Genomic DNA, 56,860 nt, shown 5'->3' on the forward strand with positions numbered 1-56,860 from the left:
TCCATAATCATTCATCCAATTAACAATTCCCATTGGAACGGGCTTGGTTCCTATGACCACAAAACCATTCTGTTGCTTTCTTTCGGCCTCTAAATCCTTTTCCAGTTTCCCTATTACTTTCCTTGCATCTGTTAGCGCTACTTTTGTCTCAGCTAATTCTTTCTTCAAACCCTGAATATCGTCAGCAACAGCTTTCATCACGCCGCCCTCTTCTTGTCGCCCTGAATTTGAACCAGCGTTAGCCGTCCAGTGAATACAGCCCCGGTATCGATATAGAATTGGTTTTTAAATTTGCATGGTTGGTTCATGGGCGTGTGTCCGAAGATGAATTGCTTTGCGCCTGATATCTCTTCGCTATCACCATCAATAGAATTACTAACTCTCGCCCTGTTCCAAATTACGGATTGATGGTCAACAGGCCGCCCATATTGATATTCGTGATGAGGATAATCGGCATGAGCGATAATGTATTTACCGTTATCGGTATCAACATCTATCACCAGTGGAAGGCTTTCTGACATTGCTATCAGCGCTCTGGCTAAAATCTCTTGCTCATAGTCAAGATGAAAGAACCAAAGCCCACCATTGGCTATCCAGAGATTCACGTCACCTTTTCCGGACAGCGCATCAATCGCCATTTGCTCATGATTTCCACGAACTGCCATAAACCAAGGCTCGTTAATCAGGTCTAAACATTCAATGTTTTGGGTGCCACGATCTATCATGTCGCCAACTGAAATTAACAGGTCTCTTTCTCTATCAAAACCAACGCTATCAAGCTTCCCCATCAGGTTCTGATAGCATCCATGCAGATCGCCAACTACCCATATGTTGCGGTAATGGGTACCGTCTACTTTTTTATAAACTTCACTCATCACGCACCTCAAAAATAGCTATACAGCTGGTTAATAACGTTCTGATCTTTGGTATTGCCAAATATGTGCTTAATTGCTGCGTTAATCAGAGCGCTGTAGCATTCTTCAAACTCTGGCTGCTCCATGTTCCCGTATGCCAGGCTTTTAGCCTCTACGCGCATCCTGCCGTCGATTGTGTATGTAATGTCTTTGTAGCCTGCCAGCACTGTCAGGTTCTTTCTGAATGTGTTGAACTGTGCTGATTCATCCATGAACTCAAGGTCTGCCTTCTCTCCGCTCCAGTGCTTAAAACAGAACTGGAAGAAGGCAAAAACTTTGCGGTGAAATTGGGGATTTCTGACCAGCTTCACTTCAACCGGATATACCTCACCGTTTTTAAACTTGGTGAGCTTTCCGGCTGTCATATCGTCTACCGGGACAAAAACACCGCCTGCGCCTTTAACCATTTCGATTTGCATCAGAACGCCCCTTTCTTGCTGTATCTACGGGTATCTTCTGGCTTTTCTCTCGATGCTATTTGTGCATGTTCCTGACTGGTTTCATAGAAATGACCTTGCCGGAATTCCTGATAGATAGTCCCTGTTTCACCGTTACGGTTCTTTGTGACGATAACCTCTGCAATCCCCTTTGCCGGGCTGCTCTCGTTGTAATACTCATCTCGGTAGAGCATGGCTATAACATCAGCGTCCTGCTCAATAGAGCCAGAATCACGTAAATCTGAGCTAACCGGGCGTTTGTTTGGTCGGCTTTCAACATCGCGGGAAAGTTGGCTGAGGACGATTACAGGCGTTTTTAACTGCATCGCCATAAACTTCAAGTTTCTTGAAATATGCGCAATAGCCAGATCGTTACGCTCTGCTTTGGGCTTCTTGATTAAACCCAGGTAGTCGATAAAAATCGCTGATAACGTTGGGTTCTGGCGCTTATGGGATTCTGCAATGGCTCTGATTTGCTCAACACTCAGATCGGTAGTGTCAACCATCCAAAAATCTTTTTTATCCATGCACCCGATCCCGCTGGCAATCCTCGCCCAGTCTTCATCGTTAAGCATTTTCGGATTTTTTAATTTCGAAACTGATAATCCACCAGTTCCTGCTATATTGCGCTCTGTCAGTTGGCCTGATGTCATTTCCATTGAGAACATCAGAACACCGCCGCGATCTGCTACTCCACGGGCCATAGTTAACGCGTATTCCGTTTTCCCCATCGCAGGGCGAGCAGCAAGGATCATCAGGTCAGTTTTATTCAATCCTCCGGTCTTTTCATCAAGAGCAGGCATATTGAACTGAAGTGTCTGAACGGTGGACTCTCCACGATTCCGGCACTCTAAATCGCCAAGATAATTTTCCAGTAAATCTGTCATTTTTACCGGATTAATCGCGCCATCTTCGGATGAAATAGCCGTTAAGCTGGTTAACAACTCAGATACCGCGTTATCTGTTTCATCGCTATTACGGGCTGATTCAATAGCTTGATGTGACGATCTGACAATCTCAGTTATCTTTCTGCGACTCCATGCCTTGCGCACCAAGTCTGCATAACCTCTGATGTTTGCCGCTGACCAACAGTGTTTCACTGTTTCTGATAACACTGCATGGCTGCTTCCACCAAGAGAATCGGATACCATGATCGGATCAATCAACGAATTAGTCAGAGCCTGGCGTTTAATTTCTCTGTAGGCTTCACGATACTGAGCGATACTGAACGCTTCTTCCGGTAACGTTGAAATTACGTGAAATGCGTCAGGGCTTGCGCCGCCTACCAGCAGACTCCCGATCACTGAACTTTCTAAATCCTGAGTTCTCACAGTGACCCCTCCCTGACTTTCAGTAACGTGTCAGACCGCAGAAGGTAATCAAAATTAGCTTTCCAGCCCCGATCGTTATCGCCAAAATAGAATGGTCTGGCATCTTCGATAAACGCGGAGAAATAGGATTTAGCAGCGCTTACCGTTGGGTGAGCCAGTTCGCTAAAAAGTTTTTTGATAGCTCTTTTTCGCTTGTCATTCAGCGTGTCAGCATTTGGTAATCTGTCGCCCACAGCTTCGTTGTAAGCGTCCATTACGGCTTGGTATGGGATCGGCTCTGATTTTTTCTTAGTTGGATTTTTAGCCTGAGAATCGCTAACGCCCGAATGGGGGTTAGGGGGATCTTTTCTTTCTTTCTTTTGAATATTGTCTTTTGTGTGTCCCTGTTTTGGTGACAACCCTATCACTGTTTTGGTGACACTTTTTGTCACCGTTTTGGTGTCACTGTCACTAAATTGGTGACACTCTGGTAAATCCCACTCAGACAGGTTCTTATTAGGCCCTATCATGTTCCCATCACGAATAATCACTCGCATGGCAATTAATTGATTTTTAGCAGTATTAACCTTCTGTCTTGGTAATTTTGTTAGCTGTGCAAGCTGGCTGTCAGCAATGCGATCCATCTTCTTGTTGTAACCATATGTTTTACGGCAAATGGCATGTGCGACCTTTGCCTGATTACGGGTTAAATTCGCCCCAATAAGCTCTTCATAGAGTTCATTAGCCAATTTGGTATATCCATCGTCGGTATCTGCCACGCGACGCTCCACGACCTGCAAATCAGGTCTAATTGGTGTTACATTGTCATAAGCCACGTTACCCATTGCGCTGCTCCTTCAACTACTTGAACTCGCTTACAAGACGTTTTCCGAAGCTCGGCTCGCTGAGTCAATTCTTTTTTGTTGAACTTTTTATTTTTGCTGTGCATAATTCCTCCCGAAGTATGAAGTTCGCAATTTTCAAAACTCAAAAGTTAGATTGTTTCTTTCCTGCTCGCCGACCCACCGTCTGGCGGGCATTTTTTTTGCAGGATCCATTTCAGTCACCTCAACTAAAACCCAGTGGTTCAGGACGCATGCGTTCTGCCTTCATGCCGATTTCCGCTAATGTTTCCATCGAAAACAGGTAATCCCGTCGAACCAGAACGGCATCAGGCGGTGCAAGTTGAATCCCAAGCTCAGCCAGGAACTTGCAGAAATTGCTTATCTGTCCCGTCTTCCACCGGCTAACCATGGCCTCATCAACCCCCATAGCGTCCGCAACCGGCTTTTGACCTACCGATGCAAGGCGGTTGAGAATAAGGCTCTCCATCGCAACAGGGTTGAGTTTTGGCATCTCTGAATTGCGTGCCATTGCATTATTCATCGGGGATAATCCTTATCGTTGGTTAAGCGGCTTTGTCCGGATGCGGGAAAAGAGTTGGTAAGTCAGGGCGGAATTCATAGCCTTTTACCTCTCCGCCAGTTATATCCACCAGGATAGGTACCACTTCTGGAGCAACACGTTTCCTGTTGTGTAGCCAATCGCATACGGTTGACTGAGCTCTGCCAATCTTTTTACCTAATGCCTTTTGACTACCAGCGATGCGTATCGCTTTATCAATTTCATTATTTTTCATAAATCGCTTTTCCTGTTAATAAAATGGAGTTTAGCTATTTAAAAAACAAAATGCAATCGCCCGAGCGATTTTGATTAATTATCGTATAAGCGATAGAATTAAGTATGGATATATGGAGGATTGTTGTGACATTTTCAGAAAGACTAGCGGCTGCAATAGCTAAAAGCGGACATACACAAAAATCACTAGCTGATGCTGTTGGTATGGCTCAATCCAGCGTCTGGAAACTATTATCTGGTGCGAAGGGTTCACGTAAGACTGTTGCAATAGCTAAAGAACTTGGTGTTGATCCTGACTGGCTATCTAGCGGGTTAGGTGAGATGTGTAAAAATTCCAGCATAAAACTTCGGGATGGCGTTCCTGCGTCCAAGGTTGTCGGTAGTCCAATACAGGCATGGGATAGTTCAGACCCGCTTGGCGATGATGAAGTTGAGATACCTTTCTACAAAAGTATTGAGCTAGCTGCCGGAGCCGGTCGTAGTAAGAACCAAGACTATAATGGATTTAAATTGAGATTCTCCCGCGCAACCCTAAGGCGTTATGGCATTGCACCATCAGACACAGCAGCCTTTACAGTGCATGGTGATAGCATGGCTCCCGTCATCCCAAATGGCTCCACTGTTATGGTTGATCGAGGAAGAACTAATATCGTCGATGGTGGAATTTATTTCATTGAACAAGATGACTTATTCAGGATAAAGCTTCTTTACCGGCAGTCCGGTGGTAAGTTAATTATTCGCAGCTACAACACATCTGAATTTCCAGACGAGATTACTGATATTGGCTCAGTGAAAGTCATAGGGCGGGTATTTAACTCATCGGTAATGTTTCTTTAGGCCGCGTTATCAACTGGTCTGTTATGGCTTGGTAGTCCAAGAGCGGCATGGGTGAGGGGTGGGTCTGGTGAGGCGTTTTAGATATTCGGAATGATAGGAACAATCGAATTGATATTCAGCCCATTAAAAACCATACTTGACTTATTGACATGGTTCATAAACTTTAGGGTATACAATGATTCAGGCATTTATTAACAATAATATATTGACGTGGGCGAGGTGCCGAGCATCTCTCTCTGTCGATTATATTGCTGAAAAATTCAAAAAGCCTGTTGATACAATCATTGCGTGGGAGAAAGGAAATGAGCCAATTTCTTTTGCTCAAGCCCAGCGATATGCCAGCATAACTAAAATACCATTTGGGTACTTATACCTCGACAACCCTCCAGAAGAAAAACTACCTATTCCTGACAGAAGGACAGTTGGCGGTAGAAATAATCATATAAGTATTGAGTTGAAAGATACTATCAGTGATGTGTTGGTTAAACAGGATTGGTACAGGGAATATGCGACTAGTAATGGACTTCCTGATGTAGAGCTTGTCGGTGCATTGCCATCCAACAGCAAACCTAAAGAGATAGTAGTTACTATAAAACAATACATAGACCTACAGATACCGCCAACAAAAGGGAAATGGAAAGATTTTTTCTCTGCTATGGTGAAAAAAATAGAGTCTCAGGGAGTGCTTGTGATGCGTAGTGGTGTTGTTAAGAGCAACAATACTAGACCAATAAGTGTTGATGACTTTAGGGGGTTTTGTATTGCAGATAAAATAGCCCCCGTGATATTCATTAATACAAATGATGCAAAAGCAGCACAGCTATTCACTTTGGTTCATGAGTTTTCTCATTTAATTCTTGGTCAATCTGCAATTTCTGATTTATCTCTAAACTCCAGAGAAAAAGAAGAAATGATTTGTAATGCCGCGGCGGCAGAATACTTAACGCCAGAAAATATCTTTTTAGAAAAATGGGATCCAAATAATTCCATTGAAGAAAATATAGATAACTTAAAAGACATATTTAGAGTCAGTAGCTGGGTAATAGCCCGCCGCGCAGAATATTTAAAGTTAATAAGCAAGCATGAATATAGTCAGTTCGTAAGTAAAATAAATGAAAAAGCACCCTCTAATGGCGGATCTTATAATAGAAACCAAAAAGTTAGGATTAGCGAACGTTTAGCTGTGGCCGTTGCGACTCAGGCCCTAGAAGGTAAAATGCTCCTAAGAGAGGCGCAAAGCCTAACCGGAATACAGCCAAATAAATTATATGATTTTGCTCGGAAGGAGTTGGGGTTTTGAGCTATCTTATTGATGCAAATATCTTTATTCAAGCCCAAAGTGATTATTATTGTTTTGATCTGTGCCCTGGTTTTTGGGATTTCATGGGATCTAAGTTTGTAGATGGTCAATTGATAAGTATTCGAAATGTTTTTGATGAATTACAGAAACGTGATGATGAAGTATGCACTTGGTCAAAAAATATAAAACAATTTTTTCAAAATGTTGATGACAGAGAAACCCAGAGATATTTTGGAGATATCGCTAATTACGTTCAAAAAGAATATATTCCAAGGCATAAAAATAGTTTACCGCACATACAAAGCTTCCTATCTGTAGCAGACCCTTGGATTATAGCGAAAGCAAAAGCGACAGATTCTATTGTTGTAACTCATGAAGTTAGAGATAAAAACAATGGATGTAAGCCTAAAATTCCTGACATCTGCGACTATTTTAATGTTAAAACCATTAGAACAAATGAGTTGCTTAGAAATTTTCAGGTTCAATTTATACTTTCGCAACAATAAACTACTCGCCCCGCACGACTTCCCCATCACCAATCCCCTTCACCGGGGATTTTTTTCGTCCTTTTTCTGCTCTCCGTCACAAATCCCACTCCTAATTCCGCCGTCCGGTGAAAATTTTTTCGAACTAAATTCGCTTAAAAATCACCGCAATATAGATTTAACGATTAATAAATCGCTTTTGTGATTGATTAATTAAATCGCCTTAACTATCATCATTCCATCAAACCAACCCAGAGGTGAAAGCCAGGCTGGTTTATCGACGTAACTGCTCTTTAATAACTCGGAAAGCCGGAACAACTTCACAAGGCATGAAGTGGACTAGCTAGCAGCGGAAACGCGTGAAAGTAACGATCGCCCAGATAAAGCGTCGAACTCCCTCATTTTGCTACCTACAGACTGAATGCTACGGGGAGGGAGCGCAAAGAGTTATACCAGGTGCTCTTCAATGAGGGGCACCGAGTATGACGATTATTGACTGCTGCCTGATGTCGGGGTATATTCGCTGCAGGTGCTGAACACACCTCAGTAAGCGATTACCACACTCGACAGCCATGTGGTTTTTTACGTCCATAGATTGTTATGGTCGGGTAGCGAGCAGTATATACAACACCCCCAAGGGGAAAACTGCTGGCCGTCTTACTGCGGTGTTCAAGTACCCGACCACCCATCTGAACAATGGGTCAATTGAACAAACAGTAAGGACGTAAAAATGAATACTCAAATCTCTTTATCTTTACCAAACGTAATAATCCATGACGGTAAAGTTGTCACCACTTCACAATCGGTTGCCGATTACTTTATCAAGCAACATAAAAACGTAATCCAAAAGATAGAATCACTGGATTGTTCGCCAGAATTCACTCGGCTTAATTTTCAGCCCAGTGAATACACTGACTCCACTGGACGCAAACTGCCCATGTACGAAATGACCAAAGACGGCTTTATTTTTCTGGTCATGGGATTCACCGGTAAAAAAGCAGCAGCATTCAAAGAAGCATATATCTGTGAGTTTAATCGCATGGAAGCTGAGCTACTAAATCGTCCATTAGTCAAACCCAAGCGACAAAAACCAGACTTCCGCTACCACATCAGCTTGAGCTACCGTGATAATGTCACCGGTCAGGAAGAGAGATTCAGCGGCGTCTGCAATACGCCCGAAGAAATCGTACAAGGAACCGCTAGGAAATTCGGTATGTTCATCACGGAGATGATAGACATGCCATTTAATGCCTACTGCTAAGACAATCGACTAAACCACCCCGCCAAGTGCGGGGTTTTTAATGCTTATCAGGGGAGCGAAAAGGAACAACCTTAGCTCTCGCCTCAATCAAATTAGCTTTCATCTCTTCCAGCTCATCAATTGTGGCAGCAATAGCAAGAGGTATGTAGTCCACCTTATTACCCGATAGAAAAGTATTCACATTTTTGCGCAACATCACTCCCATTTTCTCAATATGAAAACATCCCTGCGTTTGACTGTGTAACAACACATATAAATCACCCTTAATTTCCATAGAGGTCTCCAATGGTCACATTCGATAACGTAAAAGTAACTGGGCTCACGAGCGATGATTTTAAATCGGAACTGGATTATCACAAGAAAAACTTATCATCAGGCTTAAATCCTGAAATGGATAGGACAGTAATAACATCAGATATTGTTGTTCTCGACGGGATAATTATTAAAAACCGCCTGTGGTGTATTGATGGAGTACCTACAGATGCATAACAAACTAACCGAAGAACAATTACGCCGCTTCGCCAATGATAAGGACTTACCCGAACAGTGGCAATCAATGGCGCGTGAGCTACTGGAGCGCAGACAGGCAGAGAAAGAGCAGAAACCTGTGGCATTCACCGACGCAGAGGAGTTAACGTTTCCATATGGTTATGCCGACATGTGGCAAGAGCCGCACGGATTTGGTCTTGATATCCCGCTCTACACCCACCCACCAGAAACAATCAACGCTGAACTACTGGAAGCCCTGCAATTATCTCTATCGGCAATGGAGCATATGGGAAACATCCTCAACGACCTTGACGCAGTTGATGCGGAAGACGTAGCGATTACAACGCCTGCGTTTGATGCAGCTCGTGTGGCTATCGCTAAAGCACTGGGAGAGAGCAATGACTGATATCAAAGCGCCATTTGAGCGCGAAAACCGGTATTTAGTTATGAAGAGAAAAGATATTTATCAGCACTTAAGCGCACAGCAGCGGACCGCTTTAGATGAAATTGGCCTGTTGATTGCGGAGAGAAGACAAGACTACGGCAAGCAGCCGCTTGATTGCGTAGTCATTGAATCCGACTGGCCTGAGTATGAAACGGTCTGGAAAATGCTTGAAGCCAGAATGACTGGCACTAAAAAAGCCTCACCGCCTAATGATAGCACCAGCACCAGCACCAGCACCGGAGGGTGAGTGATTATTGAAAATAAAAACTTAACCATGTCACATGTTGAAATTGCAGAATTGGTAGGATCGCGTCCTGACAGTGTAAAGCGAACCATAGAAACTTTGGCAGAAAAAGGGATTATTACTTTTACACAGACTGTGGAAAAGTCCTCTGGTGGGCGTCCAGGAACTATTTATCATGTCAATAAGCGAAATAGCTATGTCGTGGTTGCTCAACTTTGCCCTGAATTCACTGCTCGACTTGTTGATCGCTGGCAGGAATTGGAAGAACAAGCAACACACCCTGCCCTACCATCTACCTACATTGAAGCGCTGGAAGAGCTACTCACCAGTAAGAAAAATGAAGAGGCACTTACGCTCGTCAATAAAGAGCAGGAAGCTGAAATTAACGACCTGAAAAATCTGTTCAAAGAAGGCATGACCACAACTCAGTTCTGTAAAATGCTCAACGGCGTCAACACTCAGCAAATTAACAGCTATTTAGCTGAGAGAAATTGGCTATTTAACGAAAGTAAATCCGGCACCCGCTGGCGCTGTGCGTCATATGCCCGCGATAAGTACCTCACGGAGCATCAACACAAAATTAGCGTTCATGGTGGGGAGGACTTCATTAAATTTCAGCCTGTTCTACTGCGAAAAGGTGCTGAACGGATATTTACTTTATACCGGCAGGCTAAATTACCAATGAAGGCTAACTGGGATGGTCAGTTTACTCACGACAAGCAAATTCAGGTGGCCTCATGACTGACTTTGGCGGAAGTAACACACCATATGCCATAAGAGACCTATGGCAGACACCGGATAATATCTTCCACGCACTGGATGCTGAATTCGGATTTTATCTGGATGCGGAAGCGAAAAGAGATAGCGCCCTCTGTGCTCATTACCTATCTGAGAAAGATGATGCCCTGTCGTGCGACTGGACATCGTACGGTGCTATATTCTGTAACCCCCCATATTCCAACATCACACCGTGGATTAACAAGGCCGCTGAACAGTGCAAGAAGCAGCGCCAACCGATAGTAATGCTGTTACCGGCTGATACTTCGACCGGCTGGTTTCGTCTGGCTCTAGAGAGTGCTGATGAGGTGAGAATTATCATCGGTGGCCGCTTATCCTTCATCAACAACGGCACAGGTAAGCCCGGTAAGAACGGTAATAGTAAAGGCAGTCTGTTAATCATCTGGCGACCATATCGAACACCCTGCTGTTCATTTACAACCGTATCACGGGAAACATTGGAATTTATCGGAAACGATATTTTAGAAGGAGTTAAGGCAGCATGATCAAACTCATTGACGAATATGACATTGAAGTCTCACATGAGGCTGCTGTAATGGCTATCGATCTGTATGGTGTGATTGAGGACTTCGACGGGTACATTCAGCGTTGTGATGTTGACCCGGAATTCTACAGCGTATACCGCATTGAGGGCATAGATGAGAGTTATGTCTGTGTGGGAGATTTCTCTGATATTGAAGACACCAAAGCATACGCTAATCAGCTATGTGAAAAATACAGGGTGGGAATGGTAGACAATGGCATACGAGACACCGAACGCCGTTAAATCCGTCGCTAAACGATGCGCGAAAGCCCTCAAAGAAGCAAACAGCACAGCACCAGAAATAACCCGCCCGATCATCTTAAAGCACTATGAAGAAATTGCAGCATTAAACGTCAAGTTTGGTTTGCTGGCGCTTACGCGTGAGGTGGGGGTTATTAATGGGCAATTTAAAGAGAGGTAGATATGGGTGATGTCATTCAACTAACCCCTAACGAATGGGTTACAGCCGATGTTTTGTCAGCTATTACTGGACTTAAAGAAGGGAAAATAAGAAATTGCCGTCTAAAATCGTGGAGACAAGGACTTGAATATATATTGGTATCAAGCACTGGGGAACCAAAAAGAAAAAGTGAAGCAATGTACAACCTTCCAGCCATAAATAAATGGATAGCAAAACAAGCTGCCAAACAACCAATAATCTAATACTATCTCCAGTCTGAGAGGGGATCGCCAATGAATAAAAAGATCACATACCCAACCGGCGTAGAAAATCACGGCGGTTTTCTAAGAATATGGTTCATGTATCAGGGAGAGAGGGTGCGTGAACCGTTGTCGATCCCCGACACACCAAAAAATAGAAAGGATGCCTCAGAACTTCGCCAGTCAGTCACCTACGCCATAAAAACAGGGAATTTTGATTATTTAGAGAGGTTTCCTAATTCAAAGCAAGCAAAAAAACTCATAGGTAATTCAGTTAATGATATTTCAATTGGGACTATGTTTGATAAGTTTTTACGGATAAAGCAGCCTGAAATATCATTGAATGCTATGAGACGTTATATTTGTAAATTAGAAACCTGCGGACAGATAATAGGCAAAGATCGATTGATAACATCAATCACTGGTGAAGATTTGCTAAACCTGCGTAATGAGTTGTTAACAGGTAAGCACCGGCCAGCAAGACGAAGAAAGACATTAAAGATCGGAAGGACAGTGGCAACAGTCAATGATTATATGACGTGTGTAGCCAGTGTATTTAAATTTGCGTACGCCAACGATTATATAGGAAAAAATCCAATGAGGATCGTGACAAAGCTTAAGCGTAGCAAAGATAAACCCGACCCGCTAACCACGGAAGAGTTTGAGCGATTTATTAATGCTTGTCTCGATGAACAAACAATTAACTTATGGACGGTAGCGTTTTATACTGGTATGAGGCATGGAGAAATCTGCGCTCTGTCATGGGAAGACATTGATCTAATCAAAGAAACAATAACAGTCCGCCGAAACTGGACTAGCGTTAAGCAGTTTACTTTGCCAAAAACGGATGCAGGAACTGATCGAGCTATACAGTTACTAAAGCCAGCATTAGATGCGCTAAAAAAGCAACAAGCACTTACTCGACTAAATGAAAAACATGACGTTATTATTCATCTTAGAGAATATGGGAAGACGAGAAAGGATCAATGCACGTTTGTGTTTAGTCCTATGATCAATGCTAAAGGTAATAATGCTGGGGTAAACTTTGCAGCAACCTCTCTCGGTGACAACTGGGACAGAATCATAAAAAGAGCCAAGCTACGCCATCGAAACGCATACCAATCTAGACATACCTATGCCTGCTGGTCTTTATCTGCTGGAGCTAACCCTACTTTCATAGCATCACAAATGGGGCATAGTTCAGCGCAAATGTTATATAGCGTTTATGGTGATTGGATGCCAGAACAGAGCGCCAATCAAATTTCATTATTAAATGAGAAATTAAGTAAAAATGTCCCATCCATACCCCATAAAAAATATGGATAATCAAAAAACCCAGTAATTAAGAGGCTTATAATACAGTGGCACAATACGTCTACACGATGCATCGGGTTGGGAAAGTTGTTCCCCCGAAAAGGCATATTCTGAAAAATATTTCTCTCAGTTTCTTTCCCGGCGCCAAAATTGGTGTGTTGGGTTTAAACGGCGCAGGTAAATCAACCTTATTACGCATTATGGCGGGGATCGATACCGACATTGAAGGTGAAGCACGCCCACAGCCAGGTATCAAGATTGGTTATTTGCCGCAGGAACCTAAGCTAAATCCAGAGCAAACCGTACGCGAGGCGGTAGAAGAAGCGGTTAGCGAAGTGAAGAATGCACTCACTCGTTTAGATGAGATTTATGCTGCGTATGCTGAACCAGATGCTGATTTTGACAAGCTGGCAAAACAGCAAGGCGAGATGGAAGCCATTATTCAATCTCACGATGGTCATAACCTCGATAACCAGTTGGAACGTGCAGCAGATGCTCTGCGTTTACCACCCTGGGATGCCAAAGTAGAGCACTTATCCGGTGGTGAACGTCGCCGCGTAGCGCTGTGTCGTCTGCTGCTGGAAAAGCCAGATATGCTGCTGCTCGACGAACCAACTAACCACCTTGATGCGGAATCTGTCGCCTGGTTGGAACGCTTCCTTCACGATTATGAAGGTACTGTGGTTGCGATTACCCATGACCGTTACTTCCTTGATAACGTTGCCGGTTGGATCCTTGAACTTGACCGTGGTGAAGGTATTCCATGGGAAGGTAACTATTCTTCATGGCTGGAACAAAAAGATAAGCGACTGGAGCAAGAAGCCTCTTCTGAAGCCGCTCGTCGTAAGTCGATTGAAAAAGAGCTGGAGTGGGTTCGTCAGAATCCTAAAGGTCGTCAGGCCAAGAGCAAGGCGCGTCTTGCCCGCTTTGATGAACTGAACAACGTTGAGTATCAAAAACGTAACGAAACCAGCGAATTGTTTATTCCACCGGGCCCGCGCATCGGTGATAAGGTACTGGAAGTCAGCAATCTGACCAAGTCCTATGGCGATCGTATGCTGATTGACGATTTGTCTTTCGCGATTCCGAAGGGTGCTATCGTCGGTATTATCGGCCCTAACGGTGCTGGTAAATCCACGCTGTTCCGTATGATTTCACAACAAGAACAACCTGATAGCGGTAGCATTGTCTTAGGGGAAACCGTGAAGCTGGCTTCTGTGGATCAGTTCCGTGACAGTATGGACAACAGCAAGACCGTATGGGAAGAAGTTTCCGGTGGTCTGGATATCATGAAGATTGGTAACTTTGAATTACCAAGCCGCGCTTACGTAGGCCGCTTCAACTTTAAAGGTACCGATCAGGGCAAACGCGTTGGCGAGCTGTCTGGTGGTGAACGTGGTCGTCTGCATCTGGCTAAGCTGTTGCAGGTTGGCGGCAACATGTTACTGCTTGATGAACCAACCAACGATCTGGATATTGAAACCCTGCGCGCACTGGAAAACGCCCTGCTGGAGTTCCCAGGTTGTGTGATGGTTATTTCCCATGACCGTTGGTTCCTTGACCGTATCGCTACTCATATTCTGGACTACGGCGATGAAGGTAAAGTTGAGTTCTTTGAAGGTAACTTTACTGAATACGAGGAGTGGAAGAAACGCACGCTGGGAGCTGAAGCGCTGGAACCTCACCGTATTAAATATAAGAAGATTGCCAAGTAGTTCTGGTCTATTCTTATTGTAAGAGTTATTGATAAAGCCCCGGATTGGGGCTTTATCATTAGAATTGTTGGATATTCCAGCCGTAAGAGCAAAATAGTTATATATTGTCATTGTGATCGGCCGGTAAACAATTCGTACTTAGCACCAGAGCGCGTCGGGCCTAGGCTGCCTACGGGAAGTTATGAAACACCTTGCGGTGTTTCACCCTTCGGGCCAGCGCAAGCGCTGTTCAAACAGGCTTTGCCTGTTTGTCGTTGGCTTACGCCAAGTCGACCCCCACGGCACCCTCTCCCTCCGATTGATTTTCGTCAGTTCTCTAATGAATTTATTAATACTATCCGGAGCCACTATGCCAAAAACCGTTTTAATACTTGGAGCCAGTGGGCTTATCGGTAGCCAGTTACTGAGTATGCTGGAGTCCGATTCGCGAGTTAATCGCATTTATGCACCAAGTCGTCGTCCGTTATCGGGTGTCGGTTCTAAGGTGATTAATTCGGTTGGTGATGACTTACAGGCACTTCTGGATGGGCTGACAGAACCGGTTGATATCGCTTTTTGTTGTCTTGGCAGTACGATAAAAGCAGCTGGCAGTCGTGAGGCTTTTCACTTTAGCGATGTGATTTTACCGGTACATGGCGGAAAAACCGCACTGCAGTTAGGAGCAACTCACTATCTGGTGGTCAGCGCAATAGGCGCCAATGCTAAATCATGGTTCTTCTATAACCGGACCAAAGGTGAAATGGAGCAGAGTTTGATGGCCCAGCACTGGCCGCATCTAACCATTGCTCGTCCTTCAATGCTACTTGGTAATCGGCCAACTCCACGTGCTAATGAGCTAATTGCAGCGCCAATATTCAAACTATTTCCCGGCAAGTGGAAATCAATTCAGGCAAGCGATGTGGCTAAAGTTCTCTGGATGCGCGCTTTTGCTCCAGCTTCAGCTGCCATTGAGATCATTCAGTCCGATAAACTACGGGAAAAAGCGGCTGAAAGTCAGGTTTAGCGTTTTGCTTTTGGTCCTGCAGCATACTCTGTGACCAGAGGGTGGGTCATTACCGCCTCAACAAAGCGTTCCAGTGCTGGCATATTTAATGTGCGATTAGGATAAACCAGATAAAGTTCGTTTCCTTCCGCACGCCACTCTTCCAGTACTGGCTGTAATAATCCCTGCTGCACTACTGTTGTTGCCAGAAATGACGGTAGAAATGTGATGCCGGCACCAGCTATGGCACACTGGCGCGCATACAGTAAGTTGTCAGTAACGTGGTGCGCTGTCTGTAGCCAGCGGTAGGTTTCGTCCCCTTTACGTAATAAACACTCTGACCAGGCGCGGTGAGTAATGCAGCGATGATGTTCCAATTGACTGGGGTGTGTGACTGGTTCTACCTGAGATAAATATTGCGGAGAGGCCAGTAAATAGCGAGGATACAGGCCAAGAAAGCGCCCAATTAGCGTGAAGTCCTGCGGTTTTCCGGTACGGATACCCAAATCAAATCCAGCCCCTACCAGATCGGTTACCGTATCTGAAACATAAACTTCTATTGATACCTCCGGATAACGCAGCTGAAAATCAGTCACTATGGGCGCTAACAGCGTTACTGCCAGTCCTGCTGGAGCAGTGATCCTCACTCTGCCGCTGGGTGATGCCTTCAACATTTGTAGTGACTGGCTGGCCCGCTCCGATGCTTGCATCATCTCCTGACAGTGAACCAGATAACGTTCTCCGGCAAAGGTCAGACTTAGCTGACGGGTGGTTCTCATCAGTAAACGTAGCCCTAACTCCTGCTCCAGATGGCTTATTCGCTGGCTGACGCTTGATTTAGGTAGCCCTGCTCGTTTAGCGGCAGCAGTAAAGCTGCCGGTTTCCACCACCAGAGTAAATAGTGCCATATCCTGCAATTGTTTAAACATCATTGTTCGCCATAGATAAACAGTTTGTTTGCCAAAACTCATCTTATCCCTTTTTATGAGTACCGCTAGACTGGACGCCAATTACTATCCTGAAAGGAATATTTCCATGTCCAAATATGCTATTGCTGTCGATCCGGCAAACCCGCAACAATTTATCCAAATACCGGTGCCTGAAGCAGCTCCCGGTGAGTTTGACCTGTTAGTTGAGGTTAAAGCGATTGCCATGAATCCGGTAGATACTAAAGTTCACGCCGGTTTGAAGAAAAATGGTTTGCAGCAACCTCGTATTCTGGGTTGGGACGCCACTGGCATCGTGGTCGCTGTTGGTCCTAAAGCAACAGGGTTCTCTATTGGTGACGAAGTCTGGTATGCGGGAGATATTACCCGTTCAGGCAGTAATACTACCCATCAACTAATTGATTCACGTATTGTTGGCCATAAACCAAAATCCCTGAACTGGGTTGAGTCTGCTGCGATCCCTCTGACCGCACTAACCGCGTGGGAAGGTCTGTTTGAACATCTTAAAATTCAGGATGCTGGTAGTGATAAAACGCTGTTGATTATTGGCGGTGCCGGGGGTGTTGGTTCATTAGCGATTCCGCTGGCGGCGTTACGCAGCAAGGTACGCATTATTGCGACCGCTTCCCGACCTGAGTCAGCTAAATGGTGTCTGGAACGCGGTGCCGATCTGACCGTTGATTACCACAATCTGCAAGAGAATCTGTTAGAGCACAATATCAAGCAGGTTGATTACATTTTCTGCCTGAACGATACCGATGGTCACTGGAAGTCTATGAGTGAAGTTATTGCACCGTTCGGTCATATTTGTTCAATCGTAGAAAGTGCCCAGCCGTTGGAGCAGTCGTTGATTCGTTCTAAAGGTGTAGCTCTGCACTGGGAACTGATGTTTACCCGCAGCATGTACCAAACGCCAGATATGGCGGAACAAGGTCGTATTCTGCAGCGAGTAGCCGATATGATTGATAAAGGTGAGCTGAAAGGTACGCTGAATACTACGTTACATGGCCTTAGTGTAGAGACTATCACGCAGGCTCATGCGAAGCAGTTGGAAGGTCATATGACGGGTAAGATAGCGATTGAGTTTTAGTCGGGCATATATCCCTCTGAAAATTTGCATCAGTGAATATTCCGGCCGTAATAGCAAAGTGTTCATATTATCTTTGTGCTCGGCCGGAAGACCATCTGTACTTAGCTGAGGAGCGCGTCGGGCCTAGCCCGCTTAGGGGCACTTCGTTGGCTTACGCCAAGTCGACCCCAACAGCGGTCTCTCCCGACGATTAGCGATTTAAGGTCTGAAACCAAATTATCAGACTTTGTCATCAAGATAAGTTTTTAGAAAATCCGGCACTGATTTCTCATCAGCATTCGCATTAATTACTAATTCTATCAATCTATTATCTCTGTAGATTTTCTGGTTTTGGCTGGAATAATCCCTGTCTGCATCAATAAACCACCCTGGTCAGATGGTATAATCAGGCTCTGATTTGGTTTAGCGGGATGCGCTAATGGACGACAAATTTGATGTCATCATTATCGGTGGTGGGATTGCTGGCTGTACCAGTGCGTTATTGTTGGCACGAGCAGGGGTGAATGTATTGCTGCTGGAGCGCGCGGAACAGGCAGGGGGAAAGAATATCTCCGGTGGTCGTCTTTATAGTTATAGCCTCGAAACCATTTTGCCCGGGTTTGCTCTATCAGCCCCTATCGAACGACAAATTACTCAGGAAAAACTCAGCCTGCTGACCGGTGAAACCAGTGTCACTATGGATTATCGCCACCCTGAATTTGCTCAGGATGCCACCTCCTATTCCGTGCTGCGCGCCCGTTTTGATCCCTGGTTAATGGAACAGGCTCAAAATGCAGGAGCACAATGTCTGACGGGTGTTCAGGTGGATGCTCTGATTCAGGAAAATGGAACCGTTTGTGGCGTTCAGATTGGTGAAGATCGGCTGGATGCCCGCGTCGTGGTTCTGGCTGAAGGCGCTAACTCTTTGCTGGCTGAGCAACATCAGTTAGTCAAAAAGCCTCAGCCTCATACGATGGGAGTTGGCGTTAAAGAAGTACTGGCCCTTCCCCGTTCTCGTCTTGAAGAACGCTTTTCGCTGGAAAATGATCGGGGAGCCGCCTGGCTGTTTGCCGGTGAAGCTATCGCAGGAAAAGCGGGAGGCGGTTTTTTATATACTAACCGCGATACCCTCTCTATCGGATTAGTCTGTAATTTGTCGGTTCTGAGTCATGGAAAAAATGCATTACCGCAGATGCTGGAGAATTTTAAACAACATCCGCTGTTGCGCCCATTACTGAAAGAGACTGAACTGCTGGAATATGGCGCACACCTGATTCCCGAAGGGGGATTAAATGCGCTTAATCCGCCGTTTGGTGCAGGTTACCTGATTGCTGGTGATGCAGCCGGATTTTGTGTAAATGCTGGTCATACCGTACGGGGTATGGATCTGGCGGTTATCAGCGCACAGGCAGTAGCCGATACCCTGACGACAGCACTACAGAAAGATGACTTCAGCGCGGCATCACTGGCTGCTTACCAAACCCATCTGGAAAACAGCACCCTTTGGGCGGTGCTAAAGCAGTATCGTTCGTTACCCGATACCCTGTTACAAAATCCGCGTTATTTTGCCGAATACCCACAAATGACCAGCGATATTTTACGTGAGCTGTTTGAAATTAACCGTCATCCGGCACCGCCACTGCGCAGCATTCTGTGGAAACATGCCCGCAAGGCTGGCTTGATGACGCTATTTAAAGATCTGCTCCGGGGAGCACGCAGCCTGTGAAAACGGAAGTGAAACTCAGTAAAAACCATTATGTCATTGACGAAAACCAGCCTCATATCATTCCGGCGGACCATCCCGATCGGCAAATATTACAGCAGTTGGTTAATGTCTGCCCTGCTGGTCTTTATCAACTCAATCAGGATGGCAGCCTGAGTTTTGATTACCATGGCTGTCTGGAGTGTGGTACCTGTCGATTACTCTGTGATGAAAAGACGCTGGCGCGCTGGCGTTACCCCGCTGCTGGTTACGGAATAACCTTTCGGTTTGGCTAATATGGGATATGTGAAGTGCCGCAGGGAGGCCGATTCACGGTTGTGCTACCCTGCGCCGATACTTTTTACCGTACTCTGAACGGTAGTAAAAATCATAAAAGCCAAGCGGAGATCTTGCCTGTGTCCATACTGCAGTTATTGAAACAACATCCCGTCATTGCTGCGGTAAAAGATACTGAAAGTCTGAATACTGCTCTGGAATCAGACTGTAAAATTATCTCCATCCTGTATGGCAATATCTGCAATATTGGCACCATTGTTCAGCGTATCAAAAAAGCAGACAAATACGCCTTTATTCACGTTGATCTATTGGATGGAACTTCCAATAAAGAGATCGTGATTAACTTTCTGAAGCTGGTTACCGCCGCCGATGGCATCATCAGCACCAAAGCCTCAATGATTAAAGCGGCAAAAGCTCAAGGGTTTTACGGCATCCACCGGATATTTCTGCTGGACTCGATTTCATTTCACAATATTGATAAGCAAATAGCTCAATCCAATCCTGACTGTATAGAGATTCTGCCGGGCTGTATGCCTAAAGTACTGGGATGGGTGGCAGAGCAGATAGATTTACCCATTATTGCCGGAGGGTTAGTTTGCGATCACGAAGATGCCACTAATGCCTTGAATGCTGGCGCCAGTGCAGTTTCCACCACCAATACCGGTGTCTGGCAACTGAAGTTTTGATGTTGTAACGGCAATCAGGGATTAATTCTTATCCGGGATAATCGTTCAATTTGATGATTAATCACTAATGCCTCGGGGAAATGGACTTCCCTCAACAATTTTTCCGCTTCGCTAAACTCACCCACGTCATAATAAATATGGCTATCACTGCCGACAATCACCGATGTCTGGTGCTGTTTACACAATTCCAGCATCTCGATGGCCAGTTCTCTGGGACGTTCGCGCCCGGCATTAGGGCGTAACGTAGCATTGTTTAACTCTAACGCTACCCGATGCTGTTTAGCTAAAGGCACCACTTCGGCAAAATCAATCGGATAAACGCCATCATTGGGATGACCAATAATATTTACCTGTGGATGACAAATAGCGCCACATATTGCCTGTGTATTCTGCTGTTTGCTTCCCGGTGCTAAATTCTGTTGATGTAAACTGGCTATGACATAATCCAGTCGGGCCAGGTCTTGCTCTCCGACATCAATGCTGCCCTGATAGTCGATAATATTCGCCTCAACGCCTTTTAGTAGCCGAATCCCCAGCATATAGGGGGTAAATACCTTAAAGTTACGTAAATAATACGGAATGGCTGAGGCAGGAGGAACACAAGAATGATCGGAAATACCCATCACCAGTAATCCCCTTTCTCTGGCCTGTTCCAGATTTTCTTTCAAAGTGCTGTAGGCATGACCGCTGGCAATAGTATGGGTATGCAGGTCCATCAGCAAACTCACACCATCCCCCGAATATTTGATTGTTGAACGCAGGCTACCAGCGCCTCTAATACCGTATTCATATCATCAACAATACCCACATCGGCCTGAGAAAAAATAGCCGCATCCGGGTCGGTATTAATTGCCACAATAAATTTACTGTGGCGAATTCCTACCGAAAAAGCGGCCGCGCCGGATACTCCAGCCGTAATACAAACCTCTGGTGCTACCAAAGCACCAGACATTCCTAACATGGTCGACATACTGCTCCAGGCGTTCATCGCCACCGGACGACTAACCCCTAACTGAGCACCCAATACTTGAGCAATTTCATTCAGTCGCTGGACGTTTTGACTATTTCCAGCCCCCTGCCCGATAGCCAGTACCCTTTCAGCTCGGTTAAGTAGGGGTTGCTCTTCTGGTATGCTCACCTGATGTTCAATCAGCCAGGACGGCATTTCAGCCTCGGTTAGTATCAGTTGCTGCTCAATACTCTGATAATCCTGAGTTAACGCAGCGACCCCACCCTGGCGGGCTACGGCCAGACAGCAGGGGGGCTACCTGTAGCGTTAACGTTGCCAACATATTGTTGCCGTAAACTGACTTTTCTACCTGACATCCGCCTGAATTCATCTGTCCACGAATCACACCCAGGCAGGAAGCACCATTCAGACGAAAAGCCAGACGAGTCGCCAGCTCATTTCCCAGCGAGCAACCAGAAAACAGCAATAATTCTGCCGGATAAATCGAGTAAACCTGCTCCAGCAGCGGTAACACTGAATCTGCCAGCAGTAACTCAGGGCTTTTTAACCACTGAATCTGGGTGATTGGACAATCAAACTGCGGTAAATCATCTGGCTGAACATTTTGATGAAATAGCCACAGAGCCACTTCTGTGGCTGCTAGCTGACTCTGCTGTAAAAACCGATTGATCTCCTGCGCCTGCTGTAAAAAAGAAGGTGAGTCCGCATCGAGAATTAACGCTATCTTCATCTGCCTAATCTCTCTTGCAGGTAGTCATGATACAACCGCCGGGCTTTCTCCTGCGGTGTTGCGCCGGCGATTATTACTCCACCGCGTCGGTTTTGCTGACGCGTAAGCTTAGTTAGCAACTTGTCGTTTTTCTGCTGTAATACCTGGGGAGCCAATCCCAAATCGTTCAATGAATAACGGTGGATACTATTTTTAGCTCCGGCCAGCTTCTGCTTCAGCGTAGGTACCCGCAGTGCACTGGCCTGAGTTGAATTACCTACTGCCAATACCGCCGGTGTATTAATGGTTAGCTTTTGTTGTTCATCTTCCGTTTGTCTAATCACTATTATCTGTCCGGTCTCTCTGATAATTCGAAAATCACAAACCTGAGTGATACAAGGCCAGTTCAATAGTTCAGCTAACAGCATTGCCGTTTGCATGTTATGGCCTTCGCTGCTCTGCATACCCAACACTATCAAAGACTGTTGTTCTATCTGCTGGTGATAAGCCTGCATGATTTTTGCTATCGCCAGAGGATTAAAGCGCAGGTCAACTGATGGCGTTGGATCAACCCTGATTGCAGAGTGAAAACCGAGGGCATACATCAGTTTCAGGTAATGTTCTCCCCAGCTATCACCAATGGTCAGAGCACTAAGATTAAGCTCTCCCTCTTGCCAGACAGCGCTATCGCGCACCATCAGCATTAGTTCAGCCGCGCTCTCATCAAAGCAGTTCAACATGGTTTGAGTAAAGCTGACATCAATTTGCAGACTATCGTCGGCCTGCCAGTCCTTTTCTGCCATCATGCTTAAATCAGGCGAAGCTTTAAAACCCAGCAAAATCTTCACAGTCCGCCCTCCTCTCTTGTTGTGGTACTTTTTTCACTGTTGATGCACCTACCAGCGTCAGGTTTTTTGTTTCCGGTGCCCAAAGTACCGACACCCATAGCCCTATCAGCAATACCCCCACCAAAATCAACATGGTGTACTGGATACCCAAAGCCAGTATGACTACAGGCAATAATCCGGTGCTGATCGCCGAACCTAAACGGCTCATAGAGGTGGCAAAACCTACTCCCAATGAGCGAATATCCGTTGGAAAACTTTCTGCCGGAAAAACCCCAACTAAATTGCTCACCGCAGAAATAGTCAGAGTAAAAATGGCGAATAAAAACAGCATAATGCCGGTTTGTGAGGAAGGAACAAACGCCAGGGTCATCAGGCTTAGCATCAGGATCACAAATGCCGTAATCAAAAAGCCCCGGCGGGAACAGAACTGAGTGAATCCGATCCCCATTAATGCCCCTACAATCAATAACCCATTCAACATCAGATCGGTGGCAAAACTCTCGATTAACCCAAGCGCCCGCAACATAGAAGGCAGATAGGTATAAATAGCAAAGTATGGGATCACCAGACAGACAAAAAACAGACTGTTAAATGCGGTTCTGCGCCAGTAGCGGGGGGAGAACAACGTGCGTAAATGACGGGCAGTTTCTACCGGAATCTCATCGTTGAGTACTACATTTGGACCAAAGCAGCGCTTTACGATTTCATGGGCTTCATCGATGCGGCCTTTGCGCATCAGCCAGCGCGGAGACTCTGGTGTGCCCCAACGTAAAATCATAATACACAACGCTGGTATAGATGCCGATGCCAGTAACCAACGCCAGGCATCCGGTCCGGCATCCGTCATCCAGTGCCCCATAAAGCTGGCAGAGACGTAACCTACCGTCCAGATCACGCTGAAGGAGCCTAGCAATAGCCCACGATGTTTACGCGGAGAAAACTCCGCCAACATAGTATGACCAACGGAATAATCCCCTCCCAGGCCAATTCCTACCAGTACCCGCAGCCAAAATAACTGCTCAGGAGAAGAGGCAAAAAACTGTAAAAATGACGCCAGAGTAATGATCACAAAGCTGAAGGTGAATATCTTCTGACGACCAATATGATCGGAGATCCATCCCAGAACCAGACTACCAATAAACAGACCAAACAGCGCAGAACTGCCAATCATTCCTTGCCAGAAGGGAGACAGCCCCATTTGAGGGCTAATTTGCGTCAGAGCAAAGCCGATGACACCCAGCACATAACCATCGGTTAAATGCGCTCCAAAGGTCAGGCCTGCGATTTTAATATGAAAACGGTTTAAGGGAATGTCGTCCATACGAACGGATGAAGGGTTAGGAGGTGTCGCTATTGTTCTGTTGGCTATTAACATAGTTGTTCTCATTCAGCAGTAACGACCATTCGCAGTCCTTATATAAAAACCGGGCCGTCTGAAACAGACGGTCCCGGCCAGAGATGCTTTAACTTTCAATCGGGTAGATAGTACCGATATTCATAATACCGTTCGGGTCATACACCTCTTTCAATGCTTTCAGTATGTAGTAAGCAGAGCCGTGCTCATCTTTAGTCCAGTGCACACGATGTTTACCAATACCATGATGGTGCACCATAGAACCACCCAGCTTGATGGTCTCTTCCACAATGATTTTATTCAGTGGGTTATGGTACTTATCAATCTCTTCCTGTGGCGAGCAGTCCACCACGTTGTAGTCATACACAAAGTACATATTGGTACCGTTGATATAGCTGTGAGAAGAGTGACCGCCAAGCATAGTGATATCGTCCGCATGAGGGAATTCATTACGGATGCGGTGAATCACATTTTCATAAATTTTATTGATTGAACGCCAGTCACCGGAAACTTCAGTAGTGAAGCCCATGTTCTTGGTTTTCATGATTTGTACCCGCTCAGCGGCAACCTTATCCGGTCCCCAGTTAAGGTTATTGAACCAGGTTTCAATCAGCTTACTGTCCACTCTCTGACAGCCAGGATGGCGGGCCACAATGGCTTCAATTCCGTTACCTGTAGCACGGGCAATCTCTTTGGCACCTTCCGCCATAAAGATCAGTACGCACTTGCCGTCAGCAAAATGGGTAAAGTGTTGAGAGCCATCTTCCGCATCATATAAACGTGCAATTGATGGCCGATATCCTTCAACCATCACTTCGCGCAGAATATCAAAGCCGGTCTTCATGTTATCCAGAATATAGCCATAGAACAGGTTATTTTCTGGCATATATTTGAATATTTTCACTGTAACTTCAGTGATATAACACAATGCACCTTCATTACCGATAATCACATGGCGAATATCCGGCCCGGCAGCCCGACGCGGTACGTTTTTAATGCGGGTAACAGTACCATCAGGGAATACCGCCTCAAGACCAACCACCATATCTTCAATAGCACCGTACAGCGTTGAGAACTGACCGATGCTGCGGGTTGCCACTAATCCACCCATTTGGGCTAATGGTTTAGACTGCGGTGAATGTCCGGTGGTATACCCCTTGGCACGCAGCTTATTCTCCAATACTTCCAGCGCAACGCCGCACTGAGCGGTAGCCTGCATATTCTCAATATCAATATTGATAACCTGATTCAGCTCGGAGCCATCCAGAACTACAGAGTTCTCTACAACCGTTTCCAGACCGCCTTCAGTGGCAGAAGAACCGGTACGCGGTACGCAGTTAATATGATTTTTATTCAGGAATGCCAGCACTTCTGAAACCTGCTGAGTATTGGCTAATTTCACTACCGCAGCCGGTAGCGGTAACGTGAAGATACCGTGGATATCGGCATATTTTCTGAAACGGTCAATGCTGTTTTTCTGCAACACCTTTTCATCGGTAATGACTCGTTCGGAGCCTACGATCTGTTTTAGCTTCTCAACAATAGCTTCTCTTGTCAGCGACATGATTAATCCTTCCTGCTTTCAGTACATTTTTATGGCATGTCTTATGCCATGGCGGTGGAGAACAAATAACATAAACATCAAAATTTCGACTTAGCGCACCAGATAGCCGCCATCAACCACCAGCAGATGGCCATTTACATAGTCAGAAGCGCGGCTGGCTAAATACACCATTGCTCCCATCAGATCCTGAGTTTCCCCCCAGCGATTTGCCGGAATATGGTCCAGAACGCGTTTATTCGTTTCAGGATTTTTACGAGTTTCCGTAGTGATGTCAGTGGCGTAATAGCCCGGTGCAATTCCGTTAACCTGGATGTTGTACTGACCTAATTCGTCACAATAGGCTTTAGTAAAGCCAGCCAGTGCATGTTTGGTTGCGGAATAAGCCGGTGACCACTGCCCACCCAAATAGGAGAACAGTGAGCAGATATTAATAATCTTGCCGTGGCGTTGAGGAATCATCACTTTTGCCGCTTCGTAGCTAAGTTCAAATGCGGCAGTCAGGTTGATATCAATCATTGGATCCCAGTCCGCACGACCAAAATCCAACACTTTATTCAACTTACAGATACCGGCGTTATTCACGACAATGTCTACTGAACCAAAGCGTTCCAGACACTGAGCAATCACTTTAGCCGGAGCACCTTTTTCGGTGATATCCACCTGCATAAACTCAACTTTCACTCCCTGCTTCTCAATCATTTCGCGGGTTTCACCCTTATCCATGATGAAGCTGGGAATAAACAAATTAGCCCCCGCTTTAGCCAGCGCCATAGCAAACGCCTGGCCCAGACCACTATTACCACCGGTAACGATCGCCGTTTTGCCTTTGAGTGAGAAAAAATCCAGAGAAAATTCATCCAACGCATTCAGTGACATGGTGTAACCCCTTTGATTCCTGATTAAAACGCAAAAAAAAAGAGAAAAGTAACTTCCTGCTTAATGCGGGGAGCTTACTTTTCTCTTTTTTTTTGCCCTAAAATCAATGTTCCATAACTGAGATAACACCATGCAAAATAATAATTTTCGCCGTTGGTTAACGCTGGCGATTATCAGTATCAGCGGCGGCGTCAGTTTTGATTTGGCTTACCTGAGATATATTTACCAAATCCCAATGGCAAAATTTATGGGATTCACCAATACCGAAATCGGCTTCATCATGAGTACCTTTGGTATTGCGGCTATCATTTTGTACGCCCCCAGCGGAGTTATTGCCGATAAGTTCTCCCATCGCAAAATGATGACCTTCGCTATGATAGCGACCGGTTTACTTGGCTTTCTGATGTCTGTTTATCCTCCATTCTGGGTGATGATACTGATTCAGGTTGCCTTTGCCATCACCACTATCCTGATGCTGTGGTCCGTCTCCATTAAAGCCGCCTCACTGCTTGGTAATCATGAAGAGCAGGGAAAAATTATGGGCTGGATGGAAGGCCTGCGTGGCGTGGGAGTAATGCTGTTGGCGGTATTTACCATGTGGGTATTTTCGCTGTTTATGCCGGAAGACCCAAACAGCCTGAAATCAGTGATACTGATCTACAGCGGAGTTTATATTCTGCTCGGTATTCTGTGTTGGTTCTTTGTCAGTGATGGCTTCACCTCCCGCACAGAAAGCGACAGTGAAAAGAAAGATAAACCGGCCTTTAAACTCAGCGATATCCTGTCAGTATTAAAAATCAGCACTACCTGGTATTGCAGCATGATTATCTTTGGCGTGTATACCATCTACGCCATTCTCAGCTACTCCACCAACTATCTCACCGAAATGTATGGCATGACGCTGGTAGCCGCCAGCTATATGGGAATTGTGATCAACAAAATTTTCCGTGCCATGTGTGGACCTTTGGGTGGATTAGTGACCACTTACAGCCGTTTTAAATCCCCTACGCGAGTGATTCAGTTTCTGGCAGTAATCAGCGTTATCACCCTCTGCGCATTGCTGTTTACCAATCAAAACCCGGGTTCTGTCGCCGTTGGTATCGGCCTGATTCTGCTATTGGCCTTTGCCTGCTATGCCTCTCGTGGTCTCTACTTTGCCTGTATCGGTGAAGCCCGTACTCCGAAATACATTATGGGAACCACTGTCGGCATCTGCTCTGTGATTGGCTTCTTACCTGATGTTTTTGTCTATCCGATTGTTGGTTACTGGCAAGACACCCTGCCTCCTGCGGAAGCCTATCGCAATATGTGGCTGATGGGATTAGGAGCCACCTGTCTGGTCATTGTGTTTACTTTCCTGCTGTTTAACAACATGAAACGCGCCAGCCAGCAGGCAACAATACCAAGCCCGGTAACCGAATAACGCCATTTGAACATTGTTGTTTTAATCACGAGGTTAAGAAATGAGTGACAAATATTTGATGGGTGTCGATGTGGGTACCCAGAGTGCCAAAGTGGTGATATTCGACCTGCAAGGTAATGTGGTTAGTGAAGGAAAGCAGGCATTACGCAAGATGGATATTCCTGCACCTTTACTGGCAGAACATCCAGATGACGATCTGTGGGACTCCTTAAAACTCGCCTTCCAGCGAGCCATGGCAGAATTCTCTCAGGCAGGACGAAAAGCAGAAGATATTCTGGCAATGGGCGTATGTATTATTCGCTGCTGCCGGGTACTGCTAAAAGAAAACGGTGAACTGGCCTACCCGGTGATTAACTGGATGGACAAGCGTTTAAACAAACCTTATGAGTACATTGATGCTTATAAAGGGGTGCGTTATGTCACCACCACTTCCGGTTATATTACCCATCGCCTGACGGGCGAATTTAAAGATACCTGCGCTAACTACATTGGCTGGTGGCCGATGGATAACGATACGCTGGACTGGAGTACTGACCCTGCTGCCTGGAAAAGCTGTAATCTGACGCGGGAGAACGTACTGGATGTAGTGAAACCGGGAGAAATTCTGGGTTATGTATCCGAACTGGCTGCAGAACAGATTGGCGTACCTGCAGGTATCCCGGTGGTGGCTACCGCCCATGATAAAGCGGTTGAAGCATTAGGCGCAGGCTCACTGGATGAAGGCGTAGCCCTGATTTCTCTTGGCACTTACATCGGTGCTATGGTCCATGGTCATGCCAATGTAAAAGATGCCCAAAACTTTTGGCCATTCCAGGCCTCCATTCCCGGACGCTATCTGTATGAGTGCATGGGCGTTCGTCGCGGCATGTGGACCATCAGTTGGTTCCGCGATCAGTTTGGTGAGTCTGCTCTGGCGGACGCCGATGAAACAGGCGTCAGTATTGAAGAATTGCTGAATATGGAAGCCTCAAAAGTTCCGGCTGGTTGCGAAGGACTGCTCACCATTCATGACTGGGCACCACCATCAGAAGCCGAATTCCGTAAAGGCGTAATGATGGGCTTCGATGGCCGTCATACCCGCGCCCATATGTATCGTTCAGTGCTGGAAGGCATTGCCTTCACCATGAAAAATCATATGGATAAGATGGCCAAGGAACTCAAAACGCCATTCAAACACCTAATCATTTCCGGCGGTGGTGCCAACAGCGACCTGTTTATGCAAATCTTCGCTGATGTATTTGGCATTCCAACCAGTCGAAACGTAATGAAAGGCTCAGCCTCCGTAGGATGTGCTATTAACGCTGGCATGGCCGTAGGTGCCTTCGACAATTACGAACAGGCAACGCAGAAACTGGTACGCACCGGGGATCGCTTTATGCCAAATATGGAAAATCACCGTTTCTACAACGAGCTAAATGGAGAGGTCTACAAACAGGTAAACCAATACTTCGACCCGCTGTTGAAAAAGCTAAGCCCACTGGTGGATTACGCGTAATCCGATAATAATTAAGGGGCGCAAACGCGCCCCTTAGTAGTTCATTTCAGAATCTAATCGTCGGGAGAGACGGGTGTTGGGGCCGACTTGGCGCAAGCCAACGAAGAGCCCCTAACCCGGCTAGGCCCGACGCGCACAAAAGCCAAGTACAAATTGTCTTCCGGCCGAGCACACAGGCAATATTAGTGCATAGCTTTTACGGCCGGAATATTCACCTAAATAAACGTATCGACCCCATCAAAGATCCTCCAACACCCTCAATGCATCCGACAATTTCTTCACCCCAAACACCTGCATATTGGGAATACTCTTTTTCGGCACATTAGCATGAGGAACAATAGCGCGTTTAAAACCATGTTTTGCTGCCTCAGAAATACGTTCCTGACCGCTGGGAACCGGACGAATCTCGCCGGCTAACCCAACTTCACCAAACACCACTAAATCTTCCGGCAATGGGCGATCCCGCAGGCTGGAAACCAGAGAAAGCAACAGCGCCAAATCAGCACTGGTTTCTGTCACTTTAACCCCACCCACCACGTTCACAAACACATCCTGATCCGCCATTTGCAAACCACCGTGGCGGTGAAGTACCGCCAACAGCAACGCAACCCGATTCTGCTCAAGGCCAACCGCTACCCGGCGAGGATTCGACAACATAGAGTGATCCACCAGTGCCTGAATCTCCACCAGCAAAGGACGCGACCCTTCCCAAAGCACCATCACCGAACTACCAGAGGTAATTTCATCCCCACGACTAAGAAAAATAGCCGATGGGTTATTAATTTCTTTCAACCCTTGCTCTGTCATGGCAAATACCCCCAGCTCATTAACCGCACCAAAACGGTTTTTATGGCTGCGCATCGTGCGATAACGGGAATCAGAATCACCATCTAACAGAACCGAACAGTCAATACAGTGTTCCAGTACTTTAGGACCCGCCAGCGAACCATCTTTGGTAACATGACCCACCATAATAATGGCGACACCTTTAGTCTTGGCAAAACGGGTTAAATAAGCGGCGCTTTCTCTTACCTGAGCAACACTACCGGGAGATGACTGAATATCCGCCATGTGCATCACCTGAATAGAGTCAATCACCATCAGACGAGGCTGTTCTTGCTCAGCAATCAGGCAAATCTGTTCAATGCTGGTTTCTGACAGCATCTGCAAATGCTCCGTTGGCAGACCAAGACGGTGGGCACGCATCGCCACCTGCTGCAATGACTCTTCTCCAGTAACATAAAGCGTCTTCATCTGACTGGCTAACTTACACATGGTTTGCAGCAATAAAGTACTCTTACCCGCCCCCGGATTACCACCAATCAGAATCGCACTGCCCGGCACCACCCCACCGCCCAACACCCGGTCAAACTCTTTAAATCCGGTAGAAAAACGAGGAAGCTCTTCCAGACTAATATCCGACAGTTTCTGAACCTTACTAACCCCGCCTTCTCCGGCATAGCCCGAAAAACGGTCTGAACGAGATGAAGAGGCAGCCGCAAGACGAATCTCAGTAATACTGTTCCAGGCATTACAGGCACTACACTGCCCCTGCCAGCGCGGATAATCCGCACCACACTCATTACATACAAACGCTCGTTTCGCTGGCTTCGCCATAAATACCTCAGAATATCCAAAAACAGTTCATACAATAAAAAAACAAAAAACACATCAATCTTTGGCCTTGGTACTTGGTGTCTAGTCCTTGACCTTACCAATGAGCACTGGAATTCAGCCGACAACTGAAAGAGGGTAGCACGCCAAACATGGAAGTTCGGCGAGGCACTGCTTCGCCGGGAGCGAATCAGTGCCGGTGCGTAAGCCCGAATGAAGGCAGAGGGAAGTCGCCATCAGGCGACCTGGATTCGTGTGCGAAGGCGCGGGGGTGCAGGGGGCGTTCGCCCTAACGCCCCTTGCTCGACCGCCGCACATTAATCAATCAGGAAACCAGATTCAGAAGCGGTCGAAACCTTCACCAAAACAAATCTACGGGTTATTTCCCCTCATGATTCTGACTCGCCGACAAAATACACAACACCCCCAGCAAATTCGCAAACCGAATCCCTACCTTCGCCTTAGAATACACCTTCGGCTTAGCGTGATAGGCAATACCCAAACGCGCTACTTTAATCATTTTCAGATCATTCGCCCCATCACCAATAGCGACCGTTTGCTCCATTGGGATCGACAATTCTTCTGCCAGTTGCTGTAGCTTTACGGCCTTAAATTTTGCATCGACAATCGGCCCGGTGACTTTACCGGTTAGCTTACCTTGCTTAATACCAAGCTGATTGGCAGAAACCGACACCAGATTCAGTTTCTCTTTCAAATGATCGGCAAAATAAGTAAATCCACCGGAAACAATCGCTACATGCCAGCCAGCTTCATGTAACTTATCCACCAGGGTAGTTAACCCCGGCATCAGCGGTAAACCTTCTCTGACTTGCTCAAGAATAGTGGCGTCAGCATCTTTCAGCGTCGCCACTCTTTGACGTAAACTGGCGGCAAAATCTAACTCACCACGCATTGCCCGTTCGGTAACTTCGGCAACCTGTTCACCGACCCCAGCCAGCTTAGCAATTTCATCAATACACTCAATTTCAATGGCGGTAGAGTCCATATCCATTACCAGCAACCCTGGCGTACGTAATGATGGCAAATTCCCCATTTGAGCAACATCAAACTGATACTCTTCTGCGATCTTCTTCGCTTTGGTAGACAACACGCCCGCCAGACGTATCACCTGATACTCTTCCACTGTCCAGGCGGAAACCACCACCAGTGGTTCACACAACCTGCGCTGAAACTGAGATAAACGCTGTTTATCTAATCCTTTACCATACAGTAGCCAGCCAGTGTGACCGGCCCAATAGTCAAGCGGCATGACCTCATCACCACTCAATGACAGTGGCAACCCTGGCCAGCAGTCTATTTCCGCGGGTAAATCGCTATAGGTCAGGCTAATTGGCATGCTACAACTCCTTAAAAACGAGGCTTCTTTGCACAAAAAAATGGTTTCAATGGCAAAACAGCGTTCCAAGCTATCCTAATGAATAGAGTTCTGGCAACATAAAACATCTTCGGCACATAAGGTAGTTGCATGACCAAACGGCTTAAGTTCAAATTCCACCTACATCGAATTGTTATCGTTCTGTTCTGTCTGGCGTTATTAGTCGCCCTGATGCAGGGAGTTTCCTATTTCAGCTTAAACAGTCAGGCAGCACAAGCGAAACAATCCCAGGAACTGGCCCGCACGCTGGCAAAGCAAGTGACATTTACCCTTGCACCACTGTTAGACGGCCCGGTTGATGGTGTTGACGATCAGAAAATTAAGAGCATTCTACAACATCTGACAGAACATAGCCGGATCCTTGACGCCTCCGTATACCAAGTGGATGGCACACTGATTGCGCAACAGGGTGATGGTACCAGCGTACGAGACAGACTCGCTCTCGACGGACAACGCCCCGGTAGCTATTTCAATCAGCAGATTGTGGAAATGATTAACAGCAAAGATGGGCCGTTGGGATTTATTCGCCTGACTCTGGACACTCACGTGCTGGCAACAGAATCTGAGCAAGTGGACAATACCACCAATATGCTACGCCTGATGCTACTGCTGGCTATGGTGATTGGTATTATTTTGGGCCGCACATTATTGATGCGGCAACGCAGCGGATGGAAAAAGTCACCCTATCTGTTAACTGCCGGAGATTCAGAACCAGAAGAAGCTTCTCACCCGACTGTTGAAACTCAAAGACCGACACATAAAGTACATAAAAAGAAACGCCCGCACAAAAAGCGCCCCTATCGTTAATCGCATTGGTTAAGTGCGTTGGTTAAGTGCAATGAAACAGCGCAACGCTATTAGCATACAGCTGCTGAGCAATCTCACGGGCCGGCTCGCTTCGCAGTTGGCACAGTTGCTCAAACACTAATTTAACTCGCTCTGGCCGATTAGGTTGTCCCTGAAATCCTGACAGTGGCATATCCGGCGCATCCGTTTCTAATACCAGTGATGTCAGCGGCAGCTTTGCCATTACCTTGCGGGTTTTCTGTGCTCGCTCATAGGTAATTACACCACCAACACCAATAGAATAACCCAACCGGATAAAGGCCTGAGCCTGAGACAAACTGCCAGAAAAACCGTGTACCACACCAGCACGCGGTAGCGGATGCTGTTTTAATACGCTGGCCAACTTATCATGGGTACGCCGGGAGTGAAGAATCACCGGTAAATCAAAACGTTTTGCCAGTTTAAGCTGTTCTGACAATAGCCATAATTGTCGTTCAGACTGTGGGGTTTCCATATAGTCATCCAGCCCTATCTCCCCCACTGCTACGATCTTACCGTCATTGTGGCTTAACCGTTGTGCCAGCTGCTGCAATCCTTCTTCCCGATGCGAGTCGATATACAGAGGATGTAAACCTAAAGCACCGTAAATCGCCGGAAACTGGCGGGTAAGTTGAATGATTCCGTCAAACATTTCGCTGGTGACGGCCGGCACAATAATGCGCTCAACACCAGACTCAGCGGCTAATGTCAGGCTCTCCTGCTCATGGTGAACAAAAGGGGGAAAATCAAAATGGCAATGGGTATCTATAAATACGGGTGTCACACAACCTCCACCATGGGGGGAATAGAATTATTGCGGACTTATCATATCAGGCTGTGACGGACGAGAAAGAATATTCGTGGTGTTCTTTTGCTTTAACTCTTCATAACGCAATAAAGAACGTCCAAGGGTTGCCAGAAAATAGCGACCGCACTGTTTGCCCAGATGGTAATCCCGGTTCAGTGAAGCTATGCGGCTACCCAGGGCTTTGCTGGCCAATGGTTTTGGTGGGAAGATCTCTAAGATCTGCACGCCATCAGGTGGATTTTCAATAAACTGCTGTGTGCGAATATAGCTAACTTCATGCTGATGAAGAATACGCAACATTTGAGGCAAACTGGTATCGTCAGGAAACCAGCGCTCCATGTGTTTCATCCAGGCTGGCGTGTAATAAATCTGAGATGGAACCGTTCTGATCACCACGATAGTATCGGCTCCCCGTCGATAGGCTTCTTCTACCGGAACCGCGTCACTGATGCCACCATCCATATAGTAGACACCATCGATCTCTATACCGGCGCGATAAAATCCGGGAATAGCACTGGACGCCTTCAGTACCTGTAACCAGTTTCGCTGTTCGGCAGGAAAATAGGTTGGCGTAAAATCATCACCGCGACAGGCACACATGTAGAACTCTCGCCCTTTCGCCATACGATCCAGAGCATAAGAAATGTTCAGTGGCATTTGGTCGGTGACAGTATCAATCAGCCAATCGATATCAATCATATGCCCGCCACGGGCAAATCGGATAGGATTAAAAAATTGCGGTGAGGTGGAATAGCGAACGATAACCCGACGAGCATAACCTGCCTGGCCACAAATATAGGCCGATAAATTTTGTGCTCCCGCAGAAGTGCCGATCATTAGATCAAAGGGATCGAAGCCTGCTCGTTGAAACTGATCCAGTACTCCGGCAGTAAAAATCCCCCGCTGTCCGCCACCTTCACAAACCAGTGCAATTTTGCCTGGTTTTTCCGGCTTATGAATCAACGGTTCTTTTCGTCCCAGAGTGACAGGTATTCTGTTTCCCAAATACTAACCTTTTAAATATTAATGATGAGTTCCCGACTCAGAGGATACCCTTTCTTGCTCTTTTCCGTAATCCTCTTGCAGAATTCCCGAGAGCCAATCGCTGTTTCCGGCAAAAAACTCATCTTCTATGCCGGCCATTTCAGCCCACCAGAGTCGGATAGAACCTTTCCACTGCTTTAGTCTGCCCAGAATAATATCACTATTCATCATAATAGCTCCTCAGTCAGACTGGCAGTAAAACGTTAATACGCTTTACTGCGTCATCTTAACGGTTAGTGTTTTACAACCAAATCGTTTTTCACGGTTTTAACGCCTTTTACTTGTTTAGCAATACTTTCGGCCTGTTTAGCCTGAGCCGCTTTATCAACATTACCGGTCAGTAATACCACCCCTTCACTGGTTTCAACTTTGATTTTTCGAGATGGGACGATTTTATCTGCCAGGAATTTGGCTTTAACTTCGCTGGTAATAGCAGAGTCACTCACATAGCCCTCTACCGTACCGCTTTTATCTTCTTGTACCTGAAGTTTGTTACTAACAGATTTCACCCCTTCGACCTTTTCTACCACTTCATTGGCCTGGGTCATCTGTTCGGTGCTGGTAACAAAACCACTCAGGGTGACGACACCACCGGTGGTTTCAACTGAGATATGTGTACTTTCAATACTTTTATGATCTAACAACGCACTTTTTACTTTTGCCGTAATGGTGCTGTCGCCCATAAAGTTATCGACTTTCTTCATCGAGTTATCGATAGAGGAACCTACTTTATCAACCGACTTATCAATGGATGTACTGACTTTTTCAACGGCATTTTCGGCCTTAGTTGCCACGGTTTCTTCAGCCCATGCGCTCCCGCTGACAACTACCGTACTTAATACTATGGCGATAAAAGAACGTGCTAAGGGTACATTTTTCATTGATGCTTACCTTTAGGTTTAAATACAGGAATACCGAATAAATCACCTGTTTTCCAGTAAGTTATCCGGTGATATCAACCAATTGCACAATACAATTAGCCAATGACCATGAATAGCAGTGCAATTATTGGGCCACATTAGATTAAATGATTAATAATCAATAAATTACTAATAGAATGGTATATAAAAAAAAGTGGAAGTGTTGTTTTTTAGCGACAAATTCAATCTATTAATAACATTTTCATAACAAAATATTTTAACTTATTGAATTAACTGGATACTAATTGTCGCCTATCAGCAACACCTCTATTTAATCTGTTAAATATTAGCCCTAATATGCAATTAGCTACCTGTATAACTATAGAACACCCCGGGTAAACTGTTGTATAGATCACAAAATTTTTGTAAGTCTGCTTATAATTGCTTCGTTAATTGCTGGTCAGACAGAATAAAAAAAGCCCGACATAAACTGTCAGGCCTGTGTACTTCATATAATAGTAAAATTAGCAGCTAATTATGACTATTAATGCTCACGTGTTTTACGGAACACAATGTCCGGATAACGCTCTTGAGTCAGATTCAGGTTAACCATAGTTGGTGCGATATAACTTAAGTTCTCACCACCATCTAAAGCCACATTCAGCTCATTTTTACGCTTAAACTCTTCCATCTTTTTCGCATCACTGCATTCAATCCAGCGGGCAGTAGAAACGTTCACCGATTCATAAATCGCTTCTACGTTATATTCACTCTTCAGGCGAGCCACTACCACATCAAACTGAAGTACCCCAACCGCACCAACAATCAGATCATTATTAGCGATTGGTCGGAATACCTGAACCGCACCCTCTTCTGAAAGTTGTACCAGCCCTTTCAACAACTGCTTCTGTTTCAGTGGATCTTTCAGGCGAATACGGCGGAACAGCTCTGGCGCAAAGTTTGGAATACCGGTGAATTTCATATCCTCACCCTGAGTGAAGGTATCACCGATTTGAATGGTACCGTGGTTATGCAGGCCAATAATATCGCCCGGATAAGCCTCTTCCACATGAGAACGGTCACCAGCCATAAAAGTCAGAGCATCAGAGATAACCACATCTTTGCCCAACCGCACCTGACGCAGTTTCATTCCTTTCTCATAAGTACCTGACACCACACGCATAAAGGCCACGCGGTCACGGTGTTTCGGGTCCATATTGGCCTGAATTTTAAATACAAAACCGGAAAATTTCTCTTCTGTAGCAGAAACTTCACGCACATCAGTTTTGCGCGGCATTGGTGCCGGAGCCCAGTCAACCAGACCATCCAGCATATGATCCACACCAAAGTTACCCAATGCGGTACCGAAAAATACCGGTGTCAGTTCACCCGCCAGGAAAGCATCCAGTTCAAATTCATGAGAAGCCCCTTGCACCAGCTCCAGTTCTTCGCGCAGTTGTGCGGCTAAATCTTCGCCCACCGCTGCATCCAGTTCAGGGTTATTCAACCCTTTCACAATACGGACTTCCTGAATGGTATGGCCTTTACCGCTTTGATACAGGTAGGTTTCGTCTTTATATAAATGATAAACCCCTTTAAACAGCTTACCGCAGCCAATTGGCCAGGTAATTGGTGAACACATAATTTTCAGTTCACTCTCTACCTCATCCAGCAGCTCCATGGGATCGCGAATATCCCGGTCCAGCTTGTTCATAAAGGTTAAAATTGGCGTATCGCGCAGGCGAGTAACTTCCATTAGCTTACGGGTACGGTCTTCTACCCCTTTTGCCGCATCAATAACCATCAGACAGCAGTCAACGGCGGTTAACGTACGGTAGGTATCTTCAGAGAAGTCTTCATGTCCCGGGGTATCTAACAGATTTACCAGACACTCTTTATAAGGAAATTGCATCACCGACGTCGTAATCGAAATACCACGCTGCTTTTCCATCTCCATCCAGTCGGACTTGGCATGTTGGTTAGAACCACGCCCTTTCACCGTACCGGCAGTCTGAATCGCCTGTCCAAACAACAGAACTTTTTCAGTGATGGTTGTTTTACCCGCATCGGGGTGAGAAATAATCGCAAACGTGCGTCGGCACGCGATCTCTGCAGCTCTTGACGTATCTTTCATCAGGGATTCTCTGGAAACTCTCAGGGAGCACAAAAAAGGAATTATCGTTAATTGCCGGGAATTTTACACACATAGGCCAAGAAAGGATAGGTTCCTCACTGATTAGTCCATGATTAAAGCAAACAACACTCTTGAGTAAATGATGACACACTTGCTCCTGACCATCGCAATATACCCTGCAAATAAAGCCTTGTCAGAAAACGATAACTAATCGTTACCTAATGAAAATATTAGCTATCGCGTTATTTAATTACTATATTAATAAACGAATTGCATCATCTCAGATGGGTCAAATATACAGCTAAGATGAGGCGTTATTTTTATTAACGCTGTTCACAACAAAATCATCAACCACTAAGGAGTAGAAAGGATGAAGATTGCAAAGTCACTTGCAGCCCTGTTGGGTGCCATTATTATGACCATCGCAGTCGCAGGTTGTTCACCTACGGCGAAAACTGAAGGTACCGGTGGGTATATTGATGACTCAGTGATTACCACTAAAGTAAAAGCCGCGCTTTTAGGTGAAAAAACCATTCGCTCCACCCAAATTACTGTCACTACCTTTAAAGGTAAAGTACAGCTAAGCGGTTTTGTACGCTCTAAAGATGAATCCAACGCAGCTGCAGATGTGGCTAAAACCGTCGTTGGCGTACGTTCTGTAGAAAACGATCTGCTGGTGAAATAGTTTATAATTCAGTCAGTAAACAGAAAAGCGCGGATTGCTATAACCCAATCCGCGCTTTAAATTTTTAGTCATTACTGATACTACAGCGTTAACGCCATAATCACCGCATCTTCCCGACCATCTGCTGCCGGGTAATAGCCTTTTCTTACCGTCACTTCATTAAAATCAAAAGCACGATACAACTCAATAGCAGCCAGATTGGATGCCCGAACTTCCAGCCACAGCGTCATGACGTCCCGTTGAATTAACTCATCAATCAGATGTTGCAACAGCTCCCGTCCCACGCCTCGACGCTGAAAATCGGGATGAACGGCAATATTGAAGAGAGTCGCTTCATCCAGCACCACTTGGGTGATAGCAAAAGCAGCAATAGTATTATCTACGCTTAACGTCAGATTCAGGTATCGGTCTCCCTGATTACTGTGTAGCGTTTTTTCTGTCCAGGGAAAAGCATGGCTCGCCTGTTCAATTTGCCAGACGACCGGTAAATCATCCGGCTTGAGGAAGGAAATGGTATTCATCGCGACAAATCTGCTGCCATAAGGTACGTTTTGCTTCAGGATTATCCGCCAGTTCAGGCAGTGCTGGGGTGCTTAAGACCGGTAACTCTGCCAATGCTGCTGGTAAATCAGGACATTGTTCAATGTCCATCAGCCAGAATACACAACGAGTATCTTCCGGCACCATCATGGCCTGTTCGGGTGTCAGACAATAAATCTGTTCCACCGAAAGCAACATGGCGCGTAAAATATCCTGCATCAATGGAGAAGACAGCACAGGTAACGTTTCTGCTAACAAAATCACTTTAAGGTTAGCAGGCAAAACCATGGCAACTTCTCCCTGCAGTGCAGCCGGACGCCTCAGTTGATACTGCCTGATGCCCATTTGCTCCAGTTGCCAGTCACGCCGTGATGTCGTCATGATTACCCACTACTCGCTATCAATTTCAGAATTAAGCTGCGCTATGCTAGCAAACCCATCGAATAACCGCCAATAAAGCTCTATAATTCGGCGCAAATACCATTTGAGGCATTTTCCATTACTGATTCATCCGCCTGCCTCACAGGAGAATACTATGTCCGCTTTTTGCCCGGCCAGTGAAGTAATGCTGCGCCATACCGATGAGTTTACCGAACGCCGCGTACTGTTTGCCGGCGATCTGCAAGACGATCTTCCTTGTCAATTTGAGGCAAAGGAAGTTCGGGTTCACTGTTCTCAGTACCATCACTGGCGCCAACTCGCTCGTACTTTGGGCGAAAAAGCCCAGTTCAGCTTACTGCCACCACCTGAACTGGTTGATGGCTGCGATACTCTGGTTTTCTACTGGCCTAAAAGCAAGCAGGAAGCACAGTTTCAATTAAATGCCCTGCTCAGCCAGTTACCTGTTGGTACTGACCTGTTTATCGTTGGTGAAAACCGCAGTGGCGTGCGCAGCGCCGAAACCCTGTTAGCCGATTTTGGTCCAATCGCTAAAATTGACAGCGCTCGTCGCTGTAGCCTCTATCACTTCCGTTCAGAACGTCAGGCGCAGTTTGATGTCTCTCAATGGTGGGATGAGTATCAGGTTGATGATGTGATAGTAAAAACATTGCCGGGCGTATTTAGCCGCGATGGGTTTGATGTGGGTAGTCAGTTACTGCTTTCGGCATTGGAAAATATAAAAGGCAAAGTGCTGGACGTAGGTTGCGGTGCCGGTGTGTTATCCGCGATTCTTGCTCATGAAAATCCGGACCTTACTCTAACGCTAAGCGATGTTAACGCAGCTGCACTTGAATCCAGCAAAGCAACTATCAGCGCCAATGGATTACAGGGCAAAGTGATTGCCAGCGATGTGTTCTCCGATATTGAAGGTCGCTTTGACTTTATTATCTCTAACCCGCCGTTTCATGATGGATTACAAACCAATCTGACCGCCGCGGAATCGCTGATCCGTGGTGCAACAAAACATCTGCAGTTAGGCGGTCGTTTGTGTATTGTCGCTAACGCCTTCCTGCCTTACCCGGACCTTCTGGACGCTACCTTTGGCAGCCATGAAGTATTGGCTCAAACCGGACGCTTTAAAGTCTATCAATCCATCATGGGTCGTCCGTCCGCAGCACCGAAAGATAAAAAAACCGCAAATAAACGATAACCAATCGATCCCTTAAGTAATATACTTAAGGGATCCCTGTCGCACCGTTAATTCGAACCTTTTCCCCCTGAATCTGGCTTTATGCCCATCGTCAGTCATTGTCGTCGCCAGATTGCGGGATAAAGTTAACCCTCCGCTAAATGGGGCACATTATGATTCGATTTGCTGTTATTGGAACCAACTGGATTACCCAACGTTTTATTGATGCTGCACATGCTACCGGAAAGTTGAAACTCACTGCGGTGTATTCCCGCTCACTGGAAAGTGCACGCGCCTTTGCTGAACCTAATCAGATAACACTGCTGTTTGACGATCTTCAGGCTCTGGCCGAAAGCCCTGAGATTGATGCGGTATATATTGCCAGCCCCAATTCCTTTCACTATTCACAAGCGCTACTCATGCTACAACACCATAAGCATGTGATGTGCGAAAAACCTCTGGCTTCACATATTCAGGAAGTAGAAACCTTAATCGATTGCGCCAGTAAACATCAGGTGGTGCTATTCGAAGGGTTTAAAACTGCCTGGTTACCTAACTTCATTCTGTTACAACAAATGCTGCTGCGTATTGGCAAAGTACGTAAGGTATTTATTAACTACTGCCAGTATTCCTCCCGTTACCAGCGTTATCTGGACGGTGAGAACCCTAATACCTTTAATCCTGCTTTTTCCAACGGCTCAATTATGGATATTGGCTACTACTGCCTCGCCAGCGCCATTAGCCTGTTTGGGGAACCTAAAGGGCTGGATGCCAGCGCGGGATTACTGGACTCCGGAGTGGATGGACATGGAACGGTTTGGATGAACTATGGTTATTTTGATGTAGTTCTGTTTCATTCCAAAGTGAGTAATTCAAATATTCCCAGTGAAATACAGGGAGAAGACGGTACGTTGATAATCGAAAAAATATCTGAATGTCAGAAGATTATCTTTACCCCACGAGGCGGTCAGCCAGAAGATATCTCTTTGCCACAGCATGAAAATACCATGTTCTATGAAGCCAGCGTATTTGCCGGGCTGATTGAACGACAGTGTATTGACCACACAGGCATTCCTGTGTCACGCAGCACATCTCGCATACTGACAGAGATACGTGCACTTATCGGTGTGAAATTTCCTGCTGACACCCCGTCAGGGCTGTCTCATTGAGAAAATACTGATAGCGGATTTAAACCGGTAGGATTCTGATAGCACAAGAATCTTACCGGTGATGGCATTATCAATGAGTATTAACGACGAACCGCAATAACTTCGATTTCTACTTTTGCATCTTTTGGTAAACGGGCCACTTCCACACAAGAACGCGCCGGGAATGATGGTGCATTATTCTCTTTAAAGAAGGCCTCATACGCCGCATTAACCGTGCCGAAGTCATTTAAATCTTTAACGAATACGGTAGTCTTTACAATATCAGCCACTTTCAGGCCTGCTGCTTCAACAATCGCTTTCACGTTTTCTAAAGACTGACGCGCCTGAGCGGCTACATCCTCAGGAAAAGCACCTGTCTTAGGATCAATAGGAAGCTGACCAGAAGTGATAATCATACTGCCTAAATCTACGCCCTGTACGTATGGACCAATTGCCGCTGGTGCTTTGTCAGTATTAATAATGTGGGACATGAATTCTCCTTAGTTTATAAGTGTCGTTTTTGTCATATTGAGATCAATCACGCCGGTCATTATAAGGCGCTTACAGAAAGATGCACCATAAGCCGCGAAACAAAGAAAGTAAATCCAATAATTCTTAACTATTCGACACATCATACTAATGTGATAAGCGTCCACTATTGACAATAAAATACTTTGCTTATTTTCCGGACATAATAGAATATGAAACAGCATTTCATTTTTCAAAAGGAATAAATATGATCACCGGAAACATCCACCATTTAGAACTTGTCCCTTACCTGCCAGCCAAGCTGAAACAGGCTATCGAATACATTAAAAGCAACATCACTAACGATACGCCATTAGGTAAACATGACATCGATGGCAATAATATATTTGTACTGATTTCCAACGATAGCACCGATGAGCTACAGAACCGCCGCGCTGAGTATCATGAACGCTATCTGGATATTCAGATCGTACTGAAAGGTGAAGAAGGCATGGTATTCAGTAACCTGCCAGCAGGTACACCTACAGATAACTGGCTGGCAGATAAAGACATCGCCTTTTTACCTGCTGGCGAACAGGAAAGACAAATGATTATGCAGGAAGGTGACTTTATCGTTTTCTACCCGGGTGAAGTACACAAACCCCTGTGCGCCGTTGGCAAACCTGCTCATGTGCGTAAAGCGGTAGTTAAAATGTTGGTGAGTGCACTGTAAAGCTATAAATACAGAACCGCTCTGTTTGGTTGCCGATTGGCATGAAATGGGGAATTTTAATTTGAGTATATCAAATTAAATTTTGAGTACATTTCGTCCACTAACAACGCAGTGTCCAAATAACCAATTGTGCAAGTGGCCGAGCAGGAGGCGCTTAGGCGAGCGCCTCCTGCACCTCCACGCCTTCGCACCCGAATCCAGGTCGCTACGCGACTTCCCTCCGCCTTCGTTCGGGCTCACGCACCGGCACTGATTCGGTTTATTCGCCTCATCCATGAGGCTCACCCCTACGGGGCCAGCACGTTGTGCTGTTCAAAATTGCTCCTGCAATTTTGTCCGACGAAGCAGTGCCTCGCCAAACATCCATGTTTGGCGTGCTACCCTCTCTCAGTTGTCGGCTGAATTCCAGTGCTCAAATAAAAAAGGTCAAGGGATAACATCCTTGACCTAAAAAACTTTCCTAAATCTATTTTATTACCTGTTTCACTGAAAGAATTAATACGATACTGCTAATGTCGCCACCATCACCGCTTTAATGCTATGCATCCGATTCTCCGCCTGATCAAACACCACACTATGCACCGATTCAAACACCTCGTCCGTGACTTCCATACCGCCGTGCAATCCATACTGTTCTGCCATCTGTTTGCCCATTACGGTTTGGTCATCATGAAACGCAGGCAGGCAGTGGAGAAATTTCACCTGTGGGTTATGCGTTAGCTCAATCATAGCCTGATTAACCTGATAAGGCTTGAGTAAAGCAATACGCTCTTTCCATACCTCTTTTGGCTCACCCATCGACACCCAAACATCGGTATACAGGTAATCAACCCCTTCAACTCCCTGAGCGACATTTTCCGTCAGGGTAATACGGGCTCCGGTCTTTTTAGCAATTGCCTGACAGCTCTCCACCAGTGACTCCTGTGGCCAGCAGGCTTTTGGTGCCACCAGACGGATATCCATTCCCATCAGCGCGGCCCCTTCCAGCAGGGAATTTCCCATATTGTTACGGGCATCCCCTAAATAAGCGAATTTAATCTGGGACAAGGATTTTTGCGGGGAATGTTCCTGCATGGTCAATAAATCGGCCAAAATCTGTGTGGGATGAAATTCATCCGTCAGACCGTTCCATACCGGGACGCCGGAGAATTCAGCTAACGTCTCAACAATCTTCTGACCAAAACCGCGATATTGAATACCATCATACATACGCCCTAATACCCGGGCGGTGTCTTTAATCGATTCTTTATGCCCAATCTGACTACCGCTTGGACCAAGATAAGTCACTCTTGCACCCTGATCGAAAGCAGCGACTTCAAAAGCGCAGCGCGTACGCGTGGAGTCCTTCTCAAAGATTAAGGCAATGTTCTTACCGTTTAGCAACGGCTGCTCAATTCCACTTTTTTTATCTTTTTTTAGTTTGGCGGACAAAGCCAGCAATGCGGCAATTTCATTTGGACTAAAATCAAGTAACCGAAGCAGATGACGCTGGTAAAACTGAGGCATTGGGTTGTCTCCCTGAGCTTAATATAGAAGATATCACGATAAATTGAATTAAAAATCAATTTATATGAATTAATATTCACAATCAACCTGATAATACAGAAAACTTTCTCTTTCCTGTGGAGCTACCGGTTGCACTATGTGAGAATACCGCTAACTGACCATCCTAATGGGAAAAATATCATGGCTAACGACGAACTAAGTATCCTGCTGGAAGAACAACGCGAAGAAACTCGCCTGATTATCGAAGAGCTGCTGGAAGATGGCAGCGACCCTGATGCACTGTACGCTATCGAGCACCATTTCTCTGCGGAAGATTTCGATACCCTGGAAAAAGCCGCAGTCGAAGCGTTTAAACTCGGTTATGAAGTTACCGAACCGGAAGAATTAGAAGTAGAAGATGGCTTAATCGTTCTTTGTTGTGACGTGATCAGTGAAGTTTCCCTCAACGCTGATATCATTGATAAACAAGTTGAACAGCTGATTAAGCTGGCGGATCGCTACGATATCAATTACGACGGTTGGGGCACCTATTTCGAAGATCCTAACGGTAGCGATGATGATGAGGACGACGGCGAATATCCTATGGATGAGGATGATAACGGAACACGCCATTAATTTTCATTAACTGGAGGTTGATTGCATGGCCAGACAGCACATGCGTTATATCACTTTGCCTAGCGGGGACGATGTCCCGGTATTTGGTCAGGGTACCTGGTTTATGGGGGAGCGCAGCTCCGATATTCAACGCGAAGTTCAAACCCTGCGTCATGGTATTGAGCGGGGTTTGTCACTGATTGATACCGCAGAGATGTACGCTGATGGTGGTGCCGAACGGGTAGTCGGAGCGGCAATTAAAGGCTGTCGCGACGATGTGTTTCTGGTAAGTAAAGTGCTTCCCGGTAATGCCAGTGCTCAGGGAACTATTGCTGCCTGTGAAGGCAGCTTAAAGCGCATGGGCACAGAGTATATTGACCTCTACCTGCTGCACTGGCGAGGCCATGTTCCACTGGAAGAGACGGTTAACGCTCTGGAAGATTTAGTGGAACAAGGGAAAATTGGCCAATGGGGCGTCAGCAACTTTGATGTCGACGATCTGGAAGAGCTGATGACCATTGTGGACAATGAGCGAATTGCTACCAATCAGGTACTGTATAACCTGTCTCGTAGGGGGATTGAATACGACCTGTTGCCATGGTGTCGCAGTAATAGTATGCCGGTTATGGCCTATTCCCCTATTGAACAGGCTCGCCTGCTGGAGCACCCTGCTCTGGTAGAAGTGGCAAAGCGCCACCATGCCACACCGGCGCAAATAGCTCTGGCCTGGGTATTACGCGACCATAATATTATTACTATTCCGAAGGCTTCCAGCGTTGAACATATGATAGAGAATATTGGTAGTTTAAGTATTCATCTGGAACATGAAGATTACGTTACGCTGGATGCGGCATTCCCGCCGCCATCACGGAAGAAACCTTTAGAAATGCTTTAACCGCCTGTAAAACGGACGAATAAAATGGCAAACACTTTTATTCGTCCGTTATTATTTCAATCAAAATCAATTGATTTGCATCCATATCGAATTTTTATAAATCAATTAGTTACATAAATCATCATTAACTATTATTAACTCATCTTCTGGCCGCCAAAAGCCTTGCCGACACATACCCATCAACATTTACCACAGGTTTAAGATCAGTGGTTGCGTTACTGATGAAATCAATTAATATCTTGGCATCACTTGATAAAACTTATCGTTATATTCAGTAAGGATACTCATGAGAAGACTTCCGATTTACCTGATGCTGGACACTTCTGGTTCGATGACCGGAGAACCCATTGAAGCAGTAAAAAATGGCGTTCAGACCCTGTTATCAACCCTACGACAGGATCCCTATGCATTAGAAACCGCCTATCTTTCCGTTATCACCTTCGATTCATCTGCCCGACAAGTTATCCCTCTCACTGAACTGCTTAACTTTAAATCCCCTGATTTAGTAGCGACCGGTACAACCGCCTTCGGTGAAGCCTTATCACTACTGGCCAGCAGCATTGAGAATGAAGTTCAAAAAACCACGGCAGAAATTAAAGGTGACTGGCGTCCGCTGGTCTTTATCATGACCGACGGTGCACCAACCGATGACTGGCGTAAAGGTCTGGCTGACTTTGAGAAAGCGCGTACCGGCGTGGTCGTAGCCTGTGCCGCAGGTCAGCATGCGGATACCTCCGTACTACAGGAAGTCACCGAAGTGGTACTGCAACTCGATACCGCGGATTCCAATTCCATCAAAGCCTTCTTTAAATGGGTATCTGCCAGTATTTCAGTCGGTAGCCAAAAGGTTGATTCAGGACAAAAAGAAGTGACCGGCCTGGATGATTTACCTCCACCACCACCAGAAGTTAACGTTGTACTTTAACGGAATTAAAATTAAGGAGAAGTTATGGCTGTTAGTTTAAGCAAAGGACAAGGCGTTAGTTTAAAGAAGAATGAGTTCGATTTATCTTCAGTAACCATTGGTTTAGGCTGGGATATCAACGAAGAGAAAAAAGGCTTCTTTGGTAGTCTGATGGGTAAAAAAAGCGAAGATTACGATTTAGATGTTGCTGCCTTCTTATGTGATGAGAATGGCAAAGTCAGAGATCTGGGTAACGAAACCAATGGCCGCCCGACATTAATTAATGGCGACATTGTTTTCTTTAACAGCCAGAAACATAAATCAGGCCAAATCTGGTTAACCGGCGATAACCGTACCGGTGAAGGCGACGGTGATGATGAGCAAATCATTGCTAAATTAAATACCCTGAGCCCGGAATACGCCAAAATTGTATTTATTGTACAGATCTACAAAGGTCAGGAGTTAAAGCAAAACTTTGGCAAAGTGAAGAACGCCTATATTCGCGCAGTTGATGCCAAAAATGTCGAAATGGCGCGTTTCAACCTGTCCGGTGGTGCTGAATATGCCAACCAGTGTTCACTGCTGTTTGCTGAATTAGTCAGAGAAGACAGCGGTTGGAAGCTTAACGCTATCGGTGAACCATCACCTTCAGACAGCTTTGTATCATATCTGAAGGACTACGTTTAATGAGAAGGCTACCCGTCTATATTTTGCTGGATACATCGGGCTCAATGCGTGGGGAGCCTATTCATTCAGTCAATGTTGGCATTCAGGCCATGCTCAATGCGCTTAAGCAAGATCCTTATGCATTAGAAAGCGTGCATATTTCGATTATCACCTTTGATAACGAAGCCAGAGAGCATATCCCACTGACCGCACTGGAAAACTTCCAGTTTACTGACATTGAAGTACCCAGTGCCGGTGGAACCTTTATGGGTGCGGGTCTTGAATTACTGATTGAACTGGTAGACCGCGACGTTAAGCGTTCAACCGAAGATCAAAAAGGTGACTGGCGACCGCTGGTATTCCTGATGACCGACGGTAGTCCATCGGATGCTTATGCCTATACTCAGGCAATTGGCGAAATCAAGAAACGTCCTTTTGGTTCAATTATCGCCTGTGCCGCAGGACCTAAAGCCAAACATGAGTATCTGACCCAGCTAACCGATCAAGTGGTTTCTCTCGATACATTAGATTCCACTGCCTTTTCCAGCTTCTTCAAATGGGTATCGGCAAGCGTTTCCATTGGTAGCAGTAGTGCAGGGATTGCAGACACACAAAGTACCCTCCCTCCTCCTCCTCCGGAAATTCAACTGGTTCTGTAAAATCCGAATGGCAAAGCTCAGATATGCTTTGCCATTCTTATTTACGCTCATCTGGCTGAACCTATAACGTTTGGTACTAACGGCTATTTTTACCTAAAGGTCATTTCAATCACAGATGATGGCCTTCAAGTAAAAATAGAACTCAAATTGACATAAAGGATTTAGGTTATGAGAAGACTTCCCATTTTTTTCGTTCTCGATTGCTCCGAATCGATGATTGGAGAAAATCTGAAAAAGCTCAATGATGGTCTGCAAATGATCATTAGCGATCTAAAACGAGATCCCCACGCGCTGGAAACGGTTTATATCTCCGTTATCGCCTTTGCCGGTATAGCTAAAACCATTGCACCATTGGTTGAGGTGGTTTCATTTTATCCACCAAGATTACCTCTTGGCGGTGGAACCTCCCTTGGTGGTGCGCTTGATGAACTGGCCTATCAAATCGACCGCAATGTAATAAAAACTACCGCCGACCGCAAAGGGGACTGGAAACCTATTGTTTATTTACTGACTGATGGTCGCCCTACGGATAATTACACCGACACGGTTAAACGCTGGAAAGAACAGTACTCGAAAAAAGCCAACCTGATTGCTATTGGCCTTGGCCAGTCTGCGGACCTCAACATACTACGTCAGTTAACCGATAACGTATTGCTATTTGAAGATACCCAAGAGGGTGACTTCACTAAATTTGTAAAATGGATCACCGCCTCGGTGGTAGCCCACAGCCGTAGCGTTGGTGAAGAGCCGCCTCCACTATTGTCTAAAACCGATGAAATTGTGCGTTTAGCCAAAGATGAAGTGGCACGCGCTTATGATGATTCATGTGTAACGCTGGTGGGTCGTTGTAATAAAACAGAACGTCCATATCTGATCAAATATGAGCGTCCTAACGTTAATACCTCATCACTTAATTTTAAGCTAAATCTTAATCGCTTTAACTTAACCGGCTGCTTCCCCATTGATGAAGATTACTTCTCGTGGAGCGATAACTCAGTATCGACTCTGCAAGTTAACACCTCAGAACTGGAAGGCGTACCTGGTTGCCCACACTGTGGTAACTCAACGGCTTTTGCCGTTTGCGGTTGTGGAAAGTTAATCTGCGTTAATGGCCCGGAAGTGGTCAATTGCCCGTGGTGCAAACAGACCATTAAGTTTAACGATCACGGTAGCGACCATGATTTTGACGTAAACAGAGGGAAAGGCTAAATGACAAATAATACGCGAGCGCTGCTGACTGCTGGACTAAGCAATGTAACGCCACGTTTATCTGAACTCGAACTCAGCCATCTGGAAAAACAGGCTGAGATTCAGCACATACTCAGTCGCTTCAGTCAGGAGCTGAATGAAAAAGTTCAGCAACTTAATGCACCACCGCCCCTGTCTCCAGAGTCAATTGATCAAGCTGAACCCGTTTCGAAAACCACGTCAGTGGATGAAATAATGCCAGCGGCAACAGAGAGTGATATCACTGCAGATAATAATCCTCCTACCACATTCGCTCAAAATGACAACGAAGCGCCACTGGAAATCGCTCTGGTTGCTGAAGACATTATCATCTGCATTAATTCAGAGGCTAACACAGCAGCAGAAATGAGCGAGCCACCTCCCACCGAGGTCGCGGTACCAATTTCACCACTGAGACCGGGGCAGGTTCCCGTTCAGTCTGCTGTTCCGGCCACAGCACCTAAAGAGGCATCAATGCCAAAAGTTAATTTTGCCTTCGCCAATGCCAGAGTGGGTACTGCCTATCTCTCCAGAATTGACGCCAGCAGCCATTACGGTGAACCAGTGACTGTCCAGGAAATTAAGTTTAGCCATGATATTGGCATTAGCTTTAATCCTGAAACTCAGGAGTTATACGGTACACCAAGCATTGATGGTGATTATCAGCTGTTTATCAAATGGACTATCGATGGGAAATCATCCCACACCTCAGAAGCATTAATGATTGTTAATCCCGATCCACGCAGCCTGTGGAAAATCATCGAGCCACCGGCAGACGATAAGTATTTTAAATCCAACACTGATCATCAAATGATCGATCAGGATGGGGTTAAAATTGCCGCCGCCAGCCGTCGCGGTCGTTCTCATGAACATGTTGGTTCATTCAGAGACGATGACTTTTTTATCTCTCATGATAGCGAAACCGACTGGAGCATTATGATCGTCGCCGATGGTGCCGGTAGTGCTCAAAACTCGCGACGTGGTTCACAGCTGGCCTCACAGACGGCGGGAAGCTATCTGAGTAAGCAAATGCAGGGCGAACTGGGGCAAAAGTTGAAATCCCTGATTCAAGACTGGCAGCCTGAGTCACAAAAACAGATCGGTCCCCTGTTCTCTGACCTATACAGAAATGCAGCTAAACTGGCGGTGAATGCCATCGAAAGCGAAGCTATCGATATGGCCCAGACCACCAAGTCTTACTCCACCACGCTGCTGGCAACGGTGTCTATTCGTATCAATGATGAACTGTTTGCTGCGGCATTCTGGATGGGCGATGGCGCTATTGCTGCTTACGGCCCGGTTGGAAAAGTGCGTTTACTGGGAATGCCGGACAGCGGCGAATACGCCGGTCAGACTCGTTTTCTGGATAACGATGCAATTAATGACAGCAGCTTTAATAACCGCATTATGATTGGAAAATGGACTGAAATTACCCATCTGATACTGATGACCGATGGCGTATCTGATCCCTATTTTGAAACGGATAACGGACTGATCTCCAGCGATAAGTGGGATCTTCTGGTTAATGAAATTCTACCTTGCCTTCAATCTGACCAAGCCGCAGAGAAACTCACAGAGTGGTTAAATTTCTTCTCGCCGGGTAATCATGACGATCGCACCATAGCTGTTAGCTGGTAATGCAGAAAGGATAAGTTTACATGGCAAATATCATTACTTGTAAAACTGTAGACGGTAAAACCGTACAGTATGTCGACAACATCATTGGCTCCGGCGCCATGAAAGATGTCTATTTTTCTCCTGATAAGTCCTATGTTGTAGCTTTCTACAAAACCCAGCAAGATGCACAGGCTGTCGATCGTATTCAGATGATTACCGGCAGATTTAAACAAAGCATCTTTGAGCAAGTTGGTGGAGAGTACTGGAAAGACTTATTCTGCTGGCCAACCGATATGATTGAACATAATGGCAAGTTGGGAATTGTCGTTCCGACTTATCAAAGCCATTTCTTTTTCAAATATGGTTCAAAAAATGACGATTTTCTTGCCATTAAGGGAAGAGAGAAAGAAGGTAAATGGTTCGCCAGCGCTAACAACCAGAACAAATTCCTCGATCCCCGTGAACGAGGTAATACCCTGAATTATTTGAAGGTCTGTATTCTTCTGGCACGAGCAGTACGCCGAATGCACGCTGCCGGGCTATGCCACAGCGATCTTAGCTACAAAAATGTGCTGATTGACCCGGAACAGGGTCATGCCTGCGTCATCGATATTGATGGTCTGGTAGTTCCCGGTAAATATCCACCTGACGTGGTGGGTACACCTGACTTTATCGCACCTGAAGTGGTGAAGACCAGTCACCTGCCAAAGGAAGACAAAAACCGCTTCCTGCCGAGTATTTTGACTGACCGTCATGCCCTGTCAGTGCTGATCTATATGTATCTGTTTTATCGGCATCCGCTGCGCGGCGGCAAAATTCATGACATTGACGATGAACTGCGTGATGAATCCCTTTCCATGGGTGAAAAAGCGCTGTTCATTGAAAACCCAACTGACCGCAGCAATGCGGTAAAAATGAATCAGGTTAAGGCTTCTTCACTGCCCTGGGCTGATACCAATAAACTGCCTTACACCCTGATGGGACCTTATCTGTCAGCGCTGTTTGAGAAGGCATTTATTACCGGCCTGCATGAACCATCGAAAAGACCAACTGCAGATGAATGGGAAACCGCACTGGTTAAAACCGTTGACCTGATTCAGCCATGCCAGAACCAAGCCTGTGAGCAGAAATGGTATGTTTTCTCCGGAAAGACCCAACCCTGTTGCCCCTATTGCGGAACGCCATACAAAGGTAAGTTACCGATTTTGAATCTGTATTCATCTCGTAAAGAGGGCTCGTTCCGACCTGATGATCATCGCCTGATGGTATGGACCGGACAGTCAATTTATCAGTGGCACGTCAATCGTCTGATTGCACCGAATGAACGTACCACCGCAGAACAGAAGAAGCGGGTTGGTTACTTTCAGTTCCATAACAATCAATGGTGGCTGGTGAATGAAGGCATTAAAGAGCTATTGGTTCTGCCGGACAAACGCCAAATTGCTATTGGCGACAAGCTGGAACTCACCGATGGACTTCAGTTTGTGCTGTCAACGGAAGAAGGTGGCAGACTGGTAGTGGTTCAAATGGTAGATAATTAATCTACCTGTTCATTAAGCATGAAAAAGCCGCGAACTATTCGCGGCTTTTTTGATAACTTTTAATCAAAAAACGATTAAATGTTTACACCGTACTGGATAGCTAATGCAGCCAGACCACCGGCAAAGCCTTGTCCGATTGCCTTGAATTTCCACTCTGCACCGTGCTTATACAATTCACCAAAGATCATTGCAGTTTCCGTTGAGGCGTCTTCACTCAGGTCAAAACGTGCAATTTCCTGGCTATTGTCGTTATTCACAACGCGCATATAAGCCGAACTAACCATACCAAAGTTTTGCTTCAGTTTTTCAGCTTCGTGGATGGTTACAGAGAAAACCAGCTTCTTCACATCTTCAGGAACTTTATCCAGTGTGATCAGCACTTTCTCATCATCACCATCGCCTTCACCGGTACGGTTATCACCCTGGTGAACCACTGAACCACATGGGCTGGTTTTGTTATTAAAGAAAATGAATCCGGAATCGCTGATCACTTTACCCGCTTCGTTAACCATGAATACAGATGCATCCAGATCGAAGTCTGCACCATCAGTAACACGAGTATCCCAACCTAAGCCAATCATTGCTTTAGTCATTGTAGGTGCTTCTTTAGTTAAAGAAACATTACCGCCTTTGCTTAATGATACTGCCATAGTATTAATTCCTGTTAATTGAGTAAGATGTTACAAAGAGGACACTCAAAGAGTGCCCAATATTTTTGTTAGCCAACCTGAATACCATATTGGGTAGCCATTGCTGCCAGACCACCGGCATAACCCTGACCTACCGCTCTAAACTTAAACTCGCCGTTATGACGATACAGCTCACCGAACACCATGGCCGTTTCGGTTGAAGCATCTTCGCTCAGGTCGTAACGTGCAATTTCAATATTGGTTAGCTCATTCACAACACGAATAAATGCGTTAGCTACCTGACCAAAATTTTGGCGGCGAGATTCTGCATCATGAATGGTTACGGTAAACACTACTTTTTCCACATCAGCAGGGATACTTGCCAAATTAATTTTCAATGATTCGTCATCACCATCGCCATCACCGGTACGGTTATCGCCAGTATGTTCAACAGAACCACAGTTAGATTTCAGGTTGTTATAGAAAATAAAATCATTATCACCACGAACTTTACCGTTCGCAGACAGCAAAAACGCGGAAGCATCCAGATCAAAATCTGCGCCATCGGTAGAACGGTCATCCCATCCTAAACCAATAAGTACACGAGTCATTTGAGGATCGGCTTTGCTTAACGATACGTTTCCGCCTTTTGATAAACTAACACCCATTACTTACTCCTTTAATAATTTAGCGTTTGTAAATTAAGATACTGACTCTGAATCATTTTCTTCTTTTTCAGGCCAAATCAGACTCGCCAACACGCCAAGAGCTAACATTCCCAGCACGATAAACAGACTGGTTGTTGGATCAATGGTGTATCCGTGTCCAAATAAGTGCGCCGATGCGTTTAATGCCAGTTTTGCCGCAATGAAGAATAACAACGCAATAATTGCTTTTTCCAGGTGCACTAAATATTGCTTCATCGCTTCCAGAACGAAATACAGAGTACGCAAGCCTAAAATCGCAAACATCATAGCGCTATATACAATCAGAGGCTCCCGGCTAACGGCAATAACCGCAGGCACCGAGTCAAACGCAAACATCACATCACTTAATTCAATCACCACCACGCATAAAAATAGCGGTGTTGCATAGAACATGCCTTTGCCAATCTTACCCACTAAATCTGAGTTTTCTGGCTTGGCCAGCTCGGTATCAAGCTCTTTCTGATTAAGTAAAAAGCGATTACCGGCCAGTTTTGGATAAGAAGGAAACAGTTTCTTGGCAAAACGATAGGCGAAGTGCGATGAATAATCTTCAATCTCATCGTCATCACCACCGCTGCGTAGCATCATTACCCCGGTAAAGGCGACGATAATCGCAAACAGGATTTCGACCCAAGGGCCCAGTACCAACAGACCGGTACCAATAACCACGAAAATAGCTCTGAAGACGATCGCCCCAATAATTCCCCAATACAGCAGGCGGTGGCGATAAACATCCGGTACAGCAAACCATGAGAAGATAGCCATCATCACAAACAGGTTATCAACGGAGAGCGCCTTCTCTAACACATATCCTGTGATATAGAGGCTGGCAACGTTTTCGCCATGATGAACATATAAATAACCACCAAATACCAATGCCGTTGCAACCCAAAAGAGCGACCATAGTACCGCGCTTTTCAGGCTGATTACGGTATCTTTGCGGTGTGCATATAAATCAATAATGATTGCGGCCAGAGCAATACCAATAAAGACCAGAACTGTCTCAATAGGGAACCCTAATGAAGTTGTTTCCATTCTAATTACTTACCTTCCAATTTAAGGGTTACAGACCAAAATCTTGCGGATCAAGGTTCAGTTCTTTTGCCATTTGTCGAACCACTTTCTGTTCAGATTCGTCGAAATTACCATCACTGGCACCAACAGCAATACAAACTCGAATCATTAAACGAGCCGCATCAACGTTAGTACGCAGTTTGCCTACTGTTTTTAATGCTTCAGCTTCACCAATCGCGTGGTCAAACTCAAAGCTGGAAACTGTTTTATTGAAAAAGGCAATAACATCAGCCATATCAAAAACTTTTAACTCATCCGAGTTTTTGATAAAGGTTGCCATTTTCTGTTTTTCTTCACTGCTTACCGTACCATCCGCAGCAGCAACTAAAGCACAACCTGCTACGGTTGCTTCCATAAAAGCACGGTTTTTAAATTTACCGATCTCTTTAGTCAGCGTCTCTTTACCAGACTGAATCACTGCCTTTAATTTGTCTAACATGTTTTTATCTCCATCATTTTGAACCAGCAGCCCAGCGAAAGCCCCAACGGAAGGCATTATCCATATCCTTATGTCCGCTGAAATATTGGTTAATACGTTCAATGTTGATAGACCCGTTATGGTTAACCAAGCGAGCTATCGCACACATACCATTTCTGTTCTGGCCTTCCGTTAAACGCGTTTCGATTGGTCCCTGACCCGGCATATGTATGGTAACCACACCATCCGTTTGAGCCCAGTTAGGTACCCCTTTATAAATAAAGGCAAACACCAGAACTTCATCTATATTCTTCCATTGTGAACCGTTGATATGTAGCCATTCACCATCGGTGACAGCCCCGGTTCGATCGTCCCCTTGTAGTTCAACATAAGGGTCCGAATCAAAATAACCAAAGGAATTCCCTAATGCCTGTATTACCCACTTATCATCATCTTTCAGACGAACAAAAGCACCTAAATCTAAATCAATAGCCTTATTGGCACCCAGCAGGTTATTCAAAAAGCCTTTACTTTCCGTTTTCTGATTCCAGTTTAAATTAACCCGAATCAGTCCAAAATCATCTTTCTTACTGAGACTAACCCGAGGGCTTTCTTTGGTTAATGAGATTTTACTTAAGTTTACACTCGACTGCCCCGTGGATGCGGCAGGAGAAGGCGCAGGAGCAGGAGCAGGTGGTGGCGATGGCGGAGCGACAGGTGCTTCATCAGCATTGACTTCAACACCAAAGTGCTCTGCCAGCGGCTTTAAGCCACCGTTGAATCCCTGATCGATAAAGCGGAACTTCCATTCATCATTACGGCGATATAACTCACCCAGAATTAACGCAGCTTCCGCACGACCGGACATTCCCACGTTAGCAACAATCATCACTTCATTATTGCATTCAACCTGAATCGCCAGCTTACTCAGTGCCTGGATAGTGTCGTTATTATCGCAGGTAAGAGCAAAGGTAATTTTCTTAACCGACGCTTTAACCTTAGGTAAATTCACTTCAAAAATGGAGGTTTGTCCTTCCTCTAACAAACTCACGCTGCCATCATCATTGGTTTTCTGACCGTAGAACACCATATCAGTATCGCCAGATACTTTATCGTTGTCATACAACCGATAAGCAGAAACATCCGCTGCTTTACCAGAGATGATTTTGACTTTTAAAATCGATGATGGGACGGAGGTATTGCCTCCTGCAACTAATTCTTTCACTGAGAAAGCTCCCGTTTAATTTGTGGAATCATATCCTTGACTGTCCGGCCGTTAATCGCAATACCGTGCGCTTTAAACGTC

63 protein-coding genes and 3 pseudogenes (2 of these 66 running past the window's edge) are annotated in these 56,860 nt (G+C 45.7%); 33 read left to right on the forward strand and 33 right to left on the reverse strand.

What is annotated here, in order from left to right; all coding sequences use genetic code 11:
* From GOL65_RS12430 to GOL65_RS12460, 7 genes are all read right to left on the reverse strand, one after another.
* Positions 1-198: the 5' portion of an antitoxin PHD gene (locus GOL65_RS12430; RefSeq protein WP_140919047.1), read on the reverse strand. 114 nt of this gene lie to the left of the window's left edge; the window shows 198 of its 312 coding nt (coding positions 1-198); its start codon is at positions 196-198; the stop codon falls past the left edge of the window.
* Positions 198-875, reverse strand: coding sequence for a metallophosphoesterase (locus GOL65_RS12435; protein ID WP_140919048.1), 678 nt, complete (start codon positions 873-875; stop codon positions 198-200). Before GOL65_RS12435 ends, GOL65_RS12430 begins: the two co-directional genes overlap by 1 nt.
* A gap of 8 nt (positions 876-883) precedes the next feature.
* On the reverse strand, positions 884-1,333 hold the full coding sequence (locus GOL65_RS12440) for a DUF1367 family protein (RefSeq protein ID WP_140919049.1): 450 nt from the start codon (positions 1,331-1,333) through the stop codon (positions 884-886).
* Positions 1,333-2,682 carry a replicative DNA helicase gene (locus GOL65_RS12445; protein ID WP_179038336.1) on the reverse strand — a complete coding sequence of 450 codons (1,350 nt, stop codon included), beginning with the start codon at positions 2,680-2,682 and terminating at the stop codon, positions 1,333-1,335. The genes GOL65_RS12440 and GOL65_RS12445 overlap by 1 nt, the downstream gene beginning before the upstream one ends.
* The gene (locus GOL65_RS12450; protein ID WP_140919051.1) at positions 2,679-3,506 is read right to left on the reverse strand and encodes a replication protein; all 828 of its coding nucleotides are present in this window, start codon (positions 3,504-3,506) and stop codon (positions 2,679-2,681) included. The genes GOL65_RS12445 and GOL65_RS12450 overlap by 4 nt, the downstream gene beginning before the upstream one ends.
* Positions 3,507-3,729: 223 nt before the next feature.
* Entirely contained in the window at positions 3,730-4,047 is a 318-nt protein-coding gene (locus GOL65_RS12455) for a CII family transcriptional regulator (protein WP_179038337.1), read from the reverse strand.
* 22 nt (positions 4,048-4,069) lie between these two features.
* Positions 4,070-4,300: a transcriptional regulator gene (locus GOL65_RS12460; RefSeq protein ID WP_140919052.1), complete on the reverse strand. Its 231-nt coding sequence runs from the start codon at positions 4,298-4,300 to the stop codon at positions 4,070-4,072.
* Between the two features lie 125 nt (positions 4,301-4,425).
* Between GOL65_RS12460 and GOL65_RS12465 the strand changes: the two genes are divergently transcribed.
* The 4 genes and pseudogenes from GOL65_RS12465 to GOL65_RS22225 all read left to right on the forward strand — a co-directional run.
* The gene (locus GOL65_RS12465; protein ID WP_228723095.1) at positions 4,426-5,136 is read left to right on the forward strand and encodes an XRE family transcriptional regulator; all 711 of its coding nucleotides are present in this window, start codon (positions 4,426-4,428) and stop codon (positions 5,134-5,136) included.
* A gap of 175 nt (positions 5,137-5,311) precedes the next feature.
* Positions 5,312-6,436, forward strand: coding sequence for an ImmA/IrrE family metallo-endopeptidase (locus GOL65_RS12470; protein WP_140919053.1), 1,125 nt, complete (start codon positions 5,312-5,314; stop codon positions 6,434-6,436).
* Positions 6,433-6,942 carry a DUF4411 family protein gene (locus GOL65_RS12475; protein WP_140919054.1) on the forward strand — a complete coding sequence of 170 codons (510 nt, stop codon included), beginning with the start codon at positions 6,433-6,435 and terminating at the stop codon, positions 6,940-6,942. Before GOL65_RS12470 ends, GOL65_RS12475 begins: the two co-directional genes overlap by 4 nt.
* 709 nt (positions 6,943-7,651) lie before the next feature.
* A pseudogene (locus tag GOL65_RS22225) lies at positions 7,652-7,975 on the forward strand (Rha family transcriptional regulator); the annotation flags it as partial.
* Positions 7,976-8,219: 244 nt separating this feature from the next.
* Here the strand turns inward: GOL65_RS22225 and GOL65_RS12485 are convergent.
* Positions 8,220-8,456 carry a hypothetical protein gene (locus GOL65_RS12485; protein WP_140919056.1) on the reverse strand — a complete coding sequence of 79 codons (237 nt, stop codon included), beginning with the start codon at positions 8,454-8,456 and terminating at the stop codon, positions 8,220-8,222.
* A 207-nt stretch (positions 8,457-8,663) separates the two neighbouring features.
* Between GOL65_RS12485 and GOL65_RS12490 the strand changes: the two genes are divergently transcribed.
* The 10 genes from GOL65_RS12490 (at position 8,664) to GOL65_RS12535 (ending at position 15,373) form a co-directional block, all read left to right on the forward strand.
* On the forward strand, positions 8,664-9,077 hold the full coding sequence (locus GOL65_RS12490) for a hypothetical protein (protein WP_140919057.1): 414 nt from the start codon (positions 8,664-8,666) through the stop codon (positions 9,075-9,077).
* Positions 9,070-9,363 (forward strand): hypothetical protein, encoded by a 294-nt coding sequence (locus GOL65_RS12495; RefSeq protein WP_179038338.1) that lies wholly within the window; start codon positions 9,070-9,072, stop codon positions 9,361-9,363. Before GOL65_RS12490 ends, GOL65_RS12495 begins: the two co-directional genes overlap by 8 nt.
* The gene (locus GOL65_RS12500) at positions 9,364-10,101 is read left to right on the forward strand and encodes a Rha family transcriptional regulator (RefSeq protein WP_228723097.1); all 738 of its coding nucleotides are present in this window, start codon (positions 9,364-9,366) and stop codon (positions 10,099-10,101) included.
* Positions 10,098-10,643, forward strand: coding sequence for a phage N-6-adenine-methyltransferase (locus tag GOL65_RS12505; protein ID WP_140919059.1), 546 nt, complete (start codon positions 10,098-10,100; stop codon positions 10,641-10,643). Before GOL65_RS12500 ends, GOL65_RS12505 begins: the two co-directional genes overlap by 4 nt.
* Positions 10,640-10,924 carry a hypothetical protein gene (locus GOL65_RS12510; protein ID WP_140919060.1) on the forward strand — a complete coding sequence of 95 codons (285 nt, stop codon included), beginning with the start codon at positions 10,640-10,642 and terminating at the stop codon, positions 10,922-10,924. Before GOL65_RS12505 ends, GOL65_RS12510 begins: the two co-directional genes overlap by 4 nt.
* Complete coding sequence (locus GOL65_RS12515; protein WP_140919061.1) at positions 10,896-11,102, forward strand: hypothetical protein; 207 nt, start codon at positions 10,896-10,898, stop codon at positions 11,100-11,102. The genes GOL65_RS12510 and GOL65_RS12515 overlap by 29 nt, the downstream gene beginning before the upstream one ends.
* A gap of 2 nt (positions 11,103-11,104) precedes the next feature.
* Positions 11,105-11,344, forward strand: coding sequence for an excisionase family protein (xisR, locus tag GOL65_RS12520; RefSeq protein WP_140919062.1), 240 nt, complete (start codon positions 11,105-11,107; stop codon positions 11,342-11,344).
* A gap of 30 nt (positions 11,345-11,374) precedes the next feature.
* Complete coding sequence (locus tag GOL65_RS12525; RefSeq protein WP_140919063.1) at positions 11,375-12,667, forward strand: site-specific integrase; 1,293 nt, start codon at positions 11,375-11,377, stop codon at positions 12,665-12,667.
* Between the two features lie 35 nt (positions 12,668-12,702).
* Entirely contained in the window at positions 12,703-14,370 is a 1,668-nt protein-coding gene (gene ettA / locus GOL65_RS12530) for an energy-dependent translational throttle protein EttA (RefSeq protein WP_140919064.1), read from the forward strand.
* A gap of 349 nt (positions 14,371-14,719) precedes the next feature.
* Positions 14,720-15,373 carry a Rossmann-fold NAD(P)-binding domain-containing protein gene (locus tag GOL65_RS12535; RefSeq protein ID WP_140919065.1) on the forward strand — a complete coding sequence of 218 codons (654 nt, stop codon included), beginning with the start codon at positions 14,720-14,722 and terminating at the stop codon, positions 15,371-15,373.
* Here the strand turns inward: GOL65_RS12535 and GOL65_RS12540 are convergent.
* A complete protein-coding gene (locus GOL65_RS12540; RefSeq protein WP_140919192.1) occupies positions 15,370-16,281 on the reverse strand; it encodes a LysR family transcriptional regulator in 912 nt (303 codons plus the stop codon). The genes GOL65_RS12535 and GOL65_RS12540 overlap by 4 nt on opposite strands.
* A gap of 106 nt (positions 16,282-16,387) precedes the next feature.
* Here GOL65_RS12540 and GOL65_RS12545 point away from each other — a divergent pair, with 106 nt between their 5' ends.
* The 4 genes from GOL65_RS12545 (at position 16,388) to GOL65_RS12560 (ending at position 20,053) form a co-directional block, all read left to right on the forward strand.
* Entirely contained in the window at positions 16,388-17,389 is a 1,002-nt protein-coding gene (locus GOL65_RS12545; protein ID WP_140919066.1) for a zinc-binding alcohol dehydrogenase family protein, read from the forward strand.
* 418 nt (positions 17,390-17,807) lie between these two features.
* On the forward strand, positions 17,808-19,094 hold the full coding sequence (locus GOL65_RS12550) for an FAD-dependent oxidoreductase (protein WP_140919067.1): 1,287 nt from the start codon (positions 17,808-17,810) through the stop codon (positions 19,092-19,094).
* The gene (locus tag GOL65_RS12555; protein WP_407657481.1) at positions 19,091-19,366 is read left to right on the forward strand and encodes a ferredoxin family protein; all 276 of its coding nucleotides are present in this window, start codon (positions 19,091-19,093) and stop codon (positions 19,364-19,366) included. The genes GOL65_RS12550 and GOL65_RS12555 overlap by 4 nt, the downstream gene beginning before the upstream one ends.
* Positions 19,367-19,486: 120 nt before the next feature.
* On the forward strand, positions 19,487-20,053 hold the full coding sequence (locus tag GOL65_RS12560; RefSeq protein ID WP_140919068.1) for a glycerol-3-phosphate responsive antiterminator: 567 nt from the start codon (positions 19,487-19,489) through the stop codon (positions 20,051-20,053).
* 14 nt (positions 20,054-20,067) lie between these two features.
* Here GOL65_RS12560 and GOL65_RS12565 read toward each other — a convergent pair whose 3' ends face one another.
* The 7 genes from GOL65_RS12565 to GOL65_RS12595 all read right to left on the reverse strand — a co-directional run bounded on the left by GOL65_RS12565 (position 20,068) and on the right by GOL65_RS12595 (position 26,374).
* Positions 20,068-20,781, reverse strand: coding sequence for a phosphatase (locus GOL65_RS12565; RefSeq protein ID WP_140919069.1), 714 nt, complete (start codon positions 20,779-20,781; stop codon positions 20,068-20,070).
* Positions 20,778-21,218, reverse strand: a complete 441-nt coding sequence (locus GOL65_RS12570; RefSeq protein ID WP_140919070.1) for an electron transfer flavoprotein subunit alpha/FixB family protein — start codon at positions 21,216-21,218, stop codon at positions 20,778-20,780. Before GOL65_RS12570 ends, GOL65_RS12565 begins: the two co-directional genes overlap by 4 nt.
* 28 nt (positions 21,219-21,246) lie before the next feature.
* Entirely contained in the window at positions 21,247-21,753 is a 507-nt protein-coding gene (locus GOL65_RS12575) for a hypothetical protein (protein WP_140919071.1), read from the reverse strand.
* Complete coding sequence (locus GOL65_RS12580; RefSeq protein ID WP_140919072.1) at positions 21,750-22,580, reverse strand: electron transfer flavoprotein subunit beta/FixA family protein; 831 nt, start codon at positions 22,578-22,580, stop codon at positions 21,750-21,752. Before GOL65_RS12580 ends, GOL65_RS12575 begins: the two co-directional genes overlap by 4 nt.
* Positions 22,558-23,934: an MFS transporter gene (locus GOL65_RS12585; protein WP_407657499.1), complete on the reverse strand. Its 1,377-nt coding sequence runs from the start codon at positions 23,932-23,934 to the stop codon at positions 22,558-22,560. The genes GOL65_RS12580 and GOL65_RS12585 overlap by 23 nt, the downstream gene beginning before the upstream one ends.
* Positions 23,935-24,043: 109 nt before the next feature.
* Positions 24,044-25,498, reverse strand: coding sequence for an FAD-binding oxidoreductase (locus tag GOL65_RS12590; RefSeq protein WP_140919073.1), 1,455 nt, complete (start codon positions 25,496-25,498; stop codon positions 24,044-24,046).
* 90 nt (positions 25,499-25,588) lie between these two features.
* A complete protein-coding gene (locus GOL65_RS12595) occupies positions 25,589-26,374 on the reverse strand; it encodes an SDR family oxidoreductase (RefSeq protein WP_140919074.1) in 786 nt (261 codons plus the stop codon).
* 130 nt (positions 26,375-26,504) lie between these two features.
* Between GOL65_RS12595 and GOL65_RS12600 the strand changes: the two genes are divergently transcribed.
* Together GOL65_RS12600 and GOL65_RS12605 are read left to right on the forward strand one after the other, a co-directional pair.
* Positions 26,505-27,797, forward strand: a complete 1,293-nt coding sequence (locus tag GOL65_RS12600) for an MFS transporter (protein ID WP_140919075.1) — start codon at positions 26,505-26,507, stop codon at positions 27,795-27,797.
* A gap of 40 nt (positions 27,798-27,837) precedes the next feature.
* The gene (locus GOL65_RS12605; RefSeq protein ID WP_140919076.1) at positions 27,838-29,292 is read left to right on the forward strand and encodes an FGGY-family carbohydrate kinase; all 1,455 of its coding nucleotides are present in this window, start codon (positions 27,838-27,840) and stop codon (positions 29,290-29,292) included.
* Between the two features lie 237 nt (positions 29,293-29,529).
* On the opposite strand, the gene radA is transcribed toward GOL65_RS12605, so the two are convergent.
* Positions 29,530-30,909: a DNA repair protein RadA gene (gene radA, locus GOL65_RS12610; RefSeq protein ID WP_140919077.1), complete on the reverse strand. Its 1,380-nt coding sequence runs from the start codon at positions 30,907-30,909 to the stop codon at positions 29,530-29,532.
* Between the two features lie 376 nt (positions 30,910-31,285).
* Entirely contained in the window at positions 31,286-32,263 is a 978-nt protein-coding gene (gene serB, locus GOL65_RS12615; protein WP_140919078.1) for a phosphoserine phosphatase, read from the reverse strand.
* A gap of 129 nt (positions 32,264-32,392) precedes the next feature.
* On the opposite strand from serB, the gene GOL65_RS12620 reads away from it, so the two are divergent.
* Positions 32,393-33,109 (forward strand): YtjB family periplasmic protein, encoded by a 717-nt coding sequence (locus tag GOL65_RS12620; RefSeq protein ID WP_140919079.1) that lies wholly within the window; start codon positions 32,393-32,395, stop codon positions 33,107-33,109.
* Between the two features lie 22 nt (positions 33,110-33,131).
* Here GOL65_RS12620 and GOL65_RS12625 read toward each other — a convergent pair whose 3' ends face one another.
* From GOL65_RS12625 to prfC, 5 genes and pseudogenes are all read right to left on the reverse strand, one after another.
* On the reverse strand, positions 33,132-33,911 hold the full coding sequence (locus tag GOL65_RS12625; RefSeq protein ID WP_140919080.1) for a TatD family hydrolase: 780 nt from the start codon (positions 33,909-33,911) through the stop codon (positions 33,132-33,134).
* Between the two features lie 87 nt (positions 33,912-33,998).
* Positions 33,999-34,940 (reverse strand): annotated as a pseudogene (locus GOL65_RS12630) (patatin-like phospholipase family protein); the annotation flags it as partial.
* An 18-nt stretch (positions 34,941-34,958) separates the two neighbouring features.
* Positions 34,959-35,150, reverse strand: coding sequence for a CsbD family protein (locus GOL65_RS12635; RefSeq protein ID WP_407656489.1), 192 nt, complete (start codon positions 35,148-35,150; stop codon positions 34,959-34,961).
* Between the two features lie 62 nt (positions 35,151-35,212).
* The gene (gene osmY, locus GOL65_RS12640; RefSeq protein ID WP_140919082.1) at positions 35,213-35,860 is read right to left on the reverse strand and encodes a molecular chaperone OsmY; all 648 of its coding nucleotides are present in this window, start codon (positions 35,858-35,860) and stop codon (positions 35,213-35,215) included.
* A 523-nt stretch (positions 35,861-36,383) separates the two neighbouring features.
* Positions 36,384-37,973, reverse strand: coding sequence for a peptide chain release factor 3 (prfC, locus tag GOL65_RS12645; RefSeq protein WP_140919083.1), 1,590 nt, complete (start codon positions 37,971-37,973; stop codon positions 36,384-36,386).
* A 370-nt stretch (positions 37,974-38,343) separates the two neighbouring features.
* Here prfC and GOL65_RS12650 point away from each other — a divergent pair, with 370 nt between their 5' ends.
* Positions 38,344-38,658, forward strand: coding sequence for a BON domain-containing protein (locus GOL65_RS12650; RefSeq protein WP_140919084.1), 315 nt, complete (start codon positions 38,344-38,346; stop codon positions 38,656-38,658).
* A gap of 80 nt (positions 38,659-38,738) precedes the next feature.
* Here GOL65_RS12650 and rimI read toward each other — a convergent pair whose 3' ends face one another.
* Both rimI and GOL65_RS12660 read right to left on the reverse strand, forming a co-directional pair.
* Positions 38,739-39,179, reverse strand: a complete 441-nt coding sequence (gene rimI, locus GOL65_RS12655) for a ribosomal protein S18-alanine N-acetyltransferase (protein WP_140919085.1) — start codon at positions 39,177-39,179, stop codon at positions 38,739-38,741.
* Positions 39,148-39,579: a DNA polymerase III subunit psi gene (locus GOL65_RS12660; RefSeq protein WP_140919086.1), complete on the reverse strand. Its 432-nt coding sequence runs from the start codon at positions 39,577-39,579 to the stop codon at positions 39,148-39,150. The genes rimI and GOL65_RS12660 overlap by 32 nt, the downstream gene beginning before the upstream one ends.
* 154 nt (positions 39,580-39,733) lie before the next feature.
* Here GOL65_RS12660 and rsmC point away from each other — a divergent pair, with 154 nt between their 5' ends.
* A complete protein-coding gene (rsmC, locus tag GOL65_RS12665) occupies positions 39,734-40,789 on the forward strand; it encodes a 16S rRNA (guanine(1207)-N(2))-methyltransferase RsmC (protein WP_140919087.1) in 1,056 nt (351 codons plus the stop codon).
* A gap of 152 nt (positions 40,790-40,941) precedes the next feature.
* Positions 40,942-41,937: a Gfo/Idh/MocA family protein gene (locus tag GOL65_RS12670; protein ID WP_140919088.1), complete on the forward strand. Its 996-nt coding sequence runs from the start codon at positions 40,942-40,944 to the stop codon at positions 41,935-41,937.
* Positions 41,938-42,017: 80 nt separating this feature from the next.
* Here the strand turns inward: GOL65_RS12670 and ridA are convergent, their stop codons facing one another.
* Positions 42,018-42,407 (reverse strand): 2-iminobutanoate/2-iminopropanoate deaminase, encoded by a 390-nt coding sequence (gene ridA / locus GOL65_RS12675; protein ID WP_140919089.1) that lies wholly within the window; start codon positions 42,405-42,407, stop codon positions 42,018-42,020.
* A 245-nt stretch (positions 42,408-42,652) separates the two neighbouring features.
* On the opposite strand from ridA, the gene GOL65_RS12680 reads away from it, so the two are divergent.
* On the forward strand, positions 42,653-43,117 hold the full coding sequence (locus GOL65_RS12680; protein ID WP_140919090.1) for a YhcH/YjgK/YiaL family protein: 465 nt from the start codon (positions 42,653-42,655) through the stop codon (positions 43,115-43,117).
* 495 nt (positions 43,118-43,612) lie between these two features.
* On the opposite strand, the gene argF is transcribed toward GOL65_RS12680, so the two are convergent.
* Positions 43,613-44,623: an ornithine carbamoyltransferase gene (gene argF / locus GOL65_RS12685; protein WP_140919091.1), complete on the reverse strand. Its 1,011-nt coding sequence runs from the start codon at positions 44,621-44,623 to the stop codon at positions 43,613-43,615.
* Between the two features lie 180 nt (positions 44,624-44,803).
* Here argF and rraB point away from each other — a divergent pair, with 180 nt between their 5' ends.
* The 8 genes from rraB to GOL65_RS12725 all read left to right on the forward strand — a co-directional run bounded on the left by rraB (position 44,804) and on the right by GOL65_RS12725 (position 52,726).
* Entirely contained in the window at positions 44,804-45,238 is a 435-nt protein-coding gene (gene rraB, locus GOL65_RS12690) for a ribonuclease E inhibitor RraB (RefSeq protein WP_140919092.1), read from the forward strand.
* A 25-nt stretch (positions 45,239-45,263) separates the two neighbouring features.
* On the forward strand, positions 45,264-46,112 hold the full coding sequence (locus GOL65_RS12695; protein WP_140919093.1) for an aldo/keto reductase: 849 nt from the start codon (positions 45,264-45,266) through the stop codon (positions 46,110-46,112).
* 286 nt (positions 46,113-46,398) lie between these two features.
* Entirely contained in the window at positions 46,399-47,037 is a 639-nt protein-coding gene (locus GOL65_RS12700; protein WP_140919094.1) for a vWA domain-containing protein, read from the forward strand.
* Between the two features lie 24 nt (positions 47,038-47,061).
* Entirely contained in the window at positions 47,062-47,703 is a 642-nt protein-coding gene (locus GOL65_RS12705) for a TerD family protein (RefSeq protein WP_140919095.1), read from the forward strand.
* Positions 47,703-48,341, forward strand: coding sequence for a vWA domain-containing protein (locus GOL65_RS12710; protein ID WP_140919096.1), 639 nt, complete (start codon positions 47,703-47,705; stop codon positions 48,339-48,341). Before GOL65_RS12705 ends, GOL65_RS12710 begins: the two co-directional genes overlap by 1 nt.
* Positions 48,342-48,509: 168 nt before the next feature.
* Positions 48,510-49,550, forward strand: a complete 1,041-nt coding sequence (locus tag GOL65_RS12715) for a TerY-C metal binding domain-containing protein (protein WP_140919097.1) — start codon at positions 48,510-48,512, stop codon at positions 49,548-49,550.
* Positions 49,551-51,206, forward strand: coding sequence for a PP2C family serine/threonine-protein phosphatase (locus tag GOL65_RS12720; protein WP_228723101.1), 1,656 nt, complete (start codon positions 49,551-49,553; stop codon positions 51,204-51,206).
* A gap of 20 nt (positions 51,207-51,226) precedes the next feature.
* On the forward strand, positions 51,227-52,726 hold the full coding sequence (locus GOL65_RS12725; RefSeq protein WP_140919098.1) for a helix-hairpin-helix domain-containing protein: 1,500 nt from the start codon (positions 51,227-51,229) through the stop codon (positions 52,724-52,726).
* Between the two features lie 74 nt (positions 52,727-52,800).
* On the opposite strand, the gene GOL65_RS12730 is transcribed toward GOL65_RS12725, so the two are convergent.
* The 6 genes and pseudogenes from GOL65_RS12730 to GOL65_RS22230 all read right to left on the reverse strand — a co-directional run.
* Positions 52,801-53,376: a TerD family protein gene (locus GOL65_RS12730; RefSeq protein ID WP_140919099.1), complete on the reverse strand. Its 576-nt coding sequence runs from the start codon at positions 53,374-53,376 to the stop codon at positions 52,801-52,803.
* Positions 53,377-53,444: 68 nt separating this feature from the next.
* Positions 53,445-54,023 (reverse strand): TerD family protein, encoded by a 579-nt coding sequence (locus tag GOL65_RS12735; RefSeq protein ID WP_140919100.1) that lies wholly within the window; start codon positions 54,021-54,023, stop codon positions 53,445-53,447.
* Between the two features lie 33 nt (positions 54,024-54,056).
* The gene (locus GOL65_RS12740) at positions 54,057-55,097 is read right to left on the reverse strand and encodes a TerC/Alx family metal homeostasis membrane protein (protein WP_140919101.1); all 1,041 of its coding nucleotides are present in this window, start codon (positions 55,095-55,097) and stop codon (positions 54,057-54,059) included.
* A gap of 28 nt (positions 55,098-55,125) precedes the next feature.
* A complete protein-coding gene (locus GOL65_RS12745) occupies positions 55,126-55,575 on the reverse strand; it encodes a tellurite resistance TerB family protein (RefSeq protein WP_140919102.1) in 450 nt (149 codons plus the stop codon).
* Positions 55,576-55,588: 13 nt separating this feature from the next.
* Positions 55,589-56,779: a TerD family protein gene (locus GOL65_RS12750; RefSeq protein ID WP_140919103.1), complete on the reverse strand. Its 1,191-nt coding sequence runs from the start codon at positions 56,777-56,779 to the stop codon at positions 55,589-55,591.
* Positions 56,776-56,860 (reverse strand): annotated as a pseudogene (locus GOL65_RS22230) (TerD family protein) (its annotated part continues 503 nt past the right edge of the window); the annotation flags it as partial. The pseudogene GOL65_RS22230 and the gene GOL65_RS12750, both read right to left, overlap by 4 nt.

It is taken from the genome of Limnobaculum xujianqingii, assembly GCF_013394855.1.
Lineage (GTDB): Bacteria > Pseudomonadota > Gammaproteobacteria > Enterobacterales > Enterobacteriaceae > Limnobaculum > Limnobaculum xujianqingii.

Excerpts from the sequence above, each read along its gene's own strand:
- osmY (WP_140919082.1), bottom strand. The coding sequence starts at position 35,860 with ATGAAAAATGTACCCTTAGCACGTTCTTTTATCGCCATAGTATTAAGT.
- ridA (WP_140919089.1), bottom strand. The coding sequence starts at position 42,407 with ATGTCCCACATTATTAATACTGACAAAGCACCAGCGGCAATTGGTCCA.
- serB (WP_140919078.1), bottom strand. The coding sequence starts at position 32,263 with ATGCCAATTAGCCTGACCTATAGCGATTTACCCGCGGAAATAGACTGC.
- GOL65_RS12620 (WP_140919079.1), top strand. The coding sequence starts at position 32,393 with ATGACCAAACGGCTTAAGTTCAAATTCCACCTACATCGAATTGTTATC.
- GOL65_RS12745 (WP_140919102.1), bottom strand. The coding sequence starts at position 55,575 with ATGTTAGACAAATTAAAGGCAGTGATTCAGTCTGGTAAAGAGACGCTG.
- GOL65_RS12715 (WP_140919097.1), top strand. The coding sequence starts at position 48,510 with ATGAGAAGACTTCCCATTTTTTTCGTTCTCGATTGCTCCGAATCGATG.
- GOL65_RS12740 (WP_140919101.1), bottom strand. The coding sequence starts at position 55,097 with ATGGAAACAACTTCATTAGGGTTCCCTATTGAGACAGTTCTGGTCTTT.
- GOL65_RS12505 (WP_140919059.1), top strand. The coding sequence starts at position 10,098 with ATGACTGACTTTGGCGGAAGTAACACACCATATGCCATAAGAGACCTA.
- GOL65_RS12535 (WP_140919065.1), top strand. The coding sequence starts at position 14,720 with ATGCCAAAAACCGTTTTAATACTTGGAGCCAGTGGGCTTATCGGTAGC.
- GOL65_RS12525 (WP_140919063.1), top strand. The coding sequence starts at position 11,375 with ATGAATAAAAAGATCACATACCCAACCGGCGTAGAAAATCACGGCGGT.
- rsmC (WP_140919087.1), top strand. The coding sequence starts at position 39,734 with ATGTCCGCTTTTTGCCCGGCCAGTGAAGTAATGCTGCGCCATACCGAT.
- GOL65_RS12570 (WP_140919070.1), bottom strand. The coding sequence starts at position 21,218 with ATGCCGTCCTGGCTGATTGAACATCAGGTGAGCATACCAGAAGAGCAA.
- GOL65_RS12540 (WP_140919192.1), bottom strand. The coding sequence starts at position 16,281 with ATGTTTAAACAATTGCAGGATATGGCACTATTTACTCTGGTGGTGGAA.
- GOL65_RS12660 (WP_140919086.1), bottom strand. The coding sequence starts at position 39,579 with ATGACGACATCACGGCGTGACTGGCAACTGGAGCAAATGGGCATCAGG.
- GOL65_RS12450 (WP_140919051.1), bottom strand. The coding sequence starts at position 3,506 with ATGGGTAACGTGGCTTATGACAATGTAACACCAATTAGACCTGATTTG.
- GOL65_RS12605 (WP_140919076.1), top strand. The coding sequence starts at position 27,838 with ATGAGTGACAAATATTTGATGGGTGTCGATGTGGGTACCCAGAGTGCC.
- GOL65_RS12490 (WP_140919057.1), top strand. The coding sequence starts at position 8,664 with ATGCATAACAAACTAACCGAAGAACAATTACGCCGCTTCGCCAATGAT.
- GOL65_RS12695 (WP_140919093.1), top strand. The coding sequence starts at position 45,264 with ATGGCCAGACAGCACATGCGTTATATCACTTTGCCTAGCGGGGACGAT.
- GOL65_RS12440 (WP_140919049.1), bottom strand. The coding sequence starts at position 1,333 with ATGCAAATCGAAATGGTTAAAGGCGCAGGCGGTGTTTTTGTCCCGGTA.
- GOL65_RS12705 (WP_140919095.1), top strand. The coding sequence starts at position 47,062 with ATGGCTGTTAGTTTAAGCAAAGGACAAGGCGTTAGTTTAAAGAAGAAT.
- GOL65_RS12680 (WP_140919090.1), top strand. The coding sequence starts at position 42,653 with ATGATCACCGGAAACATCCACCATTTAGAACTTGTCCCTTACCTGCCA.
- GOL65_RS12515 (WP_140919061.1), top strand. The coding sequence starts at position 10,896 with ATGGCATACGAGACACCGAACGCCGTTAAATCCGTCGCTAAACGATGC.
- GOL65_RS12595 (WP_140919074.1), bottom strand. The coding sequence starts at position 26,374 with ATGTCACTGAATGCGTTGGATGAATTTTCTCTGGATTTTTTCTCACTC.
- GOL65_RS12725 (WP_140919098.1), top strand. The coding sequence starts at position 51,227 with ATGGCAAATATCATTACTTGTAAAACTGTAGACGGTAAAACCGTACAG.
- argF (WP_140919091.1), bottom strand. The coding sequence starts at position 44,623 with ATGCCTCAGTTTTACCAGCGTCATCTGCTTCGGTTACTTGATTTTAGT.
- GOL65_RS12550 (WP_140919067.1), top strand. The coding sequence starts at position 17,808 with ATGGACGACAAATTTGATGTCATCATTATCGGTGGTGGGATTGCTGGC.
- GOL65_RS12575 (WP_140919071.1), bottom strand. The coding sequence starts at position 21,753 with ATGAAGATAGCGTTAATTCTCGATGCGGACTCACCTTCTTTTTTACAG.
- GOL65_RS12600 (WP_140919075.1), top strand. The coding sequence starts at position 26,505 with ATGCAAAATAATAATTTTCGCCGTTGGTTAACGCTGGCGATTATCAGT.
- GOL65_RS12485 (WP_140919056.1), bottom strand. The coding sequence starts at position 8,456 with ATGGAAATTAAGGGTGATTTATATGTGTTGTTACACAGTCAAACGCAG.
- prfC (WP_140919083.1), bottom strand. The coding sequence starts at position 37,973 with ATGAAAGATACGTCAAGAGCTGCAGAGATCGCGTGCCGACGCACGTTT.
- GOL65_RS12670 (WP_140919088.1), top strand. The coding sequence starts at position 40,942 with ATGATTCGATTTGCTGTTATTGGAACCAACTGGATTACCCAACGTTTT.
- radA (WP_140919077.1), bottom strand. The coding sequence starts at position 30,909 with ATGGCGAAGCCAGCGAAACGAGCGTTTGTATGTAATGAGTGTGGTGCG.
- GOL65_RS12720 (WP_228723101.1), top strand. The coding sequence starts at position 49,551 with ATGACAAATAATACGCGAGCGCTGCTGACTGCTGGACTAAGCAATGTA.
- GOL65_RS12700 (WP_140919094.1), top strand. The coding sequence starts at position 46,399 with ATGAGAAGACTTCCGATTTACCTGATGCTGGACACTTCTGGTTCGATG.
- GOL65_RS12650 (WP_140919084.1), top strand. The coding sequence starts at position 38,344 with ATGAAGATTGCAAAGTCACTTGCAGCCCTGTTGGGTGCCATTATTATG.
- GOL65_RS12730 (WP_140919099.1), bottom strand. The coding sequence starts at position 53,376 with ATGGCAGTATCATTAAGCAAAGGCGGTAATGTTTCTTTAACTAAAGAA.
- GOL65_RS12590 (WP_140919073.1), bottom strand. The coding sequence starts at position 25,498 with ATGTCGCTGACAAGAGAAGCTATTGTTGAGAAGCTAAAACAGATCGTA.
- GOL65_RS12470 (WP_140919053.1), top strand. The coding sequence starts at position 5,312 with ATGATTCAGGCATTTATTAACAATAATATATTGACGTGGGCGAGGTGC.
- GOL65_RS12435 (WP_140919048.1), bottom strand. The coding sequence starts at position 875 with ATGAGTGAAGTTTATAAAAAAGTAGACGGTACCCATTACCGCAACATA.
- GOL65_RS12455 (WP_179038337.1), bottom strand. The coding sequence starts at position 4,047 with ATGAATAATGCAATGGCACGCAATTCAGAGATGCCAAAACTCAACCCT.
- GOL65_RS12460 (WP_140919052.1), bottom strand. The coding sequence starts at position 4,300 with ATGAAAAATAATGAAATTGATAAAGCGATACGCATCGCTGGTAGTCAA.
- GOL65_RS12495 (WP_179038338.1), top strand. The coding sequence starts at position 9,070 with ATGACTGATATCAAAGCGCCATTTGAGCGCGAAAACCGGTATTTAGTT.
- rimI (WP_140919085.1), bottom strand. The coding sequence starts at position 39,179 with ATGAATACCATTTCCTTCCTCAAGCCGGATGATTTACCGGTCGTCTGG.
- GOL65_RS12635 (WP_407656489.1), bottom strand. The coding sequence starts at position 35,150 with ATGATGAATAGTGATATTATTCTGGGCAGACTAAAGCAGTGGAAAGGT.
- GOL65_RS12710 (WP_140919096.1), top strand. The coding sequence starts at position 47,703 with ATGAGAAGGCTACCCGTCTATATTTTGCTGGATACATCGGGCTCAATG.
- GOL65_RS12545 (WP_140919066.1), top strand. The coding sequence starts at position 16,388 with ATGTCCAAATATGCTATTGCTGTCGATCCGGCAAACCCGCAACAATTT.
- GOL65_RS12735 (WP_140919100.1), bottom strand. The coding sequence starts at position 54,023 with ATGGGTGTTAGTTTATCAAAAGGCGGAAACGTATCGTTAAGCAAAGCC.
- xisR (WP_140919062.1), top strand. The coding sequence starts at position 11,105 with ATGGGTGATGTCATTCAACTAACCCCTAACGAATGGGTTACAGCCGAT.
- GOL65_RS12510 (WP_140919060.1), top strand. The coding sequence starts at position 10,640 with ATGATCAAACTCATTGACGAATATGACATTGAAGTCTCACATGAGGCT.
- rraB (WP_140919092.1), top strand. The coding sequence starts at position 44,804 with ATGGCTAACGACGAACTAAGTATCCTGCTGGAAGAACAACGCGAAGAA.